The organism is Gemella haemolysans (assembly GCF_012273215.1).
In the GTDB taxonomy this organism is placed as follows: Bacteria; Bacillota; Bacilli; order Staphylococcales; family Gemellaceae; genus Gemella; species Gemella haemolysans_A.
On the sequence record NZ_CP050965.1, the window covers coordinates 399,810 to 457,480 of the forward strand.

Genomic DNA, 57,671 nt, shown 5'->3' on the forward strand with positions numbered 1-57,671 from the left:
TTATGGTCAGCATATCTGGAAACACGGCGAACAATATTATCTTGTCGTGGATGAGGGAGGTATTGCGGAACAACGAGTGGTGTATGAATTGCCACTAGAGTTGTTTCAAAAGGTGAAATTGCAAAAGTTTTTGGAGCAGGTGGTGGAACGCAGATTAAACGAACATCTGTTAGCTGGTACGAAAAAATGGGACTATTAAAGGAGATAAAATAAATGGATAAATTGATGCATGAAAAAAAATAATTCAACAGAAAGTTGAAGAGTTGAATTATACTACGCTAAGAGTCTCCGTATTTAATGGCAGGAATAAAGGGAGAGAAGATTGGCAAACGCGAATAGAATATGATGAGGGGGAAAAAGTATACTTAGTTTATTCTTTAGGAGATAGGGCAAGTATTATAGGAAAGATTAGAACATTTAGAAATTTTGAAGAAGCAGAGCAATGCTTATTTGAGATATTGGATTTAACTGTAAAATATAACAGGTTGCAAGTTATGACTAACGAGGAACCAGAATATCCTTCTCCTTTGTGGGACAAACCATAATGATAAACTTAGAAAAGCAACGCAGTGAAATTTGATTTGAATTTTATCGAGCTCTCCCATCAACAAGTATCAACTTCCTTTATGCGTAGTGAGGATATCAAGATTATCATAAATACTGAGGCTGGACGTAAAGATAAGTTATCTGATATTGATATTTATAATATGATTAAGAATATTAATAATATAATTTGGATTTTGTCACCAGAGATAATAAAAGACAAAGATAAATATGATGAGGTATTGGATAAATTGTTCACTTTAATAATTAAACATGGATCGCATGATTTTAAGATGAATATGAAATATGAAGATACATTAATTGCATCTAATTATTTGAGAAAGATAAGAATTATATTGAAATATTAGATATGAATTGGGATTCTATTTCGGAGGGAATTTAAACTATTTTTTCAGAAATATAAAATAATAATATCATATTTTATATTCTTCAGAGTAACAATAATTGGACGTCTTAGTAAAATCTAATAATAGAATTTCTTTTTTTTAATATTGATAATCTCTATCAGTAAAATATATTTGTTGTTTTATAATTCTTAGTATATAATCTTTAAATGAGAAATATACATATTTAGGAGAACAAGAATGAAGTTAGAAGATTTTACAGAGCAGGAACAAGAACAGATAAAGAAAGGTCTTACTTTTTCAGTAATTAGTGATAAAGAGACTGCAGAAAGAATACTTTCATTAGTTCCTGAAGAATTAATGAAGAAAATTCCATTTTTTGTAAGAAAACATGCTAACACACGTACAGTAAAGAGAATTTCTATTGAGTATCCAGAACTTTATGCTGCAGCTCAAAAAGAAGGCGAGTGGCCAGAAAAAGAAAAAGAAGAACTACGTAAAGTTATTACAGATATTTTCCAAGAGAAAATGAATAAACATCAAATTAAATAATATAAAATATGGATATTATTATGTATCAGGATCAAAAAGAAAAGTAGAATATTTAACTTTTTGATTCTGGTATTTTTGTATTGTAAGTTATTAAAGCATGTTCGTACTTGCTCATTTTTCTGAGATATACTATAATAGGAAAGATAGATAAATAAGTAAATTATAATTTTTAAGTAAGTTGATAAGGAGAAAATTATGTTTAGTACGAGAAAATATTCGATTAGAAAGGTTTCAGTAGGTATTGCTAGTGTATTAATAGGTATTACTGCAGGATCTTTTGGAACAGCTTATGCACACGAAGATGTAAACAATATTGTTGTAAATACTGAAGTTACTCACGATGTTAATTTAGAACATGTAAACAAACCTGTTTTAGATGAACCTGAAAAAATAATTCCTAAACCTGAATTAAGCCCAAAACCTATAGAACCTACTGCAGCTACAGGGTGCGCAGATTGTAAACATGAAGAAAAAATTATAGAACATAATAGAGTAGATGTAACAGATAAACCTGTTTTAGGGAAATCTAAAATAGAAAAAATTTCTCTTGAAACAACTTCAAAATCTACAGAAACAGTGTTATCAAAACCAGTTTCAGATGAAGCAGTTCACAAAGAAGAAAAATTAATTAAATCTATTTTAGAAGATAAGATAGATTGGAATACTATTGATGAAAAAGAATTTGTAAATTATCTATTTGCTGGTATTAAAGTAGACAAAAATAAAGAACAGGAAATAAAAACTGTCTGGTTAGTTAAAGTTAAAGAATTGTTAGAAGCTAATCCTAATAATGAAAACCTTAAAAAAGTGAAATCTATTTTAGAAAATACTTTAAAGAATGAATCTTCAGTGGAAAAAGATAAGCAAAAAGAAGGAAAAGTTACTGAGGAAAAAAAGGAAAACAAAGAAGTAACAAAAGAGACTGATAAGAAGGAAACTCCAAAAGAAAACAAAGTTTCTGAGAATAAAAAAGAAAAGAATGAATCAGTAAAAGAAGATAAAAAGGACACACCTAAAGAGCAAACTCTTCCTAAAGATAAGAAAGCAACTCCTGGAAGAGAAACTTCAAAAGTTACTCCAAGTAAACAAGAAGCAACTAATGATAAAAAACAAGAAACTTCAACAAATACTGCTAAGGTAGAAAACCATGTTTTATCAGCGAAACTTTCGGGACGTGATGTAGCTGTATTATTTGATAAAGATAAAATAAAAGCTGATAATGTTTTTGTAGGATCAATTAATGATGAAAATCTAAATAAAACTATTATCGAAAAATTAGGCAGTGAATATAAAGTTGTGGAAGTATTTGAAATTCATTTTGAAAAAGATGGGAAAAAGCTAGATAGTGATGCAGAACGTACAGTTAAAATGTCTGTTGTGAAAAATGATAATGCAGAACTAGAAGTGTATCATATTGCTGAAAATAATGAATTAGAAAAAGTCGAAAGTAGTTTTAGTGAAGGGGCTGTAAAATTTAAAATCAATCATTTTAGTAAATTTACTATTCTAGAAAGAATTAGAGTAGGTGCTAAAGATCTAGAAAGTCGTGTTCAAATAGTAACTCCAGTAAAAGCTGAGCATAAGCCTGAGGTTAAAAAAGAAGAGTCTGACAATAGCGATAATACTAATAGTGACAAAAAAGAAGGAACTAATAATAAAGAAACAGAAAAACTACCACAAACTGGTTTGGAAACAACTAAATCACTAGGGATTGTGTTGTTAGCACTTGGAGCTGCAATAACGATTCGAAAAAAACAAAATCAATAAAATCTAAGAAATTATTACACTTAGACATAGAAAATAAACTCGAATTAGGAGGTTATCCTAGTTTCGAGTTTATTTTTGGTTTATAAATTTATGTCCAATATATTGAAAGATTCTTACCATTTTATTTTCTAAAGGAGTTTGAACTTTAAAAAAGAAATAGTGATCTCGTTTGTCTTTTGATTTATTAGCGGTTAATCTGAAAAAATTGCTATTGTTACTTGCCATTAAACTTAGAATATCATCTGTTAAAAATGTTAGAGGAACATTTAATGCAGAATATTTATAGAAATCTTTTTCAAATTGATCATAGTTACTGCTAAAATAATCGAATTGAACTTCGTGTTGATTAAGTTTATTCATAGTCTAATTCCTCTGCTAATGAAACTTTTAGAATATCATTAATTGAAATTTGTAATATGTTTTGTTTAGTAGAAAAATAAATAGTATCTTTGCTGCAATCAACAACTTTTCCTAGATATGGTTCGCGATGATTGTGAGTATATAAATATGCTAATCCTTTAAAGAAATATAGCTGATTTAGTAATAATCTTTTTTCATCTTCATCCATATTGTTGGAGAAGTCTATTGTGTCACCTTGTGTGTTAATTGCTGTAGTATGTTCTGAGATGAAAAATCCCATCCATTTTGCCATACCACGATCAGCATATTCTCTTGCGGATTTATAAGGGAGATAGTTTCTGTTTATCATATAATGCCATCCATGCCGCCGGCATGGCCTCCTACTAGTTTACTTCTTTCTTTAACACGTGAACCTTCCATCAACATGCTTCCATTTTGTACAGCTAGGAATCCATATTTATCACGAATACAATCTAGGGTTTTATCTATTTTTCTTTGCTTTTCTATAGCTTCAATATCATCGAATAGAGTGTATATTGTAAGATTATCATCTACTAAGTTATCATATCTAACTGCGATAGAACGTACAGCGCCACCATTATATTTACTTCTAAAAAGTGATAAGACATAATCGGTTAGTTGCTTTGTGCTTTGAGTGGGGTTAATCTTTTTAGATGCGTTAATAGATTTTTTATTTTCAATTCTACTGTAACTAATATGGATATGTACTGATTTTGCTTTTTTCTTGACTCTTCTTAGTCTTATAGCAACTTGTTCAGCCATTTCAGATAAGACTAGTTCTATTTGTGATTTGATATTATAATCTTTAGGAAGAATCTGGGAGTTACCTAAACCTTTTGATTTTGGTTTATAAGGTTTTGAAGGTTTACTTTCATCTATACCATTTGCGTGAAACCATAGTTGAACTCCGATAATTCCAAATTCTTTTTTTAATATATCTGGATTAGCATTTGCTAAATCTTTAACAGAATATATTTTTAATTTATTTAGTCTTTTTTCTGTTCTTTTTCCTATACCCCAAAAATCGGTAAGAGTTGGTATACTCCATACTTTTGTTTCAACATCTTCGTATGACCAATTCACTCGCATAGTAGGAGTTTTCTTAGCTTCATTATCTAAAGCAAGTTTTGCTAGAAGTGGATTAGAATTGCTCATGCCCACAGTTGAGTATACTCCTGTTTTTTTCCATATATCATGTTGGATTTTTGCACAAATTATATCTAATTTTTCTTTTCTCGTTTTACTAGAGTCTTTGACGAAGTAATTAAGTGACTGAGTCAAATCGATAAAACCTTCATCAATCGAGTAGGGATGGATATCTTCGTCTGGAACATAATTTTTTAGTACGTTGAGTATCTGTATATTTTTCTCAATATATAGTGTCATTCGTGGGGGGACTATTAGTGTTTTCTTAGCCCAAGATTCAATGTGTTTAATATATTCAGGAGTTGTTTTAAGCCCTTGTCTTTTTGCATTATAAAAAGAAAAACATCGTGTATTGATATCAAAAGGCAGATCGTAACTTCTTCCAACATTACTTTTTCCGAAAACTTCTTTAAATATAGGAGAGCTAGCTAAGATTAGACCATTAGAATTATCACTTCTACTCATTACACAAAGTGAGGTAGTTAGGGGATTAAGGCCACGTTCTACACATTCGACACTAGCGTAAAAAGATTTCATGTCTATAAATGCTATATCAGAATGAGGTTCTAATGTGTAATCAATTATTCCCATATATTTACACCTCTGTTATTGGTTTAAACGAATTTGTGACTATTCCGACAATATGTACTTCTTCTATAGGAGCTATTATGTCCTTATAGTTATCATTGATAGAAACTAAACGAGCAGTATTTTCCTCCAAATAAACTTTTTTTATATATGTTTCTTCATTATAAACTACTGCATAAACTAATCCATCAAAATCATATCCAGTTTTCTTGATTAGGGCGACATGCCCGTTATGATATTTAGGTTCCATAGAATCTCCATCAATCCATGATGCTATATCATATGGGATATCTTTATCGAAATAAACTGTGTCAAATTCGTAGTCTTCATAATAGAAATTTCCTAGTCCAGCAGATAATTTTGCGTGAACTTGATATTTATGTAATTGAGAGATATATAGTTCGTTTGCTATAGTTAAAAGTTTCTTTTTATTTATATCATTTAACTGTAGATATTTATTAACTATCTCATATTCTGATTCAAAATAAGTAGTTTCTACATTGAAATAAAGAGCTAGTTCTTCTAAATTTTTTTTATTTGGAATATATTTTCCTTTTTCCCAACTATTGTAGGCAGCACGAGTAACGCCAAGGTATTCAGCTACAGCAGTTTGAGAAACTTTTCTTTTAGCACGCAAGGATTTTAATCTATTATTACAAAACATAACTACCTCCATTTATAATATTTGTAAAGTTATAACTTTACAAATATTATAAATTAAAAAATAGAATTTGTCAAAGTATAAATAAAAAGAATTGGTTAGAAAATATATTTTCTAACCAATTCTCTAAAAAGTTTAGGTATTAAACATTTTTAAATTACATATTCATATTAACGCGGTGCCATTCGTTTATAACGTATGCAAGTTGTCCTACTTGATTTAAGCCAACAAGATTAATTTCTTGGTTAGCAGGTGTAATTCCACCTAAACCAGCAGTATATAGCGCAATAATATAAGGTGTTTTTTCATAAACTATTGCATCAATATTTAATGCATCATTAACATAACCTGGTTTTTGCTCAATTTTTAGATTTGGTAAATAGCGTTTGTAGTATTCACCAGGGAAAGATTCTCCGATATACTGACGGATATCTTTATATTTTTCTTTATTGTCCCATAAATGTTGAAGAACTTGAATGTAGTAATTAGTTGTAGTTTTGTTATCAGTACTAAAAGTTTTAAGTTCTCCCTTAGATTCACCGTATCTATTATACATATCGTATACTTTGCTTACTCCACCGATACGATCCCCAAGGGCGTATGCTGGAGTATTTTCTGAATAAACTAATGAGTAATATTGCATTTGAGGAATAGTCATGGCTCCGTTAAAAACTCTAACATATGTATCGTGTTCTCCGATATATTCATACTCTGTTTTAGTAATATCATAGCGTTCGGTCATAGATAGATTATATTTTTCAAAATCATCGATAACTATCATATTAAGTGGAAGTTTATATGTTGAGCCTGCAGTCATTGGCTGAGTCTCATTCATTTCTATTAATTCCCCAGTGTTTAAATTTTTATATGAGAAAGCTATTTGAGAATTTTTAATTCCATTTGCTTTTGAGTAAGCTTGAATAACTTCAGGTAAGGTCATATTTGCATAATCAAAATATAATCCTAATGACTTCATAGTTGCGGCATCTTCAGCCATTGTAGCTTGTTTTTCTTCAATAGATTTAACTTTTTTTTCGGGTTCTTTTGCTTCTTCTTTATTATCATTTTGTTCAGCATTAGTCTGCTCGTTTGTATTCTTCGTATTATTAGCAAGCCAATAAGATGTTATGTTATTTAAATTTACAATTTGCTTTTTATTTAAATAATAAAGGGCAGCTATGGATACTAAAAATAGAGAAGATAATAATATTATAATTTTTTTAATTTTCGACATAGGTTCCTTCGACATAAATTCTCCTGTTTATTTCGTTAATTTAATAATTATAAATGATAACATACTAAATTTCAAGTAATATCTAAGGGGAATTAGGGCGGATTTTTAAAAATCAAATGTGGATAAATTTGATGAGATTACAGAAAAAAAGTAATAAATTATAGCATAATATTAATGTTAAAATAGTTAACAGAAACATATTAATTTTAAAATTTTGAGGAGAAAAATATTGGTGGATTATGGTCACGTGGAAATTCGAAATGAATTTTATAGAGTTTAAGAGAAAGAGAGAATTTTATTTTGCTATCTATATGTATTAAATTATGGTATTATTATAGGAATTATAAAGTAAATAATTTCATAGGAGATCAAATGACAAAAAGACAACAGATGAATTTAGTTATATTATTTATTGGAATATTTATTTTAATGGCTAATGGGTATGACAGTTTCTTAAAACCTTTAGATAATACAATTATCAATTTCATTCAAGGATTAGAGAATCCAATGCTTACTAGTATATATTTAAATACGACCAATATAGCAGATATGAAGCAAAGTACAATAATAACAGCTATAATAGTTATAATTTTATTCGCAAGTAAGTTTAAAAGAGAGGCTTTGTTTTTAACTCTTACAATGGGTACATGTGGAATAGTGATGTCTTTTATTAAAACAATATTTAACCGTCCACGCCCGAATATACATCGATTAGTGGAGTTAAATAGTTTAAGTTTTCCTAGTGGACATTCAACTTCAGCTACAATATTATATTTATCGTTAGCTTTAATATTCATAAAATTGATGAAGAAAAATACATATACTCCAATTCTTGTAGCTATAGCTGGAATTTTATTTATTGTAAGCTCTAGAATTTATTTAGGAGTTCACTATCCAACTGATACGATAGCAGGGATGTCCTTAGGAAGTGCAATAGTGCTTATTTACAATCTAATTTATTATAGTAGGAAGTAAGGTGAAGTAGTATGAAGAGGATCTTATTGATAACAGGTTCATTCGGGAATGGGCATCTACAAGTTTCAAAAAATATTAGCGAAACATTTGAAAAATATTATAGTAATAGAGTGACAGTAATAGAGTCTGATTTGTTTTTACAAGCACATCCGAATTTAACACCGGTTCTAAAAAAGTTGTATCTATATAGCTTTTCATATTTTAGAGATATCTATGGCTATTTATATTATGCTGGTAGCAATCAAAGTGACATTTCTATCTACAGATATTTTAGTTATGATTATTTAAAAAGATTAGTAAAAGAGATTGAACCAGATATTATTGTATCTACATTTCCTACACCAGCGTTATCATTATTAAAAAATAAAAAAATACCAATAGTAAATATAATAACAGATTATCGTTTTCATAAAAGTTGGTTAACAAAAGGAGCGTTTCGATACTACGTTGCGACTGATGATACTGAAAAAGAGTTGCTGAAATTAGGTGTAGAAAAAAATAAGATTAGAAAATTTGGTATACCGATTGCAGAAAAATTTGATGATAATTTTGATACTGATAGTTGGTTAAAAGATAATGGATTAAGTATTACAAAAAATACAGTTTTATTATCTGCAGGCGCTTTCGGGGTATCTACTGATTTTACAATGCTTATAGAGCAGCTGAAAAAGATGAGAAACGATGTTCAAGTAGTAGTAATTTGTGGTAAGAACATGAATTTGAAAAAAGAGTTAGAGTATAAATATAGTGGAGATAAAGGTGTTAAGATCTTTGGATATACAGAGAATATGTATGAGTGGATGAAATCTTCTAGTGTACTTATAACAAAGGCTGGAGGAGTAACTATTTCTGAAGCTTTAGCGAGTAATATTCCATTAATTCTTTTTAATCCGGTACCAGGTCAGGAGATGGAAAATGCTAGATATTTCAAGAAACATAATATGGCCAAAATTGCTGAAAACCAAGAAAAAGTACTGAAATATGTAGAACAATTGTTATCGAAAGACGATATCGAAATGATGAAAATTAATATGATGAAAAATTATTTACCTAAAGCTAGTTACAATATATGTGAAGATATAATGAGTTATTTAGACTCAATTTAAAACCTTATTTCAGATAATTATAAATATTTAGATGCCGATTTGAGAGTTAGTTAAAATCTAATTTTTAAGTCGGTATTTTCTAAAATAATGTTTTGCTCAGATAAAGTTTATAGAAAATCACTGTGTATGCTATAATATTGTATAGAGGTGTTAATATTATGAAAAAAATTTCGTATGAGGAATTTAGTGGACGATTAAAACACGGGGAAAAGAATTTTAATGATTTGATTTTTGAAGATATGAATTTAAGAGAATTTAATTTATCGAGATTAGATTTTTCTTTTTTCAAATTTTATCAATGTAGATTTTAGTAATGTAGATTTTACATATAGCAATTTAGAAAATTGTCTTTTAGATGATTGTAATATGGAAAATGCTATTTTTATCAATTCAAATCTAAAAAAGGCATCGATGAGAAGGGCGAATTTGCAATACGCTAATATTAAGGGTGCCAAGTTATATGCAGCTGTTTTGGAAGGTGCAAACTTAAAAAATATTATTTTTGATAATAAAACGGAGTATTATAAATTGTACTGTCCTGAACAAGGAGCGTTTATTGCTTATAAAAAAGGACTTAATAATAGAATTATAAAACTTTTGATACCGAGTGATTCAAAGAGAGTCTCTTCAACTCGGAATTGTTGCAGATGTGATAAGGCTAAGGTATTAGAAATAAAAAACTTTGAAGGTACTATTTTTTATGATGAGGCATGGTCAACTGTGGCAGAGGATTTTTGTTATAAACTTGGAGAGTGGATTTATGCAGGAAATTTTAATGAAGACCGATGGTATGATTCAACCGGAGGTATTCATTTTTGGATGACAGAAGAAGAGGCAAAAAATATTAAAAATAAAAGATGTAGGAGATAAAAGTGAGAATAGCTTTACTTTGTAGATATGATGGTAGCAATTACCATGGATTTCAAATACAACCAAATAATAATACAATTCAAGAAGAAATTGAGAAGAGTTTAAAGAAAATTAACAAAAAAGATGTAAGACTTTATATGAGTGGAAGAACCGATAGTGGTGTTCATGCTTATGGACAGGTATTACACTTTGATACTGATTTAAATATTCCAGATGTTGCCTGGGTTAAGGCTTTAAATGCTACTATTCCAAAAGATATTAGAATAGTAGGAGCAACGACAGTTTCAGAGGATTTCCATGTTAGATACAATAGTACACAAAAAACATATTATTATAAATTATACATAGGAAGAGAAATTGATCCATTTTTATTAAATTATGTAGGTAAACATAGCTTTGATTTTAATTTTGAAAAAGCTCAAGAGTCACTGAAGTATTTTATAGGAGAACATGACTTTTCGTCATTTTGTTCGAAAAACTCTAGTGTTGAGGATAAGGTTAGGACGATATATAGTTTAACTATGGGAAAAGATCCGATTAACCCTAACATTGTAAACTTTGAAATTACAGGGAATGGTTTCTTATATAATATGGTTAGGATAATTATTGGAACTATACAAAATGTAGCGGCTGGTAAGTATGAAGCGGACTATATAAAAGAAATATTAGATAAAAAAGAACGTCAATTTGCTGGTCCTAAGGCAGATGCTGCAGGATTATACCTAAAAGAGGTAGTATATGATGACGATAAAGTAAATGAGTTTATTAAAAATAGTTTACAGAGTTATTGTAATAAATAATAGATGGGAGTGACTCAAAAATCGTGATTTCATAGAAATCGATTTTGTCGAGTCACCCCCGCAAAGTTTATTAGATATCTAAAAAGCTTTTATAAAGCGAATTTAGATATCAATAAACCACTGCGTCTATGAATTCTTATATGAACTTTGTTAAAATTTAGGACTTTTGGATCAGCCCCATTTAGATTGAGAAAAATCGGGATATTTGGTATAATAAAAAGATATTCTGTAGAAAATTAGGTAATAAAATGATAAAATTTGAAGATGTTTTTTTTCAGTATTCTAGTTCTAAAAAGACTGCATTATCAAATATAAATTTAGAAATAAAAGAAGGGCATTGGCTAAGTGTCTTAGGAAAAAATGGAAGTGGAAAATCAACGTTAATGAAGTTGATTTACGGTCAGAATCTAGCAACTTCTGGGAAGCTCCTATTTAATAATGAAGAATACAGTAAAGAAATTTATGATGATATAAAAAATAAAATAGCTATAGTATTTCAAAATCCTGACAACCAATTTGTAGGTTCTACTGTAGAAGAAGACATTGCTTTTGGGCTTGAAAATAGGAATATACCACAAGAAGATATGGATAAAATAATAGATGAGGTTTTAGAGATTGTAGATATGAGTGACTACAGAAAATATGAGCCATCATCACTATCAGGTGGGCAAAAACAACGGGTTGCAATAGCATCTTCACTAGCTTTAAAGCCTGAGATACTAATATTGGATGAGGCTACGAGTATGCTTGATCCAAAGGCAAGAAAGTCCATTTTAGGGTATATAAAAAAAATTAATAGAGAAAAAGGAATAACTATAATATCAATTACTCATGATGCAGAAGAGAGTATTTATTCGGATGATATTGTTATATTAGAAGGTGGAGAAATAGTTTATCATGGAGACTATACTACATTATATTCTGATACGACAATACTGGAAAAATATAGTTTAGAAGTTCCTTTTGTAGAAAGAGTAAAAAAAGATCTAAATAATTACCTAAATCAAGATATATTTGAAATAGAAGAAGACGAGGAGAGTGTAGTGAAAAAAATATGCAAATTAGTTTGAAAAATGTAAGCTATACTTATAATTATAAAACCCCTTATGCAAGAGAAGTATTGAAAGATATTAACTTGAACGTAGAAGAAGGAAGTTATACAGTTATAATAGGTAAGACTGGGAGTGGTAAATCTACTCTTATAGAGCATATTAATGGTTTATTATTACCTACACAAGGAGAAGTATTGGTAAATAATGTACTAATTACTAATCCGAAAAGTAAAAAAGAAAAGCGTGAACTGGCTAAAAAATTAAAAGTATTAAGACAAGATGTTGCCGTATTATTCCAATTTTCTGAGCAACAATTATTTGAAACAAGTGTATTAAAAGATATTATCTTTGCACCATTAAACTACGGTATATCAGAAGAAAGAGCCATTTCTAAAGCTAAAGAATTAATAAAGTTAGTCGGATTAGATGAGAGTTACTTGGATAAATCACCATTTGAACTTTCTGGTGGAGAGATGAGAAAAGTTGCTCTATGTGGAGTACTTGCTCTCAAACCGAAAGTATTGATATTAGATGAGCCAACAGTAGCTTTAGATTATAAGAGTCGTGAAGAAATCATGACCATGGTCAAAAAACTTAAAGACGAACTTAATATGACAATAGTTCTTATATCTCATAATATGAACTACGTATTAGAATATGCAGATAAAGTTTTTGTTTTGAAAAATGGAAAAATTAATTTTGAAGGAACAGTAGAGGAACTTTTTGAAGATAAACAGCTTCTTAAAGAAAATTCACTGGAACAACCAGAATTACTAAAATTTTATAATAAGCTGCAAGAAAATAATATTAAGCTAGATGTATTTCCTAGGAAATACGAAGATTTAATAGGCGCTTTAAAAAATAAGATAGGAAGTAGTGTAAATGAATAATTCATTAATAAGTAAATATATTCCATTGAATACAATTATTCATAATCTAGATCCTAGAGCGAAAATATTTTTTGTAATTTTGTACTTAGTAGATGTCTTTATTGCTTATAATGTTCTAGAGTTTTCTATCTTGTTTTTAATGTTGATAATGATAGTGATATTATCGAAAACAAGTCCAGCGTTTTTAATAAATAGTGTGAAAGCAATTAGTATATTGATTATATTCACTTCTTTTATTCATCTTGTTTTTAATAAAAAAGGTGAAGTATTGTTAGAAGTGTTGGGTTGGAAGATTTATAGTGGAGCACTTTTTGGAATATTATTGATAACTGTTAGGTTTATTTTAGTTGTTATGATAATGGTAGTTTTTATGGCTACTACTTCACCAACTGAGATAACGAATGCTATAGAAAAGAGTCTTGGATTCTTACAGAAAGTAGGAATTCCAATTTCAACTTTTGCATTAGTATTATCAATTTCACTAAGATTCATTCCGACTATATTAGAAGAAACTAATAGGATAATAAATGCACAGGTTTCTCGTGGTTCAGATTTTAATGAGGGAAATCTAGCGCAGAAAGTAAGAAAGTTTATTCCAATATTAATCCCCTTATTTATAGCTACTCTAAAAAGAGCTGATGAACTTGCTACTGCAATGGAAGTAAGAGGGTATTCTACAACTGGTATAAGAAGTAAGTATAAAGTATTGAAATATAATAATCTAGATTATTTAAGTTATATATTAATAATAGTTATTACAATATTAATAATATTGTAGTGTGAAATTAAAGAAAGGAGATAGGATGGAAACAGAAATAATTAATATTTCTAAAAGTGAAAATAAAGAAGAAATATATAGTAAGTTAACTACGTATTATAAAGAAGGGAAATTAATAGCTATTCCAACAGAAACGGTATATGGACTTAGTGCTAATGCTATGAACGATGAAGCGGTAAGTAAAATATATGAAGCTAAAGGGCGTCCTAGTGACAATCCATTAATTGTTCATTTTTATGAAATGAGTCAATTGGATAGCATAGTAAATTATAACGATGAAAATATAAAAAAACTAATAAATAATTTTTGGCCTGGGCCTATGACGCTAATTTTAAATGCTAAAGATAACAATGGCGTTTCTAAAAAGGTTACTGCAGGATTAAATACATTAGCTGTTAGAATGCCTTCTAATATTACCGCTCGAGAAATATTAAAGGAAACTGAAGTTTTATTAGCAGCACCGAGTGCTAATACAAGTGGTAAACCATCTCCAACAAAATTTGAACATGTTTACCATGATTTGAATGGGAAAATTGATGTAATAATTGAAGATGAGCAATCAGATATAGGTTTGGAAAGTACAGTTATTGATTGTACAAGATATCCACTTGTTATTGCACGTCCTGGAGAAATTACAAAAGAAGATATAGAAGGTGTACTAGGAGAAGGTAGTGTAAAATATAATGAAGAAATATTAACAAAAAATACAACTCCTATAGCACCTGGAATGAAATATAGACATTATTCTCCAGAAGCGGACTTAGTGTTGTTTAATGATTCATTTGAGAAATTAATAAGTATTTTAAAAGAAAGAGATAAAAAAACGGGCTTCATTACATATAAAGAAATGGAATCAGAAGTTGACTTTTTAAATGTTTCTGTAAAATATTTAGCGGATAATGAGAAAAGTGTTGAACAATCTAATAAAAATTTATATAATATTCTAAGGGAGTTTGATGAAGAAGAGGTAGAAGAAATTTTTATACTACCGATTGAAGAGACGAAAGAGAATAAAGCTTTATTAAATAGACTTAATAAAGCGATAAGTAAAAAATAAAATAGGAGATTTGTAATGAAAAAGTTATATGTAGTTATACCTTGTTACAATGAAGAAGAGGTATTAAACGAGACTGCAAAAAGATTAGAAGTTAAAATGAATTCTATGATAGAAGAAGATTTAATTTCAAAAGATAGCCGTGTTGTTTTAGTGAACGATGGTTCAAAAGATAAAACATGGAAGATGATAGAAGAACTTCATAAAAAAAATCCATTATTCAGTGGTATTAACTTAAGTAGAAATAGAGGTCACCAAAATGCTTTATTAGCAGGACTTATGACTGTTAAGGATCACTGTGATGTAAGTATTTCTATGGATGCCGATTTACAAGATGATATTAACGCTATGGACGAAATGATGAAAAAATATCTTGAAGGTGCTGATGTAGTTTACGGTGTTCGTTCAGCAAGAACTACAGATACATTCTTTAAACGTTTCACAGCAGAAGCATTCTATAAAGTAATGGAAAAACTAGGTGCTAATACAGTATTCAACCATGCAGACTATCGTTTAATGAGTAAACGTGCATTAGAAGGATTAGCTCAATTTAAAGAAGTTAACTTATTCCTACGTGGTATTGTTCCTATGATAGGATATCCAAGTGATATTGTAACATACGAACGTGCGGAAAGATTTGCTGGAGAAAGTAAATATCCATTATCTAAGATGTTAGCATTTGCTTTTGAAGGAATTACTTCTTTATCTGTAAAATTAATTAGATTTATTACTATAGGTGGAGCATTAATGATATTTATTGCTGCGATAGTATTTTTCTACACTTTATATAGTTACTTAGCAGGATTTGCAAGACCAGGGTGGTCGAGCTTAATGATATCAATGTGGTTCATTGGTGGAATGATTATGATTTCATTAGGTATTGTAGGTGAATATGTAGGTAAAATCTACTTAGAAACAAAAGGACGCCCAAGATTCATTGTTGAACAATTCTTAAACGAAGAAAAAAACGAAGAGGAATAATTGGCAATGAATAAGGAAATATTAAATAAATTTTCTAACTTTTTAGTAAAAGTTATAGCTGTGATTTTTATGGTGCTTATGGGGATAAATTCACTATTAGTGTTAACAAAAACAGCGATATTTCCGAAAGATTATCAAGAAACTTTATATTATGAAAATGATAGTGCTATACTAAATATTATATTTCTTATAATATTTAGTATAGTTATCTTAATATTAGCAAGATATTTAAAAAAAATAATAAGTGTTCAAAGACTAGTCTTAGTTGTAATGATTTACACATTTATTATTAGTATATTATTTGCGATATTGAGACGTGATTATGTGCAATTTGATCCATTTAATGTAATAGATCAAGCTAATAATTTCGTAAGAGAAAACTACAGTGGTCTTGATAAAGGAAATAACTATTTATATATATATTCACACCAGATTACAACAGTATTTCTTTTCCAAATAATACTGTCAGTATTTGGTAGAGCAACATTTATTTTATATATAATGCAAAGTTTTTCAATCAGTTATATAATCTTTATGTTATATAAAATATCTAATATAATGTTTGAAGATGAAGATACAAACTATTTAGTTGTAATTCTTAGTGGACTATGTTTTCCATTAATATTTTATGTTGCATTTGTCTACGGATTGCTACCGGGTATGTTTTTAACACTAGTTGCTTATTATTATTTTATAAAGTATATTAAATATAAAAAGTGGTATATGGTAGTAATAAGTGCTATAAGCATTAATATTGCAATTCTATTTATAGGTAATAACTTAATACATATGCTAGCAATATTCTCAGCAGCTATAATTTATCTTATTAGAGTTAGAGATAAAAAAGTTATTGTGTTCATAGTAAGTAGCCTATTTTTAATGAGTGCTTCTAAAAGTATGATTTATAATTATTATGAAGTAAAAAGCCAAAAGACAATAGCTGATGGTGTTCCGAAAATTACATGGATAGCGATGGGAATGCAAGAGGGTGATCGTGAAGCTGGTTGGTGGAATAGATTTAACTATGATATTATGCCAGAAGAGGATTATGATGCGAAACGTATAACTGATATTTCTAAAGATTCTATAAAACAAAGAGTAGAGGTATTTAAGAAAAATCCTAGTTATGCCCTAGATTTTTATCAAAGAAAGTATGAAAATCAATTTATAGAGCCAACATTCCAAAGTTTGTTGGTAACAGCACCTCAAAGAAACTTTGATAATGAGACTAAGTTGGAAAAAGTGAAAGACTTTTTTATAAAACAAATTTACTTTGATGGAACTCATGACGTAATTTCATTTATTATGAAGGTATTTCAAGTATTTGTGTACGTATTTTCTACAATTTTTGCGATAAATATATATAAACAGAAGAAAGAAATATTAACGATAATCCCAGTTGCATTTATTGGTGGAACATTATTTCATATGATTTGGGAAGCGAAAAGTAGATATGTATTCCCGTATTTCGTATTTTTAATTCCACTTGCTGCATATGGATTAACAATTGTGCGAAATAAAATAACTGAGTATAGAAAAAATAAAGAGGAAAAAGATGAAAAAGGTAATATATAAAGCTTTTGTCGTAACATTATTGGGACTAGCTGTATCTACTCCAACGATAAAAGCTAATGATGTTTATGTACCCTTTGGAGAAAAGAAATTTACAGAAATTGAAAATAGTCAAAAAATAGATTTCGATGATCTTAATCTTAAAGAAGCGTTACTAGAATATTATAAGTTTCATATTAATAAAGACTATAAAGGTGAAGAAGTAACGATAGGAATGATGGAACAATTTACAAGTTTATCATTACCTTGGAAAAATATTTTTTCTCTAAAAGGTTTAGAATATGCTGTTAATTTGAAAAATTTAAATCTATCAAATAACTTTATTGAAGATATTACACCTTTAGAAAAACTAGTAGAATTGGAAGATTTAAATCTAACAAATAATAAAATAAAAGATCCAAAGAGTTTAGCGAAATTAACAAAATTAAGACAGTTAGTGCTTAGAAAAAATCTAATGAATAATTTAGATTTTCTAAATGATTTAAAAGTAGAATCATTAGATGTTTCGATGAACAGTGTTTTGAAAGACTATATTCCGAATAATTTGAAACTTGAAAATTTAAGGAGTTTAAATATTTCTGGTATAGGTTTAGATAATATTTCATTTATAAAAAATGCTATAAAACTTGAGAGTCTTGTTGCTGAAGAAAATGCTATTAAAGATATAACACCATTAACTGAATTAAAGTCGTTAAGGGTAGTGTATTTAGATAGAAATAGTATAAGTGATATCTCAGCACTTAAAGATTTATCAAGTTTAGAAGAATTACTATTATATAAAAACAATATTGAAAATATAGATGCGTTGAAAGATAAAAAGTATTTATATCGATTGATGCTGAACGAAAATATAGGTCTGAGAAATATAGATGCGTTAAAAGATGTACCGAATATTTCTAGTGTAGATATATCTGATACAGCGGTCTCTGATATTTCAGCATTAAAGGATGCAAAATATCTTTATTATATAGCTTTAAAAAATACTAAAGTAAGTGAAACTGACATAACTACATTCGAAAAAAATAACTTAGAAGTTAAAAAATCTAATAATATAGATAAAAAACTAGAGGTAGTAAAAACAGAAGCTGCGAAATATTTCAGTGTAAAAAATTATATTTTCATGTTGATAATATTAATTTTTACTTTTAGTGGTATAAGAAGTTATTGGAAAAAAAATAAATAAAATGAAAAAGATAGATGAGTTTCCCCTTGAAATTCATCTATCTTTGTGCTAGAATTACATTAATGAAATAAATCAACGTATACTTAGGACAAGATATATATTTAACTTATTTAAGAGAGGGTATGGTGCTGAAAATACCTATAAGCAATATATGTTACTACCTAGCTAATAGTATTAACATAGTTAGTGAGCTATATTCACAAAGAGGAAGTAAAATTACTTTGAATTTGGGTGGTACCACGAAAAGATTCGTCCCTTCTTTAGTTTCGGCTAGAGATGGGGCTTTTTTAATTTCTAAGTAAGTTAGACTAAGTATATAAAAAAGAAGGAGACCTTAATATGGCTAAATTAGTTTTTCCAGATGGAAATGTAAGAGAATATGATAATAAAACACCTTTAGAAATTGCAGAAAGTATCAGTGTTAGTCTTAAGAAAAAAGTTATTTCTGCAAAATTAGATGAGGATTACATCGAAGTTAACAAACCAATAACAAAAGATGGTCACTTAAAACTTATCGTTGCAGATGATGAAGATAAAGATAGTTTATATGTATTACGTCACACTTGTGCACACGTATTAGCGCAAGCATTAAGAAGACTATACGGTAAAGATGTGCACTTCGGAGTTGGTCCAGCTATCGATGGTGGATTCTACTATGACTTTGATGCAGAATACAAAGTTTCAGAAGAAGACTTCAAAGCAATCGAAAAAGAAGTTAAGAAAATTATTAGCGAAAATCACGCAATTGAAGGTCGTGAAGTAAGTAAAGAAGAAGCTTTAGAAATCTTCAAAGAAGATCCTTATAAAGTAGAATTAATTAATGATCTTCCAGCTGATGAAGTAATTACAGTTTACACACAAGGTGACTTTACTGACCTTTGTCGTGGAGGACATGTAAGTGCAACTTCAAAAATTAAAGAATTCAAATTATTATCTGTAGCTGGTGCATACTGGAGAGGTAATAGTGATAATAAAATGTTACAACGTATTTACGGAACAGCTTACTTCACTAAAGATCATATGGAGCAACACTTAGTGAGATTACAAGAAGCACGTGAACGTGACCACAGAAAACTAGGTAAAGAACTAGGAATCTTCACAACAAGTCAAAAAGTTGGTGCTGGATTACCATTATGGTTACCAAATGGTGCTACTATCCGTCGTACAATCGAAAGATATATCGTTGACAAAGAAGTTGAATTAGGATATGACCACGTTTATACTCCAATTATGGGATCTAAAGATTTATATATTACAAGTGGACACTGGGACCACTATCAAGAAGATATGTTCCCACCAATGGAGATGGATCACGAAACAATGGTACTTCGTCCAATGAACTGTCCTCACCACATGATGGTTTATAAAAATGAACGTCACTCATACCGTGAACTTCCAATTCGTATCGCCGAACTTGGAATGATGCACCGTTATGAAGCAAGTGGAGCTGTAAGTGGACTACAACGTGTTCGTGGTATGACTCTAAATGATGCTCATATCTTCGTACGCCCAGACCAACTTAAAGATGAATTCAAACTTACTGTAGGTCTTATTGAAGAAGCGTACAAAGATTTAGGTATTAAAAACTTCAGCTACCGTCTATCTTACAGAGATCCAGAAAACACTGAAAAATACTTCGACGATGATGCAATGTGGAATAATGCTCAACAAATGTTAAAAGAAACTGCCGATGAATTAGGTTTAGACTATGTTGAAGCTGAAGGAGAAGCAGCATTCTACGGACCAAAACTTGACGTTCAAGTAGAAACAGCAATTGGAAAACAAGAAACATTATCTACAATTCAATTAGACTTCCTATTACCAGAAAGATTCGAACTAGAATACATTGGTGAAGATGGAAAAGCTCACCGTCCAGTAGTTATCCACCGTGGTATTGTATCAACAATGGAAAGAATGGTTGCCTTCTTATTAGAAGAGTACAAAGGAGACTTACCAACATGGTTATCACCAAACCAAGTACGTATCATTCCAGTAAACAATGATTACCACTATGACTATTCAAAAGAAATCATGCAAGAACTTAAAAAAGCTGGTGTTAAAGTAGCTATCGATGATAGAGACGAAAAACTAGGATATAAAATCCGTGAAGCAGCAAGCAAAAAAATTCCATATACTTTAGTAATTGGAGATAAAGAAGTAGAAAACAGAAATGTTAACGTAAGAACATTTGGTTCACACGATCAAAAAGAAGAAAGCTTTGCTGAATTTAAAGAAAATATCTTAAAAGAAATCAACGAAAGATTAATCGAGAAAAACTCATAGTAAAATAAATAGGGAGTGACTCAAAAATCGTGATTTCGTAGAAATCGATTTTGTCGAGTCACCCCCGCACAGTTTATTAGATATCTAAAAAACTTTTATAAAGCGAATTTAGATATCAATAAACCACTGCGTCTATGGTTTTTCATATGAACTTTGTAAAATTTTAGAATTTTTGGATAAGCTCATAATCATAATAAGGAGAGATAAAATGTTAACTCAATTAACAAAAAATGTAAAAAAAAGTCAAGTTAGAGTAAAAATTAAAACTACTCATGGAGATATGACTTTCAAATTATTTGAAAAAGATATTCCAAAAGCAGTAGAAAACTTTTTAACTCATGCAAAAAATGGATACTATAAAGGTATTATTTTCCACCGTGTAATTAAAGACTTTATGATTCAAGGTGGAGACCCAACTGGAACAGGTATGGGAGGAGAATCAATCTGGGGACGTAGTTTCGAAGATGAATTCTCAATGGATTACTTCCACTTCTATGGTGCGTTAAGTATGGCGAATGCTGGACCAAACACAAATGGAAGTCAATTCTTTATAGTTCAAAATTCTCATGTAGATGCTAGAACTTTACAAGCACTTGAACAAGGTGGATGGCCAAAAGAAGCTGTTGAAGGTTATGCTAAACTAGGAGGAACTCCTCACTTAGATCACCGTCACACAGTGTTTGGACAACTTATTGCTGGTGCAAAAACTTTAGAAAAAATTGCAGCTGTAAAAACTGGAGCTCAAGATAAACCAGTTGAAGAAGTTGTAATTCATGATGTAGAAGTTAAATAATTATAAAACGCAAGGTTAATAGATTTAATCTTGCGTTTTATAATTTTTTGAAGAAATAATCATTATATAATTTTAGAATTTAGATAATAAAAATTAATATAGACTAAAGAACAGAGGAAACTTTTTTCCGATAATAAAATATTATTAGTTATTTTAAATTTCTTCTCGAAAAAAATAAAAAATAATACTTTTAAAATGACTATTCATGTGATATAATTATGAAAGTTTGAATATAAAAAAAGGAGAAAAAGAATGGCAGAAAAAACAAGAGTAAAACCAATTCTTGATGTTCATGAAAAGCCTAACTTAGCTCTATGGGTAACGTTAAGCTTACAACACTTATTCGCAATGTTTGGAGCGACTGTGTTAGTACCAATTTTAACAGGATTACCAGCAAGCACAGCTTTAACAACATCAGGTATTGGAACACTTACGTATTTATTAATAACTAGAGGTAAAATTCCTGCATACTTAGGATCTTCATTTGCCTTTATTAATCCGATTATTGTATTATCAACAACACACAATGTTGAAACAGCAATGCTTGGTGCATTTTTAGCCAGCTTAATTTATGGAGTTGTAGCAATGTTAATTTACAAATTTGGTGTAAATTGGTTGCTTAAACTTTTACCGCCGGTAGTAGTTGGACCTATTATTATTGTTATTGGACTTGGAATTGCTCCTACAGCAATTAACATGGCGATGTATAAAACAGTAGATGGAGCTAAAGTTTATGATTTGAAATACTTCTTAGTAGCTCTTATCACATTAGCAGCAACTATCTTCTGTTGTGTAGCTTTAAGAGGATTTGCTAAACAAATTCCTGTATTATTAGGAATTGTTTTTGGGTATATCGTAGCAGTATTCGCAGGATTAGTAGATTTCCAACCAGTTATTGATGCTCCTTGGTTTAGTTTACCGAAGTTCACAATTCCTTTTGTGACATATACACCACATTGGAATGTAGCAGCATTAGCAATGGTACCTATCGCGATAGTAACTATTAACGAACACATCGGTCACCAAATGGTATTATCTGAAGTAGTAGGAAGAAACTTCCTAAAAGATCCAGGATTACACCGTTCAATTTTAGCAGATGGAACAGCGATGATGTTTGCATCACTTTTAGGTGGGCCGCCAAGTACAACATACGGTGAAAACATTGGGGTTCTTGCTATTACACGTATCTTCTCTGTATTCGTGTTAGGAGGAGCAGCGGTATTCGCACTTATCTTAAGTTTTGTAGGTAAGTTCTCAGCTTTAATTTCTACGATTCCATCACCAGTTATGGGTGGTGTATCGATCTTACTATTCGGTATAATCGCTTCAAGTGGACTTAGAATGTTAGTAGATGAAAAAGTAGACTTAAGTATTAACAGAAACTTAGTAATTTCATCAGTAATCATCGTTTTAGGTGTAGGAGGAGCAATGCTTAAATTCGAAAGCATTAATTTCGAACTTCCAGCAATGGCACTTGCGGCTATCAGCGGTGTGCTATTAAATGCATTTTTACCAAAAGAAGATAAAAAATAGTATTTAATAAAATAGCTAGTAACTTTTAAAACAAGTTACTAGCTATTTTTTGTTTTGAAACATAGTCTAATAAATAATAGGACTTCGGTATAGATGGGATTATAGAATATTATCTTTCTCTGTTAAATTAGAAAAACTAGGTAATTTCCTAATATTATTATTGAATAACCAAAATAGAAATATACTTAAAATTAACAACGAAGTAATAATTATAATAATCTTCGTATTGTATTTTATACTTAAAATTCCAACCATTAGAGCACCTAGAGGACTAAAAGCTATTGATAAGCCAATCATAGTGGACATTGCGACATCTAATTTATCTTTACTTATGACACATTGAATCATAGTTTGAGAATATGTATTTAAAATCCCTATTAGTATCCAACCAAATAAAAATAATGAGAAATTGATTATTCTATTTGTGATGGAGTTATTGTTAAGTATGCTAAGTAGCCCCCAAGAAACAGCGATACCAAATGCAAAAGTAATATATAATGTACCTAACCTTATATTTTTTAGTATTTTCTTGTTAGAAAGAAAGGCTCCTATTAAGATACCAAGTCCAGAGGCACTAAGTAAAATTCCATAAAAATAGCTAGTTTCTGAATACTCAGGAAGTATCGTTAGTAAAGAGCTGGTAGAAAAATTAATTATTATTATTCCAATTAATAATGGTTTTAATAATGGTGTATTCCAAATTTTTATACCATTACTTAATTTTGAAAGATAGTTTTCTTGTGTGGTTATAGTTTTTTCATTTTTAGATAAGTCGCTTGACAGAAAAATAAATAATACACTATTGATGAAAAAAGTAAGACTATTTATTATGAAAGCATATATTGTTCCGAAAATCGTAATAATAAATCCACCTATTGAATTAAAGAGTGCGTCACTACCTTGATAAGTTATAGAAAATAATGAATTTACTTTAACTAAATCTTCTTGTCTAACTATTTTTGGAAGCAAAGCAAGTTGAATAGGATAAACAATTTGATTAATGAAACTAATACAAACGATAAAAATTATCAGTGTAGTAATATGTAGTTTATTAATGAAGATTAGATAAGTGATAACTAGTAATATTATCGCTTGAATTAACTGTGAAATAATTAAAAATTTCTTTACATCAAATTTACTGATTATCGGTGAGATAAATATTTGTAATATAGCGGTAAATGAGATTAAAAACAAGGTAATACCACTATAAAAAGTAGATTTAGTTAAAGAGTAGATTAAAGTTAAAGTAGCTATTGAATATATGCTATCACCGAAGTTAGTAATTAATCTACCGAATAGTAAAATTGAAAAGTTCTTATTTTTGAACATATTGCCCACATCCTTTATAAAAATTTTAACGATAAAAAATATTTGACAGTTTATGTATTATTTAACAGCTCTTAACGAGCTGTAGAAATAATATTAATACTAACACCATCGTTATCTTTTGAGGAGAATTTGTTTTCTAGTTTTTTAACTTCATCCCAGAAATCTTTCACATCTTCTTTCTTTACATTAAAGTTAACTGAAGTATTGTTAAATAAGTCGTTAAAAATATTAGGTGAAGGCACAAATGCTTGTGCAGTTGGTAGATAATATTTTTGGATTATTCCATTTATTGAATCTGTATCAACTACTTCGATAAAATTATTTTCCTCTAGGATATTAAGATGATAGTGTATTTTAGTTCTATTAATTTTTAACAGTTTAGCAAGTTCTCTTGAGTTCTTTTTTTCTGTACCGAGTGTAGTAAGAATACTTATTCTTAGAGGATCGGAGATGACTTTGAGCCTTTCTATATCTGTAATGTACTGTATATCTTTTATAGTAATCATCCTTTCTTACTAATATTATATAACTATTACTCACAACTGTCAATATTTTTTTAACGTTATAATATATTTTATTAACAGGAATATATAGAATCAAATTTCAGATGGTGAAATTTACTGAATTTTAGCTAAACAATAGTTTGACTATCACTTTTATATTTGATATAATTTACTAGGTATAATATTAGTAGAAATACTAAAACTACAAAGAAGAAATAAAATTTAAGGAGAATGAAATTGAAAAAACTATCAGCAATTTTATTAGGTTTGCTTGGTGTAGTTACTCTTTCAGGATGTTCACAAAATGACCGTTCTGGAACGTTTTATGAAATCTTCGTAAAACCAATGGACTTGTCACTGAGTAAAATACATGAGTATACAGGAAGTTGGGGCTGGTCAATAGTTATTATTACTTTAGTAATCAGACTATTAGTTTTACCTTTCATGTTAAATAACTACAAAGTTCAAAATAAATCAAGAAAAGGACAAGAATTAGCTCGTCCAGAATTAGAAGTAGTTCAGAAAAAGCAAAAAGCTGCTAAAGAAAAAGAAGCTAGAGCAATTTCTAATGAAGAGAAAATGCAGGCTCGTAGTGAACTTATGGAATTACAAAGAGAGCAAATGGCTATCATGAAAAAATATGATGCAATGCCATTAAGTTTAGGTGGATGTTTACCAATGCTTATTCCACTTCCATTCTTAACTGGATTGTTCTATACGTTATCTAATCCGTTATATTCTGCTGGAATTACGGAATCAACATTCTTAGGGGTATTTAACTTAGGAACACGTTCGTACACATTACCTATAATAGCATTTATTGTTTATGCTATTCAAACTACATTAACTATGAAGTTAATGCCGACACCTACTCAACCAGGTCAAGAACAAATGCAAAGTCAAATGCAAATGATGCAATGGTTATCACCAATTATGATCACGGTCTTCTCATTCCTAGTTGCTGGAGCAGTAGCGGTGTACTATATCGTGGGGGGAATATTCATGATTTTCCAAACGTACTTAGGTCATGCACTATATCCGCCATATAAACCAGAAAAACAAAAGAAACAAACGTTTGATCCGGAAAAAGTTACATTAGTTTCTAATAAGAAAAAACGTAAATAATTAAACTTGGTCAGTGAACTTTAGCAATATAGTTTACTGACCTAGTTTTTTTGAAAAAAAAGTAAGAAAAGTTATCAATATAGTTGACGTTAGGGTATATATGTGTTAGAATTGAATTGTTGTGTAGCTCCTAAAATAGCTACTACAACCGCACGTATAAGGTAAATAAGAGAGAAATCCACCTTATATGGCGAGTCTTAGTAAAAAATATTTAAGGAGGTGCAGATATGTACGCAGTAATTAAAACAGGTGGGAAACAACTACGTGTTGAAGAAGGACAAACAATCTTAGTTGAGAAATTAGCAGCTGAAGTTGATTCTACAGTTACTTTTGACGAAGTAGTATTAGTAGGTGGAGAAACAACAAAAGTTGGTGCTCCTTTAGTAGCTGGTGCGACAGTAACAGCTAAAGTAGTTGCTCAAGGTAAAGGTAAAAAAATCACAGTATTTAAATACAAACCTAAAAAGAACAATCACCGTAAATTAGGTCATCGTCAACCTTTCACTAAATTAGTAGTTGAAAAAATTAACGCTTAATCATGATTAAGGTGGAAATCATAAAAGAAGTTGAAGTTATTAAACAAGTAACAGTTGATGGACATGCTGATTATGCAGAACATGGTTCTGATATAGTTTGTGCAGGTGCTTCTGCTGTAGTATTCGGTTTAATTAATGCGGTAGATGCACTAGATGATGATGTTCAATTTGACATTTCAGCTAATGAGGATGTAACTGGACATTTAACATATAGATCGTTAAAATCTACTGATAAAGAACAACTTCTACTAAATGCAATGTTAGTTGCATTAAAAACAATTGAAGAAAATTATTCAGATTATATAACTATTGAAGTAAGAGAGGTGAAATTGACATGATGTTACAATTAAATTTACAATTCTTCGCATCTAAAAAAGGGGTAGGTTCTACTAAAAACGGACGTGACTCTGAATCAAAACGTTTAGGTGCTAAAAGAGCTGACGGTCAGTACGTAACTGCAGGTTCTATCTTATACAGACAACGTGGGACAAAAATTTGGCCAGGAACTAACGTAGGAAAAGGTGGAGATGATACATTATTCTCACTAGTTGACGGAGTTGTACGTTTCGAAAGATACGGACGTAGCCGTAAAAAAGTTTCTGTTTATCCACAAGCTTAATAAGCACGAAAAAGGTATTTACAAATTTGTAGATACCTTTTTTATTTTTGGAAAATATTAATGTGTTATTAACAAATTTTATGTAATTAATGTAAGAATTTGTAATAATATTTTAATATTTCTAGTTTTAGATTTTTGTTGTACTTTTAAAATTTATATGGTAAAATTTATTTGTGTGTTTAAAGATACACGCAACATATACTAGGAGGACAAAAAAGTGTCAGCACTTTGGCAAGAAATTTTATTTTCTTTTTTAGGAGGTCTGGGATTATTCCTATTCAGTATTAAGTACATGGGGGACGGACTTCAATTAATAGCCGGGGAGAAAATGCGATATGTTTTAGATAAATATACATCTAAACCACTTATGGCTGTCTTAGCCGGGATTATTGTTACGATACTTATTCAATCAAGTACAGGAACTATCGTAATTACTATCAGTTTAGTAGGAGCAGGATTATTAAAAACGAAACAAGCAATTGCTATTGTTATGGGTTCTAATATAGGAACTACATTAACATCATTCATTATCGGGTTTAATATTTCTAAATATGCACTTCCTTTAATTTTCTTAGGAGCAGCGTTTTTATTCTTTACTCGTGCTAAATTAGTAAATAACATAGGTCGTGTAATATTTGGTTTTGGTGGAATTTTTTATGCACTTAAAATGATGGCTACAGCTATGGGACCTATGAAAGATATGTCTTGGTTCCAAAATGTATTAGAGCATATTAATGATAGTGCAGTAGTAGGGGTAGGAGTAGGTACATTCTTAACAGTATTAATTCAATCTTCTGCAGCAACTATAGCTATTTTACAAAACTTATACGCAGATGGAGCTTTAAGTTTAACAGGAGCTTTACCTGTGTTATTCGGGGATAATATCGGAACAGCGATTACAACTGCAGCATTAGCGATGATAGGAAGTAATATTGCAGCAAAACGAGTTGCTGCATCTCACGTATTGTTTAACGTTATCGGTACTATAATCTGTTTAATTGCTTTAGTTCCTTACGGAGCATTTATTCAGTATTTAGAAACTACGTTAGGTCTAGAACCTAAGATGACAATTGCATCAGCACACGGTACATTTAATATACTAAATACAATATTACAATTCCCATTTATTAGTGTATTAGTTGTGATTGTAACGAAACTTATTCCTGGAGAAGATGAACAAATCAAATACAGTACACAATACCTTGACAAATCACTTATTGCAAGTGCACCAGCGGTAGCTTTAGGTCAAGTTCAAAAAGAATTTGTTGAAATGTTAATATTATCTAAGAAAAGTTTACGCAATTCTGTAGAGTACTTTATGAATCGTGATGAACAATTACGTGAAAAAGGCGAAACTTACGAAGATGCAATTAATAATTTTGATGAACAAATGACTGATTACCTAACTTTATTATTTAGGGAAAAATTAAGTCCTAAAGAAGGTTTAATTGCCTCAACATTATTAGATGGAACTCGTGACGTTGAAAGAATTGGTGACCACGCTAGAGATATTGTTTTATCAGTTGATTATCAAATTAGAAAAAAATTGAAATTCTCTGATGGTGCAAAAGAAGAAGTACAAGAGATGTTTGATCTTTGTAATGATATAATTTTAAAAACTATTAAATCATTAGAAGAAAACAACATAGCTTTAGCAGGAGCGGCGTTAGCGGCATGTGAAAACATATATGCACTAGAAAAAGCTGCTCGTAAGAGACATACTCAACGTATGAAAGATGGAGATTGTGAAATTCCAGCTGGAGTAGTTTATATGGACTTAATTCAACATTTTACACGTGTTTGTGAGCATACAAGAAACATTCTTGAAAAAGAAATTCAAGGTCATATGTAATCATGTCTAATAAACAAAAAATACTTATAATTCTATTTATTATTATGTTATTAATAGTATTAGTTTTATATAAATTATATCAAATACAATTAGGATAAAAATTATAAACGAAAATGTAGAGAAATCAATGTTATTTCTACTATGTTTTCGTTTTTTTCTTTGTAAATACTAGTATTCGTGATATAATAAGGTAGTCGATTTATATAAAGTTTAAGAAAAATATTGAAAGGAAATAAACATGTTTCAAGATAAAAAAGTTTATACAACGCAATGGGCTGGAAAAACATTAACAGTTGAATTAGGTGAAATGGCTCGCCAAGCTAATGCAGCAGTAGTAGTAAAATATGGAGATACTGTTGTATTAACAACTGCAGTTGCTTCAAAAGAAGCAAAAGATGTAGATTTCTTCCCGCTAACAGTTAACTATGAAGAAAAAATGTACGCAGTAGGGAAAATACCAGGAGGATTCTTACGTAGAGAAGGTCGTCCAGGAACTGAAGCTACTCTAGCTGCTCGTCTTATCGATAGACCGATTAGACCATTATTCGAAGATGGATTCAGAAATGAAGTACAAGTTATTTCAACTGTTTTATCAGTTGAATATGATTGTGATCCGGTAATGGCAGCAATGCTAGGAAGCTCACTATCATTATCAGTATCAAATATTCCATTCAAAGGACCAATTGCTGGTGTTACTGTAGGATATGTTGATGGAGAATACGTAATTAACCCAACAGTTGAACAAATGGAACGTTCTACAGTTGACTTAAAAGTTGCTGGAACAATTGATGCGATTAACATGGTTGAAGCAGGTGCAAAAGAAGTATCTGAAGAAATTATGTTAAATGCAATTATGTTTGGACATGAAGAAATTAAACGTCTAATTGCATTCCAACAACAAATTGTTGATGAAATTGGTCAAGAAAAAATGGCTGTAGAGTTAAAAGTTATTGATGAAACAATCTATAAAGAAGTTCTTTCAATGGCATTATCTCAAATGAAAGAAGCTATTGCTATTAAAGATAAACAAGAACGAGATGAAGCTATTTCAGCTGTTAAAGAAAAAGTTCTTGAAGTATTTGAAGAAAAAGCAACTGATGAAGATGAACTTGATATTGTAAAAGAAGCAAAATTATCACTAGATAAAATTGTAAAAGATGAAGTTCGTCGTGAAATCACTGAAGATAAAATCAGACCGGATGGACGTGCTTTAACAGAAATTAGACCATTGGCTTCAAGAGTTGATGTATTACCAAGAACGCATGGATCTGCATTATTCACTCGTGGACAAACTCAGTCTTTAGGTGTTGTAACATTAGGTAACTTATCAGATGAGCAAATCATTGATGATTTAACTCAAGAAGAAAACAAGAGATTTATGTTACACTATAATTTCCCAGCATTCTCAGTTGGTGAAGTTGGATTTAGTCGTGCGCCAGGACGTCGTGAAATTGGTCACGGTGCATTAGGTGAGCGTGCATTAGCCCAAGTAATTCCATCTAAAGAAGATTTCCCATATACAATCCGTATTGTATCAGAAATTTTAGAATCTAATGGATCAAGTTCACAAGCTACAATCTGTTCTGGATCAATGGCTCTTATGGCAGCAGGAGTTCCAATTAAAGCTCAAGTAGCTGGTATTGCGATGGGATTAGTTAAAAAAGATGAACACTATACTATTTTAACTGATATTCAAGGTATGGAAGATCACCTTGGGGATATGGACTTCAAAGTTGCAGGTACATCTGAAGGTATTACAGCACTTCAAATGGATATTAAAATCGATGGTTTAAGTGAACAAATCTTAAAAGAATCATTAGAACAAGCACGTGTTGGTAGATTACAAATTTTAGAGCACATGAACAGTATTATCTCTGAACCTCGTCAAGAAGTTTCTACATTTGCACCGAAAATTAAAATCATTAAAATTAAACCTGAAAAAATTAAAGATGTTATTGGTTCAGGTGGTAAAGTTATCAATGAAATCATTGAAAAAACTGGTGTTAAAATTGATATAGAACAAAATGGAGATGTATTTATCTCTTCACCTGAAATCGAAGGAATTAATAAAGCTATCGAAATTATCGAAAACATCACACGTGAAGCAGAAGTTGGTGAAATCTATCTTGCTGAAGTTAAACGTATTGAAAAATTCGGTGCATTCGTTGAATTATTCCCAGGAGTAGATGCGTTAGTACATATTTCTAAATTAGCTGAAGAAAGAGTAAATAAAGTTGAAGATGTTGTAAAAGTTGGAGACACTCTTAAAGTTAAAGTAATTAAAATTGATGAGAAAGGTCGCGTAGACGCAGCAGCTCATTTCTAGGAGAAACTTATGGAGTTATTTGAAAAAGAAAGACGTGGAATCTATGTCTATTTTAAAAGTTTTAAAGATTTAAATAAATTAGAAAAATATGGGAACTTTATTTCTTATTCTAAAAGAGGTAGGTATGCATGCATTTATGTGGATGAAACTAGAATAGAAAGTATTGTTGCAGACCTTAAGAAGAAGAAATTCGTAAAAAAAGTAGAATTATCAGAAATGTCAAATTTACATTTATGTTTTGAGCATTTAGATAGTAATTTACAAACAAAACAATAATATTATAATAAGGGGGAGGCGAAAGCCATATTCTCCCTTATTTTAAAGAAATCATTAATAAGTAATATATTATATATTTATTGTGAGGAAACATGAGAGTAATAGCAGGAAAATATAGATCTATAAAATTAAATGCCGTTGACGGTATAAATACAAGGCCAACAACAGATAAAATAAAAGAAAATTTATTTAATATGATAGATTGCTATGATTGTAAAGTACTAGATCTTTTCGGTGGAACTGGTGGTTTAGGAATTGAAGCTTTAAGTCGTGGTGCTAAACATGCTACTTTCATTGACGGTAGTAATAATGCGATTAAGGTTATTAAAAGTAATATTGAAAAATGTAGAATTAGTAATGATGATTATTCTTTATATAGAAATGATTTCAAACGTGCTTTGAAGATTTTCGGGAAGAAGGAAGAAAAATTTGATTTGATTTTTCTAGATCCACCATATGATAAAGGATTAATAGATGATGCATTGAAAAATATTTTTGATAATCAGTTATGTAATGATGGTGCTTTAATTGTCTGTGAGAAGAGTAATACAGAAAAAATCACCATTATAAATGAAAATATCGAAGTAATAAAAGAAAAACAGTATGGAATTACAGACATAGTAATTTTTGAATATATGGAGAAATAAAATGAAAAGAAAAATAGCGATTGTACCTGGTAGTTTTGATCCTATTACTTACGGGCATATTGATATAATAAACAGAAGTGCTGAATTATTTGATGAAGTAATAGTAGCTATTTTGGTAAATCCTGACAAGAAATATTTATTTTCACTTGATGAGAGAGTGGAGATGATAAATGAAACAATTAAAGAAATTCCAAACGTTAAAGTTGATTCATTTTCAGGATTATTAGTAAATTATGCAAAGCAGGTAGGCTCAAATGTCATTGTTAGAGGATTAAGGGCGGTATCTGATTTTGAGTATGAGATGCAGTTAACATTTATGAATAAGGCGTTAGACGAAAACATTGAAACATTTTATATGATGGCTAATAAACAATATTCATTCATCAGTTCTAGTATTGTAAAAGGTGTTTCAGGTTTTGGTGCAGATTTATCGAAATTTGTACCTAAACATGTTGAAGAACGCTTAGAAAAAAAGACGAAAGAGAGAGGATAAAATTGAAGAAAATCCTGTTTACTGGAGGGGGTTCAGCAGGTCACGTATCTGTTAATGTTGCCTTAATTCCAGAATTCAAAAAAAATGGATATGAAATCTCGTATATTGGTAGTAAAACTGGTATAGAAAACGAGATGATTGGTAAAATTCCAGAGGTTAAGTACTATAAAATAAGTTCAGGAAAGTTACGAAGATATTTTTCATTGGAGAATTTTATTGATCCATTTAAAGTACTAAAAGGAATTGTAGATTCTTTATTAGTATTAAAAAAGGAGAAACCAAATTTTGTATTTTCAAAAGGTGGATTTGTGAGTGTTCCAGTTTGTATCGCAGCTAGATTACTTAAGATTCCAGTTGTCTTACATGAGTCGGATCTTACACCAGGACTTGCAAATAAAATCAACATAAAGTTCTGTAATCATATTTTTACAACATTTGAAGATACACAAAAGTTCTTACCTAAAGGAAAAGCTAGTCTAATAGGTGCTATTGTAAGAGATGATATTTATACAGGTGATGCTAATCGCGCTTATGAACTAACAGGATTCACATCGGAAAAACCTGTGTTGCTTGTTATGGGTGGATCATTAGGATCAAAAATTCTAAATGATTATATTTGGAATAATATTGATGAACTAATCAACAAATATCAGATAGTTCACCTTGTAGGTAAAGGATTATTAAATGATAGTGTTGAAAAAGAAGGTTATAAGCAATATGAATTTTTAGCTAAAGAACTATTTGATGTACTGAAAATAACAGATTTTGCAGTTTCGAGAGCTGGAGCTAATGCCTTGTATGAATTTTTAGCTTTAGATTTACCTCCAATCTTAGTACCACTTGGAACTAATCAGAGTAGAGGTGATCAAATAGAAAACGCCAAGTTCTTTGAAAAAAATGGTTTCGCGAAAGTTGTCGCTGAAGAAGATTTCACCAATTTACCTGTTGATCAAATCTTTGATTTTTATGATAAACTTGATGATTATAAGAATTCAATGAAAGATTATAAAAAAGAAAAACGTGTTATTAATGACGTAAGTGAATTTTATAATAAAATAATTGAAAAAATAGGAGGTGAAAAATAGTATGAACAGATTAAAAATTACTTTTTACTTGAAACTTCTGATTTTGATTATTTTAGCATTTGTAGCAATTAAATTTCCGAATAATGATATCGATAGAATTATCGCTGATTTAATTGAGATTAAATCGTTGGCAACATTAGCTAAAATAATTTCATTAGTTTTTAATGATAAACTATTATTATTAATAATGGTTCTTTTATCAGTATTTCTAGTATGGATTAAAGAATTGAAAAAAGCTGTGTTTATTTTCTTTAGTGCTGGATTAGGTGGATTCTTCTTATCTGCATTAAAATACAGCATCCAAAGGGTTAGACCTCTACCTGAGATTCATGATGGTTTTAGTTTCCCAAGTGGACATTCTACATTTGTAGCATTATTTTTCTTAGCATTATTGTTTGTAATAAATAAAAAAGAAATTTTAAAAGTAATTGCTACTTTTGCAATAATTGCAATACCAATTTCAAGAATGGTTTTAGGTGCACACTTTTTAAGTGACGTTATTGCAGGATTATTACTTGGAAGCTTAGTAGTAGACTTTATGAAAGTCTATTATGTAAAAATTTATGATTTAATAATGAGGGTTTTAGGAAAAACAAATGAATAGATTAAAAAATAATGAGGGTTTTAGGAAAAACAAATGAATAGATTAAAAAATAAAGAGGGTATAGTTGCAATCATTATTGCAATAATTCACTTTGCTCTATGGTATTATTTCGCATATGTCAGATTTGATGTGAATAATGTGAAATCCTATAAGTATATTTTAGGATTACCAGAATGGTTTTTTTACAGTTCGATAGTAGTAAGTATTTTAATAATAATATTAGTTATTATTTGTACAAATCTTTTGCTTAATGATGAAATAAAAGAGGAGGAAAAATAATGACGAATACATTAGATTACAAAATACTAATTCTATTTGCAACAATATTTTTAGCGATAATTTTATTACCGTTAATGATGAACCGTATGAGTAAAGCGGAACACCATGGTGGTTTTTTCGAAAAGTACTATTTAGCAGATAGAAAAGTAAGTGGAATAGTACTTGCGATAACATTAATGTCAACTTATGGATCAGCTTCAACGTTTTTAGGTGGTCCTGGAGTAGCGTATAAACTTGGTTATGGTTGGGTTCTTCTAGCTGTAATCCAAGTTGTAACTGGCTATTTTGTACTATTAGTCTTGGCAAAAAAATTTAAAAATGCTGCACAAAAAATTAATGCGATAACTATAAGTGATTATTTAAGAAATAGATATAATTCAAAATTAGTTGCATTTATTTCTACTTTGGCTATGATAGTATTTCTAATTGCTGCGATGAGTGCCCAATGGGTTGGAGGAGCAAAATTATTGTCAGCATTTATGGGTATTGAATATAAGACTGGTATAGTTCTTATTTCAGTAATTATTATATTTTGTGTAGTATTCGGTGGATTGAAGAATATTTTAATTACCGATATGATTCAAGGTTTAATAATGATATTTTCTACAATAATTTTACTGTTTGCAGTAATTAATTATGGTGGAGGAATTGATCAGATTACAGCGAACCTGGTTAATATTAATGAAAAGATATTAACTCCTTTTGGAGCTAATGGAAGTTTAACACCTAGTTATGTTAGTTCGTTTTGGGTATTAGTTGGAGTTGGGGTTATAGGTATCCCGCAGATTGCTATCAACTCAATGTTATATAAGAATAAAAGAAGTTTAAAACAATCTATTATCGTCGGATCAATAGTAATATTTATCGTAATGTTCGGAGTACATTTAATTGGAGTTATGGCTAGAGGAGTTTTCCCAGACATAAAAGACTACGATTCAGTAATTCCTATAATTACATTAAAAGTACTTCCATGGTATTTAGCCGCGTTGGTACTTGCAGCTCCTATGGCAGCTATTATAACAACTGTGAATGCTCAATTCTTATTAATATCATCGGCTTTGATAAAGGACTTATTATTTAATAACAAGTTTATAAAAGAAAAAATTACAAGTAAAAAAGTTCCTATATTTGTTTATGGGGTAAATATTTTAGTAATTTTACTTATAATGTTATTAAGTATGAGACCACCTAGTTTAATAGTTAATGTAAATCTATTTGCTTTTGGTGGATTAGAAGCAACATTCTTATGGCCTATATTATTAGGTTTATATTGGAAAAAAGCTGAGAAATATGGAGCATTAAGTTCGATAGTAGTAGGTTTACTTAGTTATATACTAATAAAAACAGTTTATGTAATTAAATTTATTGAACCTGTTGTGATATCATTATTAATCTCACTTGTGGTATTTATGATGGTTTCATTAATAGCTAGTAAAAAACAATTGAAAAAATAGTTATATTGTAATAAAATAAAAATAATAGAGTAAGGAGGTAGGACAATGTCAAAAAAAGTTATTGTAAAACATACAGATGCTGAGAAATTTACTGTAAGTAATATGCTTACTGTAGGAAAAGAATATGAAGTAGTAAATGAAACAGAAGAATATGTATTTGTGGTAGATAATAGCGGTAAAGTTGGTGGTTATTACCACGATTATTTCGAAGAAGTAAAATAATATAAGGGGTAATATTATGAAAAATAATACTATAAAGAATACAGTTCTAGTTGTTTTATTTATAATATTAGCACCACTTATTCTTGTAGGGGTAACAACCGTAGGAAATTCACTTGGAGGAAAATCTAAAGATAAGGTAGTTCAAACTACAGAACAACAAACAGCTAAAGTTCCAGAAGAAACTAAAGCTGAAAGTAATAATAATATACCTAAGGCTAGTAATTCTAAAGTAACAGAAGGAACTACTTCTAAAAAAGAGTCAACAAATAATAATAACAATAATGATACTAATACTGAAAAGAGTGAATCTTCAGGTGTAGTAAGTACAACTCCTGTAGCAGGTCAAGATTATGTGATTAAATCAGGTGATTCATTATTTGTTATCGCCTCTAAAGCATATGGAGAAGCGAATGCTCAAAATGGTGTAGAAAAAATAAAAGAAGCTAATAATATTAGTAATAATAATATTGCAGCTGGACAAAAAATTCAAATACCGAAAATATAAAAAAGGCTCTTTGTCAAATTCGGGGCATGGAGAAAAATAGGAAATGAAATCTAGGCAGCATTTTGCTGCTTAGATTTTTTCTTGTTTTCTTTAAGTTTGACATTATTTTTATACTCAGAAACAAATAATCTAGACATAATTAAAATGCGTAATCTGAAATTACTAAAGCTAGAATATCCATAAGATACTCTCTTTAGTAGTTTTATTTTATTATTAAATCCTTCTAATGGACCATTAGAATACTTATATTTAACAGCATTAAGCATATACTCTTTGTGCTTTTTCATAGTATTTATAGCTTTAGATACACCTTTAGATAATCCTCTAGTATCCATATCTATATACTTCTCTAATTCTACAGAATCTTTAGCCTTAATAGCTTCTCTTATCTCATGCACTCTCTCATAGCTAGGTGTAAATTCATCATCTATAGCTAATATATAATCTAATACTTCTTTTCTAGTTACATAGCGTTTAAAGCTTCTAGAATAGAATGTTTTTGTTGAATTTACTTTATCTCTATCTTCTAATATTACTTTCCAGAAGTTCTTTAAAATAGTGTAAGTAGAACTTTTTTTATTCTTATATTGGTTCATTAGTTTTATTCTAGCTTTATTTAATTCTCTATTAATATTTTGTACCATATGGAATCTATCTATAATTATTTTAGCGTTAGGAAACATCTCTCTAATCATATTCATATAAGGAGGGTAAATATCTATACAGATTGTTTTTACTTTCTTTCTTACTTTCCTTGGATATCTCATAAAGTACTGTTTTAATATATGTTGAGTTCTTCCATCTACAATATCTATAAAATCATGTGTTTTAGCATCTAAGAATACGAAGCTCATTCCATTTTTACTGTCTTTAGTTGACTTTATCTCATCAAAACATAGGTGTTCTGGTAGGTTTGAATGAGTCTTAATTTCTACGGCTTCTCTACATGATTTCATTACTCTTACTACTGTAGATACTGATACATTACTTAATTCAGCTATATCTTTAAATGATATTGTCTTAGAAAGATTCTTCATAATGTGAAATATAAGATTTTTAGATATACTGCAGTGTTTTTGTACAAATAATGTTTCAGCACAAAACTTAGAATTACATTCTTTACATTTAAAGCGTTGTTTCTTTAATCGTAGATATGTAGGGCATTCTGATATCTTTAATAAAGCTACTTTTAATGGATCTGTGAATCCATTTTTAACTATATTATTTCCTTCTTTTATACAACCACAGTTTGTACAACACTTTGGATTGTATGATAAAGTCCCATGAAATACGAATGTATCTTGACCGTCTACATTAATTAAATCAAGTTTATCATCCATAGTTATATTTTGGTCTTTTATTAATAGTAAATTTGTGATAAAATTAGACATGACAAATATCCTTTCTTAGTTAATTATTTTTCTACACTTTAATTATATTGGGTATTTGTCTTTTTGTATATAAAAATTGAAATCCGGGGCTGGAATTTTTCCATGCCCCGGATTTAGTATACAACCATAAAAAAGAAATCATCTCAAAACTTAATGAGATGATTTCTTTTTGTTAAATTGCTTTGCGTTTTGAAAAAATAGAATATATCACACTAATCACTAATCCAACAAGAACTAGAGATATTGCTACATAAAATGCATCTGTAAAGTCACCGTTGTGCTTTTCTGCAATACCAGCAGCGTACTTAGGAGCAAAAAATGCAGCAGTAGAGAATCCTATAAATACAATTCCATAGTTTACTCCTTGGTTAATAGGACCGAATGTTTTCATTACTAATGGTGCGAAGACTCCCATAGTTCCTCCAAAACATAAACCAAGGAGAACAAGTCCAACTGTAAGACCAAGAGTAGTTCTTATATTAACTAGAATTAATAAAGATATAGCAATTACTGAGTAGATAGCAATAAGAGTTTTTTCATGACCGATTTTATCCGAAACTATTCCCCAGACGATACGTCCTAAACAGTTTGATAAAGCATAAATACTAACAAATGTAGCTGCAACGGAAGCAGTTAGTCCAAACATAGTTTGGCTAATAACTGATGCATTTGATGCTACCATAAGACCAGAGAATGCACCGATAGCAAACATTGAGATTATGAAGTAAAATGATAAACTCATTAGCATCTGTTTCCAGTTTTTGTTAGCAGCTTCTTGCTTAATTTCAGCCACAGGTTGAACCCAACCTTCAGGTTGATAATTTGCAGGAGCAACTTTTATGAAGAATAGAGCTATAATAATGATTACTAAGTAAACACTACCTAGGTAGATGAATGCATTGTGTACTCCATAATTAGCTATAAGACTATGTGCGATTGGAGCGGCAATTACACTAGCACCACCCATAGCACCAGTTATTAGACCAGCAGCTAATCCTCTTTTATCAGGAAAGAATCTAAGTGCATTACTTATAATTCCAGAGTATGCAAATGCTTGTCCGACACCTGATAATACACCATAGCTAAAATATAACATTCCTTTTGTAGTAGCAAATCCAGTAAGAATAAATCCGACAGCAAATAGTATTCCTCCTAAAATTATAGAAATATTCGCTTTTCCTTTATCTGTAATAAATCCTCCAAGAATAGTAGGAATAGGGGCGATAGCAGCATTTATAGTAAATGCTAGAATAACATCTGGCATACTCCATCCTTTTGAAACACTTAGAGGTTTTGCAAAAACACTAAAAGAATATAGTGATCCAGCACACAACAAAATTGCCATTGAGGCGAATAAAACAGTCCATCTTGTATTTTTTTTCATTTAATCATCCTTTCAAAAAAATATTTATGTAAACTAATATGTTAACATTAAAAATTCGGCTAATCAATAGATTAGTCGAATTTTTAATGAGATTTAATAAAGATATCAATATTTCTAATTATTCTTGAAATCATTATTTAGTATTTCTAATTTTTTTATTAATATGTTAATTTGTTCATCTGAAAGACTCAGACTTAATCTAATATAGTTTTCACCACCTTGACCAAAAACATGGCCAGGCATAGTAACAATTCTATATTTTTTTAGTAATAATTCAAAGAAACTTTGGCTGTCATATCCGTTTTTAACTTTTAACCAGATAAAAATTCCACCTTCTGGTTTAAAATATGAATATCCCAATTCATCAAGTTTAGAAGTTATTTTATCTATTCTTTTTGAATAAGTTTCTTTTATATGACTAGTTAAGTTTTTATAATTTTTTAATGCAGTTATTACTGTATCCTGAATTGCTCCATAGATATTAGCGTGGAAAATTGTATTATATTCTTTTAGTCCACGAATAATTTCTTTGTTCCCAACAGCAAAACCAATTCTTAGACCTGAAATTGAGAAGTTTTTGGAAAACGAGAAAAATTCAATTCCTACTTCTTTAGCTCCTTCAGTTTGCATAAATGCTGGAGAGTATCCTTCTTTATAATAGAAATCAGAATATGCATGATCTTGAAGAACTACGATATTATTTTCTTTTGCCCACTTGACTGTTTGTTCATAAAACTCTTTCGTAGCTACTGCACCAATAGGATTAGAAGGATAGTTTAAAAATATAAGTTTAGCATCTCTAAGCACTTCTTCAGGAATATCAGAATAGTCTAGTAAATAATTATTTTCTTGTTTCAATTCTATCTCTTCATATTTAGCTTGGGCTAATGCAATTCCTTGAATGTAGTCAGGATAACTTGGTACTGGTAATAACACCGTATCATTTGGATTTAGTAGTACTGAAGGAATACTTGATAATCCAGATTTAGTACCAAATACTAAAGCAATTTCACTTTTAGGATTTGCGTCAATATTATAGTTTTCTTTCAACCACTGAGATATTTCATTTAATAATGTTACTTTTCCATCAAATGCTCCATATCTCATATTTTCAGGTTTTCTTATAGCTGTTTCCAATTCTTTAAGTAAAAGTTCAGGGGTATCAGAGTCTGGAACTCCGATACCCGCATTTAATAATGGATTACCATTTGAACTTTCCTCAGAGATTAATTTGAAAATAGGGTAGAATACATTTTCAGGAATATTTTTAATTGTATTTGATAATTCAATTTTCATAATTAATCACGTCCTTGTTAATTATTTTCCAGGTTTGTCAAATCCTTTGAAATCTTTATTGATGATTTCATCAAATTCTTTAGATTGAACGATTTCTACTAAATCTTTAGCGAATTGTTTGTCTTTGTTTGCAGTAGTTACAACAACGTTGTTACGGTTGTTTTCGTTCATTTTTTCTAAGATTAATGCTTTTGTTAAATCAAATTTAGCAGCAAGTGCGAAGTTTCCTGGTACTGCAGCAAGTGTAGTACTACTTAATGATCTAGCAAGTTGACCGGCTTCTAATTCTGTAAATTTAAGTTTTTTAGGATTTTCTACTACATCGTTTTTAGTGATTTTTAGTACGTCAGTATTAGGTTTGATTTTGATTAAATCAGCAGCAGCTAATAATGCATAAGCACGAGCAGCGTTTGAAGGGTCATTTGGAAGAGTTACTTCAGCACCTTCTGGTAAATCTTTAAGATCTTTAACTTTATCAGAATATAATCCCATTGGTGCAGTTGGAACAGGAGCAAGTGCTGTTAAGTCCATTCCATTTTGTTCAGCAAATTTTTTCATGTAAATTTTGTGTTGGAATAAGTTTGCGTCTAATTCACCACTGTTTAAAGCTTTGTTAGGTTGGATGTAATCTGAGAATTCTGTTACTTTAACTGTATATCCTTTTTTCTCAAGAAGAGGTTTAAGTGCTTTGTTTACCATATCAGCATAAGGACCAGATGTTGCACCTATTTTTATTTCTTTTTTCTCTCCACCACCATTATTGCTTGAGCTTGTAGCTCCACAAGCAGCTAGAGTAATAGCTAAAAACGCTGTAAAAACAACTGTTAATAATTTTTTTAGTTTGTTCATAAATATAAATCTCCTTTAAATTAATTTTTTTTTAATTTTTTTGAAATTGAATTTCCTATATATTGTGTAATTTGGACTAAGATAATTAATAGAATTACTGTAATCCACATTGTGAAATTATCAAAACGATAATAACCATATCTAATCGCAAGGTCTCCAATTCCACCACCACCAACAACACCAGCCATTGCTGAAAAAGCAATTAGGTTGATTAAAGTTAGAGTAATAGATTGGATAATTCCAAACATAGCTTCAGGTATTAAAACTTCTTTAACTATTAATTTTAGAGAAGCTCCAGAAGCAACTGCTGACTCAATAACACCATAGTCTATTTCATTTAGTGAAGTATCAACTAATCTCGTAAATAGAGGTATAGCTGCAACTGTTAGTGGAACTATTGCTCCAGTAGGTCCAGTTGATTTTCCTAATAAAAATAGAGTAAATGGTATCAAGAATACCAAAAGAATAATAAATGGAATAGAACGAATTGTGTTAACTAGAAAATCGACCGTTTTATAAATAATAACATTTTTGAACAGAAGTCTATTACTAGTTAAGAATAAAACTACTCCTAAAAATAATCCGACAATTACTGTAATTATTATTGAAACACTTATCATGTATAATGAATCGGCAAATGATTTAATTAATTCTGGTTGAAGATTTTTCCATTGTTCTATTAAACTTAGATTATTTTCCATATACATTCACCTCCACATCATTAACTTGATCAATTAAGTGATTTACAAATTTCTCTGTGTTATCAGGTTCACCGACTACTGAAAAAGTTAAGCTTCCTAACTGTTTATTTTGAATGTATTCGATTCGACCAGCAAGTATGTTAGTAGTAACATTATATTTATTAGCTAAAGTTTGAATTAGAGGCTCTTTAGTTGCTTCACCTTTAAAAATAACCCTTATTACAGTTTCATTTTTATAATGTTCAGCAAGATGCTCTTCAAAATCTTCATCATTGTGTAGATTAGCTATAAATTCTTGCATTAATTTCGTTTTTGGATTTGAGAAAATCTCATAAACAGAATTTAACTCGATAATTTCACCATTTTCCATTACTGCTACATTATCACAAATTTGTTTTATTACTTCCATTTCATGAGTAACAAGAATAATTGTGATTCCTAATTTACGATTGATTTCTTTTAATAAAGACAAAATTTGTTTAGTTGTAACAGGGTCTAATGCACTTGTTGCTTCATCACAAAGTAATAATTTTGGATTATTTGCCAAAGCTTTAGCAATACCGACACGTTGCTTTTGACCACCAGAAAGTTGGCTTGGATAAACATTCTTTTTATCAGAAAGTCCTACAAGTTCTAACAATTCATCTATTCTTTTTGGAATATCTTTCGGATCAACATCTCCGGCTTTTAAATTAAATGCAATATTTTCACCTACAGTTTTAGAACTAAGAAGATTAAACTGTTGAAAAATCATTCCAATTTTTTGCCTGTATGATCGTAAATCCTTTCTATTTAGTTTGTTAACAACTTGGTTATCTACAATTACTTCTCCTTCAGAAGGCGTTTCTAATAGGTTAAGACATCGTAGAAGAGTACTTTTTCCAGCACCTGAGTAACCGATAATTCCAAAAATTTCACCAGCTTTTACATGAAGGTTAGTAGGTTTTAACGCTTGGATTTCTTTACCTTTTTGATAAAAGGTTTTGCTAACATTATTAAGATTAATCATATATTTCTCCTTTCTTATAATAAAAAGACGTACTCTAGCTTTTGCTAAAGGACGTCTTAACGTGTTACCACCTTTATTTATACAATAATCACTTATTGTACCTCAGTAAGTTACAAACATAACTTTTGCTATAACGGGCAATACCGTAGTAAAAACTATATGCTCAAAGTCCATTTCTCTTACATCTAACTATTCTCTTTCAGCAACCGAGAACTCTCTAAAAGTAGATTGTAAGATTCTACTTATCAATGCATTAAATTGTTAATGAATATATTCTAGCATAAATTTTCTGACAATGCAACAAAAAAATTCAAAAGTTTACATGAAGAATGTTAATTCTCGGGATAATGACTATCTCTAACTAAAAAAATATAATACTGATTTTAACTGTTTTAAAAGATTAATGTCATATATTAACTAATAAATCGATGCAATATTTTAAAATACATATCCTATTAAAAGTTTGTTGCATTAGGTCTTTTATGATATAATGAAGGATGTTACATAGGAGGAATTATGTTTAAATTTTTTAGAAAAACTGAACAAGTACAAAAAACTGAAAAACAAGAATTAAAAAAAATTCCGACACACGTTGCTATAATAATGGATGGTAATGGACGTTGGGCTAAAAAAAGAAATATGCCTAGAATTAAAGGACACTATGAAGGAATGCAAACTGTAAAAAAAATCACAAAGTATGCATCAAAATTAGGTGTTAAATATTTGACTTTATATGCATTTTCTACGGAAAACTGGGCTAGACCGAAGGAAGAAGTTAGTTATTTAATGGATCTTCCAGAGAAGATGTTTAGTAGTTTTATGCCAGAACTTATGGAAAATAACGTAAAAGTTGAAGTCATAGGTGTGGTAGAAAAACTTCCAGAAAATACTAGAAAAGCAGTTAATGATGCAATTGAACAAACAAAAAATAATACAGGATTAAAATTAATTTTTGCCTTAAATTATGGTTCTAAAGACGAAATGTTAAGGGCAATTAAACAAATTGCAAAAGATGTTCAAGATAATAAATATAGTGCTGAAGAAATTTCTGAAGAGCATGTTAGTGCAAATCTATTTACATCTAATACACCAGATCCTGATTTATTAATAAGAACTTCAGGAGAACAAAGAATTTCAAACTTCTTACTGTGGCAAATTGCTTATAGTGAGTTTTTATTCACAAAAGTAGCTTGGCCTGATTTTAATGAAGATGAATTCTATCAAGCTTTATTAGAATATCAAAGTAGAGATAGAAGATTTGGAGGTTTAAATGAAGACTAGGATAATAACGGCTATAGTAGCATTAATTGTTTTCTTACCTTTATTATTTTTAGGTGGAGATTATTTCAAATTTACAACTTTTGCACTTGGTGTGATGGCTATGTATGAAATAGTTAGAATGACTTTTAAGGAAACTAACATCGTAGTTTTAAGTTTATCGTCATTAGCAGGAGCATTATTTTTTTTACATAGTGAAGTTTCATCATTATTACAGTATTCTATAGTATATTTAATATTAATTGGTATGTTAGGTACTGTTGTTGTGACTGGGCATAAAATTAAATTAGTTGAAATTGGTTCGATAATATTCGTAACTGTTTATATATTTGTTGGTTTCTATTGTTTATTTATGTTGAGAAACTTAAGTTTAAGCCATGTAGCGTATTTATTACTTACTATTTGGTTTACAGATAGTTTTGCATATTTTGGTGGAATGAAATTTGGAAAAAATAAACTTTCACCTAATATAAGTCCAAATAAATCAATAGAAGGTTCAGTAATTGGAAGTGTATCATCGATAGCGATAGCATTATTGTTCTTCTTTACAACTAATATTTTTTCAAATTTATTAGTTGCAATTGTTGTAACATTGATAGTAAGTGTAATCGGACAATTTGGTGATTTAATTGAATCAGCATATAAAAGAGAATATCAAGTTAAAGATAGTAGTAATTTATTACCAGGTCATGGAGGTATCTTTGATAGATTCGATTCTGTAATATTATCAGCTCCATGTTTAATATTATTACTTAGTTTATTTTAGAATATAGAAAGGGGTATTAGATGCAAGGTATTATAGCATTTATATTAATATTTTTTGTAGTAGTAACTATTCATGAATTTGGGCATTTTATAGTTGCTAAAAGATCAGGAATATTGTGCCAAGAGTTCGCAATAGGAATGGGACCCAAAATCTTCCATAAAAAAATAGGAGAAACTAATTTTACTATTAGACTTCTACCTGTCGGTGGATATGTAAAAATGCCTGACAATGTTTTTGATTTCAACAATGATATGTCAGTATATGATCTTAAAAAAGGTATGAAAGTTAGTTTAAAACTAGATGAAAATGATAATGTTGAAAAAATAGTTCTAGATAAAAGTAATGATATGGATTTACTTCCATTAGAATTAAACGAATTTGATTTAACAGAAAAACTTTTTGTTGAAGGATTCGTTGGAGATAAGATAGAACGTTATGAAGTAAGAAAAGATGCATGTGTTGCATTTGGTGGTATGGAAGAACAAATTGCTCCAGTTGAAAGAATGTTTTCTTCACATTCATGGGGGAAAAAATTCTGGACATTATTCGCGGGACCATTGATGAACTTTATATTAGCACTAGCAATTTTCTTAGGTATTTCAATCTATAGTGGTGTTCCATCAAATACTACTCGCTTAGGAGAAATAGCGGCCAATTACCCAGCTTACTCATCTGGACTAAAAGAAGGCGATGTAGTTGAGCAGGTAAATGGTAAGAGTGTTACAACATGGAATGAAATGACAAAAGAAATCGTGGGTTCTAATGGTTCTGAGCTTACATTAAAAATTTCACGTGATGGTTCACAACAAGAGATTAAAGTAACTCCAAAAGAAGAGATTTCAGTGAAAAAAGGAAAAGAGGTTAAAACTTATAAACTTGGTATTAATCAAGCTTATGAAAAAGATCTAGTTGGTTCTATTAAGAATGGTTTCGAACAAACTCTTTTCTACGGAACAATGATTTTCATGGGAATTGTTAATTTATTTGCTTCTTTATTCAGTGGTGGATTTAGTTTAAATCAACTAGGTGGACCTGTAGCAATTTATGAAATGTCTTCAGCTGCTGCACAAAGTGGATTACTAACAACCCTAAGATGGACAGGGATTTTAAGTGTAAACTTAGGACTAATGAACTTAATTCCTATTCCAGTTCTTGATGGTGGAAGAATAATTTTTGTAATTTACGAAGCAATCTTCAAAAAGCCAATTAATAAAAAAGCCCAATATTACTTAACTGTGGCATTCGGATTATTAATGGTTGCGTTAATGTTAGCAGTAACATGGAATGATATCCAAAGATTATTTGGGAAATAGAAAATTATGAAGAGGAGATAAAAATATCTTCTCTTTATTTTTTATTATATTGCTAAAAGAGATTTAGTATTAGGAAATCGCTTTTAATTTTAATAGATTTAATATATAATATCGATAGGTATTAAATACCTATTAAACTATTTTTTACAATTTTAAAATACTAAAGAGTCATGCAATAATGCAAGGCTCTTTTTTTCATATTAGTTATAGAAGCGTATCTAACAATATTTTATCGTTCTCTGTTATTTTATTTCGTTTTAAGCTATAATATAATAGAGATAATTTATAGAAAAAAGGTGATTATATGGTTAAATTTTTACATACTGCAGATTGGCATATTGGAAGGAAATTACAAGGGAAAGATTTATTAGAAGATCAACAATATGTAATGAATAATTTGATCAGAAAAATTGACGAGACTAAACCTGACTTTTTAATAATTGCAGGTGATCTATATGATAGAAGTGTTCCTAGTAAAGAGGCTACAACACTTTTACAGGAACTCCTAGTAAAAATTAACATAGAATACAATATACCAATTTTTGCTATCAGTGGCAATCATGATAGCAGGGAGAGATTAGCTATAGGAGAAGCTTGGTTTAGTAAGCATAAATTTTATCTTCACACAAGACTAAATCAAGCATTTGATAAGATTACCATTGAAGATACGGATATATATTTATTACCATATTTTGAACCTTTTGAAGCAAGAGAATATTTTGAGGATGCTACACTTACAACTCATAATTCTGCGACAAAAAGAGTAATTGATGAAATTTATAAAAATATAGATATGAGTAGAATTAATATTTTAGTAGCTCATACTTTTGTATCTGGTGGGCTAGAAACTGATTCTGAAAGAGAAATTTCTGTAGGAACTATTGAAAATGTAGCAGTTGAAATTTTTGAAAAATTTGATTATGTAGCTTTAGGGCATCTTCATAATCCGAATTCTATAAAAGAAGAACGTATAAAATACAGTGGTAGTCCAATGGCTTATTCATTCTCTGAAGCAACACAGACAAAAGGTATGAGGTTAGTAGAATTGACAAAAGAAATTTATACTGAAGAGTTTATTTCCTTGGAACAAAAACGTAAATTGCATAATATTAGTGCAAGATATGAAGAGGTATTTACAAAAGAATTTCAACAAAATTTTGATTGTAAAAAAGATTATTTCAGTATGGAATTAAGTGGCTTGGAAGGTGTAACAGATCCGTTACCAAGAATTAAAGAATATTATCCTAATACTTTGATACTTAAACAAAAAAGAAATAATAATAGTGATATTGAAATGAAACTCGATAAAGAGATGTTGACTAAAAGTCCACTAGAATTGATAGAAGGATTTTATAGTGAGCAAACAGGTAGCGAGTTAACAGTAGGGCAAAAACAAGTGCTGGTAAATATTATAGATAAGGTGAATCAAGATGAAACCAATTAGATTAGAATTAAGAGAATTTGGCCCATATAAAGATGAAATAATTGAATGGGATAGAATAATAAATGAACCTATATTTTTAATAACAGGAAAAACCGGTTCTGGAAAATCTACGCTTTTTGATGCTATTACTTATGCGTTATATAATAAAACGACTGGTGGTAAAGATGTAGCTTCTTTAAGAACGAAAACAGCTAGTGATAAAGATAAAACACAGGTAAATTTTGACTTTGAATTGAATGGTAAAAGATATAGAATTGAGAGAACTTTGGCTTATTTGAAGACTGGTAATAAAAATTTAACATCTGGAAAAGTTGCTTTAATGCAATACAATAATGAAGAATTAGAAGTTATTGCAACAAAAGAGCAAGAGGTTAAAGAAAAAGTAGAAGAATTAATAGGCTTAGATGACAAACAGTTTTGTCAAATTATTATTTTACCTCAAGGTAAGTTTAAAGAATTTCTATTATCAAAATCAAGTGAGAAGAAAGAAACTTTAAGGTCGTTATTTAACACTTATTTTTATCAAAAATTTGTAGATCAATTACAAGAACAAGCAAAAAAATTAGACAGTACTAACAAACAAAAAGAAAAAGAATTAATTACAAGATTTGAACAGTTTGATATAGATGGAGAATTAACCAAGTTCGAGTTTTTAAAAGATGAGAATTTTAAAGAAATTAATGAAATAATTTTATCTCAAGAAAACGAGATAGAAACAGAAAAAAAAGAATTAGCTAAATTAGAAAAAAATCTTATAAAATCAAAAGAAAACTTTATAGAATTAAGTAAACTGAATGATAAATTTTTAAATCTTGAAGATAATAAGGTAAAAATTGATGAATTAAATAAAAAAGACAGCTACTTCAATAATCTAAAAATGGAAGTAGAAAAGTTAACGGAGTTACAAAAAAGTAGTGATAAAATAACAGAATATGCAAGTTTATTAGATAAACAACTTCAATTAACAAAACAGGAAAAATCTCTGCTAGATGAAAAAGAGCGATATAAGAAAGATTTAGCTATGAATAATGAGCTAGAAACTAAACTTAATTCAATGAAAGACAAAATTGAATCACTTAGAAAAGAAACAACAGATTTAAAATTCTTTTATAACAATATTGATGAACTGATAGTGGCTAAAAGTGATATAAACATATTTACTAATAAACTTGAAGAACTAAATCAAAAAAAAGAATCTGTAAAAGAAATAGAAACTAGTTTGAAAAGTGAAAAAGAAAACTATTTTGAATCGAATGAAGAAAAGAATATTCTAGATGGTAGTATAGGAAAGTTAAAATTAGAGATTTTGAAGAAAGAACAAGAAGTAGAAAAACTAAAAGAGTTTGAAAATAAATCATCAGAATTAAATGATAAAAAGCTTAATTATGAAGCTTCAAAAAAATATTTAGAAGAGTTGCAGGTAACAAAAGAAGATATTGAAAAAGATGTATTATTACTGAAAAGTAATAAAGAACAAGAAGTATTAAATAGTTTTTTAGTGAAGTTGCATGAGGGTGACGATTGCCCACTTTGTAAACAAAAAATTGAGCATCTACCAGAGGTTCCAACATTACTAGAAGTAGATGATAATATAGAAAAATCACTGCAAGATGTTACTGAAAAAGTAATAAAATTAGAAACCCTTTTACAAAAAGATGAACAAGATATTCAAAATTTAACTACAGAAATAAAAGATTTAGAAGATTCTATTAATCTTAAAGCCGTAGAACAATTATCTGAATTAGAAGATGAATTAAAACATGAAACTATTAATTTAACAGAAGTTGTTGAAGGATTAAAAAAATCTGAAGTTAAAATAGAAAACTTAGAAAAAGAGATAGAAAATCTGTCAGTTTTACTAAAAGATGAAGATCAGTTAAAACAAAAACAATTGCAAGCTAAAAACAAAATTGAGCAATTTGAAAATAATGTAAATATAGAGTTAGAAGAGTTTAAGGGCTATTATGAAAATAAAATAGTTCAAATTAATGAATTTGATAATAACTATAATAAATTCCAGGAAAATAATAATGAGTTACAAATCAGGAAAACAAAAATAGAAACTGAGCAGAAAAATAATGAAGAGAATTTATTAGAAGTTACAAAAGGGATTGAATTTATAATATCGAATTTTATGAATTCTAAACTTAGTAAATACTATAATTCTTTAGAACAAGCTAAAGAAAGCATTGAGGAATTAGAAAAATTAGAACAATATCAAACTCAAATTTATGAATTTGAAGATACTAAGAAGATAGTTCTAAATTCTCTGAAACAACTTGAAGAAGAATTAACAAATACAGTAAGACCTGATTTAGAAGAAGAACGTGAGAAATTGCAACATATAGAAAATGTGGTTTCTAATTTTATAGAAAAAATGGCAATTCTTACAACGAGATTATCGAATAATAAAAAATTATACGAAAAAATTCATAGTGAGTATCTTGAATTATTAGAAACATCTAAAGATGCACGAGAAATAATAGCCTTAAGTGATGTTGTTAGTGGAAAAACAGAAAATAGAAAATCTCTAGAAACATATGTACAAGGATATTATTTAGACTTGATACTTGTTGCAGGAACGAAAAGATTACTACAGATGACAAATGATCGTTATAGATTCATTAGACGTGAAGAAAAATCTAAAGGTGGAGGGCTGCAAGGTCTAGAAATAGAGATACATGATATTTATCTAAATAGTACGCGTATTATAAGTTCTTTATCTGGAGGAGAATTATTCTTAGCTTCGTTAGCGTTGGCACTAGGTTTAGCAGAAGTAATACAAAATGAGAGTGGAGGAATTTCTCTAGAGACTATTTTTATAGATGAAGGATTCGGTTCATTGGATGCTGAAACTTTAGATATTGCATTAACAACATTAATAGATCTTCAGTCTTATGGAAGAAATATAGGTATAATATCTCATGTTAGTGAACTTAAAGAACGAATTAGACCGAAAATTGAGGTATATGCTAAAGATAATTATGCAAAAGTAAAAATGACTGGAATATAAATTAAATTAATAAAAGAAAGGAGAAACAATGAATTTAGAATTATTAGTAGGTCCAAGTGGTGTTGGTAAGACTAACTATATACTAGATGATATAGAGTTAAATAGAAAAGATAATAAGATAATAGTGTTGACTCCGGAACAAAACAGTTTTAATTTCGAAAAAATCTTATGTGATAAGTTCGGTGGAACGTTTAATATTGATGTTATGAATTTCTCAAGTTTAACTAGAAGGTTAGCTAAACAACTCGGAATCGACAATCTTAAGAGATTAGGTGACAATATTAAACCATTTTATTTCTATAAGGCTGCGAAAAATCTAGAAAATAGTGAGAATTTTTTAGTAAAACGAATTTTACAAGATGCGAGTTTTATAGAAGTTGTAGAAGAAATTATAAATGAGTTAAAGGAATATACTGTAAGTATAAATACTTTAGAAGAGTATTTAGAAAAAAATAGTAATTTGGAAAAAAGTCATCGTGAAAAACTAGAAGCAATTTTAGAAATATACGTAGAGTACACAAGATTATTAAAAGAACAGAGTACATTTGATAAAGTAGATTATATAACTGAATTGTTATTATATTTAAAATATATCGATTTAAGTGACTATGTATTTTATGTCGATGCTTATTATAACTTTACAGCTCAAGAGTATAATTTTATAGAGAAATTAGCTAAAAAATCTAAAAAATTAATAATAAGTGTAATTAGTGATGCGAATAGATATTTTAACTTCGACCTTTCGCAGTTGATTCAAGGTTATGAATTAGAAAAGATGAAATATAATAGTTTTTATCTTTCAGATTTATTTAGTAAAGAGAAATACAAACTAGATATATTCAGAAAATCTCATGAAATTATTGCTAGTATGAATGAAATCGTGAAAAATAACCAAGATGTTAATTTTTCATTAGTAGCTTTTATCAAAAATGAAGAAGTGAGAGTATTAAAATTCGATATAAAGGATAGTGTAGTAGAGAATTACAGTATACTAGAAAACCAAAATGGACGATTCATAGGAATTTCAAATAGTATTCTTGCTGAGAAATATTATAAAAATTTTACTGCACAATATGAGACTGATGATAGCATTGAGATAATTTGTGCTAAGAATAAAGAATTAGAAGTTAAACAAGTAGCACGTGAAATAGTAAAATTAAAAGAGGAAAAAAATATTGATCATAAAGATATAGCTATTCTTTATCGTGATAATATATATGAGAACTATGTGAATATATTTAAAGATTATAATATAGAAGTTCATTTAGATAAAAATATAGAGACAAGTAATCATCGTTTAGTTAAATTTATTCAGGAAGTACTAAATTTTAATGATGGAAACTTTAAAACTAGATTATTAAACTTATTAAAAACTAGGTTAACAAACTTTGAGAATATTTATCGTCAAAAAGTTATTTCTCACATACTCTTAGACGATACAAGTGTTAATGAAAAACAATTAGAAAAGTTAATAGCAGAATTAGACGTGGATACGATTAAAGAAAGAATTTCTAAGAGTAACCTAATTGTATCATCAACTACTAAGTTTAGTTATAATGATTTGTTAGAAAAAGTTAGAGTAATTTCTATAGATGATGTTGAAAATATATTAAATGAGAAATTAGTAAATTCTTCTAATGATATATTAAAAGATTATTTTGTTGAAAAAACAATTAAATATTCTACAGAACAACTACAAATTTGTAAAGAGGTACTATTAGAATTCTCTGCTAAGGTTTCTGAAGTATCTATGAAAGATAACCTACAAGTTAAACGTTATGTGAAAAAACTAGTTGATGTATTTGATTATTGTAAAATCAGAATGTATCTCGATAAAGAAGATGGAGATTATGATGATATAGAAGAGTTGAAAGTGGATAGTATTGATAGACAAGTTTATAAAAAAGTCTTGGAATATATGAATGATATAAATGAGAATTTTGGTATTGATAAGTTTGAATATCAAAAATTTGTAACACTTTTTAATGCTGGATTAACTACTATCAAGTATCGTTCAATACCAGAGATAAACAATTCTATAATTATGTCTACAATGGATTTAGCTAAGGTAGAAAATAAAAAAGTAGTTTTTGTTATTGGATTTAACAAAGATGTATTACCAGTATCAAAGAGTGCAGGATTAATAGACGATAAAGATAAGGAAGAACTAATTTTAAGGGATATCTTCTTATCTCCAACTAAAGAAGCGGCTCTTATTGATGAAGAATTTGTAGCATATGTGGCTTTAACTCGCGCAAAAGATAAGACATATATATGTTATAGTTTATTAGATAAGAGTTTCAAAGAAAACTTTGCTTCTCCATATTTGAGTACAGTAAAATCATTGTTTCCACAATTAGAAGAAAAACAAACTTCAAAAATATTAGAATTTTCTATTTCAGACTATAGTTATTATTTAGAAAATTTTTCAGAAATTGTTTCTGATAAAGAATTCAACTACTTGTTTTCAAAAGTCTATCGAAGATTTATGGAAGTAAAAGATAGTAAGACGAAAGAAGTTGAAATATTAGTAGAACTTATGATTAAGTTTTTAGAAAACTATCAGAATTTAATATCTTCGGAGAGTATTGAAAGTTATGAAGTACTAGATGAATTAAATGATAGAATATTCTTTTCTAAAGACAATAGTATTAAAAATTATTTATCTAAAATAATTAGAGATTACAAGTTTGAACTTAACGAGAATACAATCGAAGAATTTTTAGAAGTGAAAAAAGATACTTTCTCTAAGTTTAGTATATCTAAAATTTCTGATTTTGAGAGAAATCCATATCAGTTCTTTGTTAAACGAGTTCTTGGAATAGCAGAAGAAAGAGATATAGATATTGATAATCTTGTTTCAGGAAGATTCTTCCATGCGGTGATGGCAGATGAAAGAATCGTTAATTTTATTGCTGAATGTGGAAGTAAGATAGATATTGAAGTTCAAGAAGATGAAGATATCGCTAGGAAATTTAAAATAAAAGATATTGTAAGAGATGTTGTTTATAATAGTGATAATAAAGACATATTAGAAACTCTAAAATTAATAGAATTGTTAAATACCCATAAATATATTTTAATTAATATGCTTCAAAGGTTAGAGATAGCGATAGCAATTGAAATAAAATATTTTGCTTTAACAAAATTTATGCCGACTTTCTTAGAAAAGCCATTTTCTTTAGAGATAGAAGATAATATTATTACGTGTGAAAATATTGAAACTGGTGAGATTAATAAGAAAGAGTTACTTCAACAATATAATATTCCACCTATTAGATTTGTCGGTGTAATAGATAGGGTTGATGTTTTAGATAAAAATATTTCTATTATCGATTATAAGAGTAGTCAAACAGATTTCACGCTAGATAGTATCGAATTAGGATTTATTTCTCAAATTTTAACATACGCGCTAGCATGCGAATTGATGTTTGATAAGAAATCTGAGGATATTCTTGGAATTTTTTATAGAGAAATTGCCAAGTTAGGAAAAGATTTAAAAACATATAGATTAAGAGGTTTAGCCAATAGTGATTTAATATTAAAAGAAGACTTTTTAGAAATTGCACCAGAAGTTATGTATGTTAGAACTACGAAGAAAGGTGCTATTCATGGTGCTGATGCACATAAAGCCTATAGTAGTACAGAATTAGAAAAATTGGTTAATAAAAATCTTCACAATGTGATGTGTTTATTAGAAAAAATATTCTCATTTGATTACTCACTATACAATTATGAAGTAGCTAATCAGTATCTTGCTGAAAAACAAACTTTATTTAATTTTGCATCTAATAATGATACGAGATTAGATTATAAATATAAAGTGGCTTTTAAACCGAAAGAATTAAAAGAAAAGTTGTTGAAAGAATAGATTTTTAATTGATTATAATCTTTTAAAGAAAAATATAATATTAGAGATAATTTGATAAAATGGCTACTAAAACACACGCATTAATTTGATTATCTCTAATTTTTTTTATTTTTTTATTAAATTTTAATCACATTTGATAAGATTTATATTATAATAGTATAAGTGAAAGAGTAACTTCTTTTCATATGTGTTTTCGTAGAAGTAATAGATTGTATTAGATAGTAAATAATAACGATAAAGGCAAGGATAAGATAAATATGAAATTAACTTTTTTTGAAAAACTAGAACAGTATAGAAATAGTTCTAAAGAAGTATATATTAATAATATATATCAGAATGAAAATTTAACATATAAAAATTTAATAGAGTATTCGGATAAACTTGCGTTTTATCTAGAAGAAAAACTAAGGGAAGATAAAAACCCTATAGTAGTCTATGGACATAAACATCCGTTTATGTTAGTGTACTTTTTAGCGTGTGTAAAATCGGGAAGAGCATTCTGTCCAGTAGATATAAACACACCTAAAGACAGAGTGGAAGAAATAGTAGAAACAGTAGAATCAAAACTAGTACTTGTCACAGAAAAAATAGAACTGACTAGAGAAATGCTAGATGTAGAATCTGCTAAAGAAATACTATCAACTGCTCAAGGTTCAATATCAAAAGAACACTATGTAAAAGATAAAGACCTATTTTACATAATATTCACATCAGGAAGTACAGGAAAGCCAAAAGGTGTGTGTATTACATATAACAACTTGAATAATTTCTTACATTGGTATACAGGATATTATGATGAAAAAGAAGAACTAGTATTTTTAGGACATCCACCATTCTCATTTGATCTATCGGTAATGTCATTATGGCCAAGTATATACTTAGGGGCATCTTTAGTACAAATAGATAAAAAACATCAAGAAAACTTCAAATTAATGTTTGAGGAATTAAATAAATCAAATGCTACAATATGGATTTCAACACCGTCATTTATAGAAATGTGCTTTATAGATAAAAACTTCAACCAAAGTTTAATGCCAAAAGTAAAACAATTTGTATTTTGTGGAGAAAAACTTTTTAGTACTACTGTAGCTAAAATCCATGAAAATTTTGGAGATGCTCAAGTAATAAATACATATGGACCAACAGAATCGACAGTAATGGTCACATGGGTAGAAATAACAAAAGAAATAAACGATAAATACTATGAGAACCTGCCAGTAGGAGAAGTTAAATGGGGTACTAAAGTACACCTAGAAAATCCTGATGAAGATGGTAAAGGTGAAATAGTAATTACAGGAAATACTGTTGCAAAAGGTTATTTCAAAAATGATGCTATAACAAATGAAAAATTTGGCTTAGGAGAAATAGACGGAAAAGAAGAAAGAAGCTATCTTACTGGAGACTTAGGATATTTCAAAGATGGCATGTTGTTTTGTGAAGGGCGCATAGACTTCCAAGTGAAACTTCACGGGCATAGAATCGAACTTGAAGATATAGACAACAATCTACTAAAAAATAAAAAAATACGACAAGCGGCGACAGTTCCAAGTTATGAAGAAGGAAAAGTAAAATCACTAGTATCATTTGTAATATACAATCAAGAGATTGAAAAACGCTTTGAAGTAACAAAACAGATAAAACAAGAGCTTAAGAAATTAGTACCGGAATATATGATACCTAAGAAAATTGTCTTTTTAGATGAGATGCCATTAAATAATAATGGTAAAATAGATAAGAAGAAGTTAAAGGAGTTAGTATAAAATGAGCTACTTTGAAGGAATAGAATTCTTCTTTTTCTTAGCTATAGCGCTAATTATAGGATTTATAATAAACTATTTAGGTAAAAAAATTGAGTACTACATCTTAGTGTTGTCGATAATTTTTGCCGTAGTTATATATGGAAAAAGTACGGTAATGCTAGTTTATCTAATAGGTTTTATCCTATATGAATACATATTGGTATTAATAGCACAAAAAACAGAAAATAAAAAATCCTTAAAAATATTAGTGATGTTATCAATATTACCATTAGTAATAAATAAAATATTTGCGATAATGCATTTTCATTTATTAGCCTTTATAGGAATATCGTATATGTCATTTAAAACGATACAAATTATGATAGAAATATCAGATGGATTAATAAAAGAAAAAATTAGTGCTGTAGAATATGTACAATTTTTACTATTTTTCCTAACAGTAAGCTCAGGTCCGATAGATAGAAGTAGAAGATTCATGAGTGATATAAAAGAAAAGATGCCGAGAGCAGAGTACTTAGAACTAGCAGGAGAAGGAATATACAGATTAATATTGGGATTATTATATAAAGTAGTATTCTCAACACTGAGTTATCATTATCTAGTTGGTTTAACAAATCACGGAGTCTTTATGTAT

General features: G+C 29.2%; 55 protein-coding genes and 2 other annotated features (2 of these 57 cut by a window edge). Of the genes, 42 read left to right on the forward strand and 13 right to left on the reverse strand.

The annotated features are described in order from the left end of the window. From FOC48_RS01995 to FOC48_RS02015, 5 genes are all read left to right on the forward strand, one after another. Positions 1 to 199, forward strand: partial view of a hypothetical protein gene (locus tag FOC48_RS01995; protein ID WP_003146555.1) — the 3' portion only. The gene continues 56 nt to the left of window position 1, outside the view; the window shows 199 of its 255 coding nt (coding positions 57-255); the start codon falls outside the window, past its left edge; the stop codon is at positions 197 to 199. A 43-nt stretch (positions 200 to 242) separates the two neighbouring features. Then, entirely contained in the window at positions 243 to 545 is a 303-nt protein-coding gene (locus FOC48_RS02000; protein WP_269208036.1) for an Imm59 family immunity protein, read from the forward strand. Positions 546 to 626: 81 nt separating this feature from the next. After that, positions 627 to 911 (forward strand): hypothetical protein, encoded by a 285-nt coding sequence (locus FOC48_RS02005; RefSeq protein WP_003146553.1) that lies wholly within the window; start codon positions 627 to 629, stop codon positions 909 to 911. Positions 912 to 1,148: 237 nt separating this feature from the next. After that, positions 1,149 to 1,460 carry a hypothetical protein gene (locus tag FOC48_RS02010; protein ID WP_003146552.1) on the forward strand — a complete coding sequence of 104 codons (312 nt, stop codon included), beginning with the start codon at positions 1,149 to 1,151 and terminating at the stop codon, positions 1,458 to 1,460. A 195-nt stretch (positions 1,461 to 1,655) separates the two neighbouring features. Next, positions 1,656 to 3,227: a YSIRK-type signal peptide-containing protein gene (locus FOC48_RS02015; RefSeq protein WP_003146550.1), complete on the forward strand. Its 1,572-nt coding sequence runs from the start codon at positions 1,656 to 1,658 to the stop codon at positions 3,225 to 3,227. A gap of 69 nt (positions 3,228 to 3,296) precedes the next feature. On the opposite strand, the gene FOC48_RS02020 is transcribed toward FOC48_RS02015, so the two are convergent. From FOC48_RS02020 to FOC48_RS02040, 5 genes are all read right to left on the reverse strand, one after another. Then, the gene (locus FOC48_RS02020; RefSeq protein WP_003146549.1) at positions 3,297 to 3,587 is read right to left on the reverse strand and encodes a DUF5960 family protein; all 291 of its coding nucleotides are present in this window, start codon (positions 3,585 to 3,587) and stop codon (positions 3,297 to 3,299) included. Further along, positions 3,580 to 3,936 (reverse strand): hypothetical protein, encoded by a 357-nt coding sequence (locus tag FOC48_RS02025; protein WP_003146548.1) that lies wholly within the window; start codon positions 3,934 to 3,936, stop codon positions 3,580 to 3,582. The genes FOC48_RS02020 and FOC48_RS02025 overlap by 8 nt, the downstream gene beginning before the upstream one ends. Beyond that, the gene (locus FOC48_RS02030; protein ID WP_003146547.1) at positions 3,933 to 5,345 is read right to left on the reverse strand and encodes a Y-family DNA polymerase; all 1,413 of its coding nucleotides are present in this window, start codon (positions 5,343 to 5,345) and stop codon (positions 3,933 to 3,935) included. The genes FOC48_RS02025 and FOC48_RS02030 overlap by 4 nt, the downstream gene beginning before the upstream one ends. A 4-nt stretch (positions 5,346 to 5,349) precedes the next feature. After that, complete coding sequence (locus FOC48_RS02035) at positions 5,350 to 6,006, reverse strand: LexA family transcriptional regulator (RefSeq protein ID WP_003146546.1); 657 nt, start codon at positions 6,004 to 6,006, stop codon at positions 5,350 to 5,352. 154 nt (positions 6,007 to 6,160) lie between these two features. Continuing rightward, entirely contained in the window at positions 6,161 to 7,252 is a 1,092-nt protein-coding gene (locus FOC48_RS02040) for a serine hydrolase (protein ID WP_003146545.1), read from the reverse strand. Positions 7,253 to 7,609: 357 nt separating this feature from the next. Here FOC48_RS02040 and FOC48_RS02045 point away from each other — a divergent pair, with 357 nt between their 5' ends. From FOC48_RS02045 to FOC48_RS02110, 14 genes are all read left to right on the forward strand, one after another. Then, positions 7,610 to 8,212 (forward strand): phosphatase PAP2 family protein, encoded by a 603-nt coding sequence (locus FOC48_RS02045; RefSeq protein ID WP_003146544.1) that lies wholly within the window; start codon positions 7,610 to 7,612, stop codon positions 8,210 to 8,212. 11 nt (positions 8,213 to 8,223) lie between these two features. Next, complete coding sequence (locus tag FOC48_RS02050) at positions 8,224 to 9,318, forward strand: MGDG synthase family glycosyltransferase (protein ID WP_172497818.1); 1,095 nt, start codon at positions 8,224 to 8,226, stop codon at positions 9,316 to 9,318. Positions 9,319 to 9,684: 366 nt separating this feature from the next. After that, on the forward strand, positions 9,685 to 10,188 hold the full coding sequence (locus FOC48_RS02055; RefSeq protein WP_419470978.1) for a pentapeptide repeat-containing protein: 504 nt from the start codon (positions 9,685 to 9,687) through the stop codon (positions 10,186 to 10,188). 2 nt (positions 10,189 to 10,190) lie between these two features. Further along, positions 10,191 to 10,988 (forward strand): tRNA pseudouridine(38-40) synthase TruA, encoded by a 798-nt coding sequence (truA, locus tag FOC48_RS02060; protein ID WP_003146538.1) that lies wholly within the window; start codon positions 10,191 to 10,193, stop codon positions 10,986 to 10,988. Positions 10,989 to 11,236: 248 nt separating this feature from the next. Further along, positions 11,237 to 12,058, forward strand: a complete 822-nt coding sequence (locus tag FOC48_RS02065; RefSeq protein ID WP_172497820.1) for an energy-coupling factor transporter ATPase — start codon at positions 11,237 to 11,239, stop codon at positions 12,056 to 12,058. Further along, a complete protein-coding gene (locus FOC48_RS02070; RefSeq protein ID WP_003146536.1) occupies positions 12,043 to 12,930 on the forward strand; it encodes an energy-coupling factor transporter ATPase in 888 nt (295 codons plus the stop codon). The genes FOC48_RS02065 and FOC48_RS02070 overlap by 16 nt, the downstream gene beginning before the upstream one ends. Beyond that, on the forward strand, positions 12,923 to 13,708 hold the full coding sequence (locus FOC48_RS02075; RefSeq protein WP_003146535.1) for an energy-coupling factor transporter transmembrane component T family protein: 786 nt from the start codon (positions 12,923 to 12,925) through the stop codon (positions 13,706 to 13,708). Before FOC48_RS02070 ends, FOC48_RS02075 begins: the two co-directional genes overlap by 8 nt. A 25-nt stretch (positions 13,709 to 13,733) precedes the next feature. Next, positions 13,734 to 14,765: an L-threonylcarbamoyladenylate synthase gene (locus tag FOC48_RS02080; protein WP_003146533.1), complete on the forward strand. Its 1,032-nt coding sequence runs from the start codon at positions 13,734 to 13,736 to the stop codon at positions 14,763 to 14,765. A gap of 15 nt (positions 14,766 to 14,780) precedes the next feature. Continuing rightward, positions 14,781 to 15,743, forward strand: coding sequence for a glycosyltransferase family 2 protein (locus FOC48_RS02085; protein ID WP_003146532.1), 963 nt, complete (start codon positions 14,781 to 14,783; stop codon positions 15,741 to 15,743). Between the two features lie 6 nt (positions 15,744 to 15,749). Next, complete coding sequence (locus FOC48_RS02090; RefSeq protein ID WP_003146530.1) at positions 15,750 to 17,318, forward strand: hypothetical protein; 1,569 nt, start codon at positions 15,750 to 15,752, stop codon at positions 17,316 to 17,318. Continuing rightward, positions 17,299 to 18,498, forward strand: a complete 1,200-nt coding sequence (locus tag FOC48_RS02095; RefSeq protein ID WP_003146529.1) for a leucine-rich repeat domain-containing protein — start codon at positions 17,299 to 17,301, stop codon at positions 18,496 to 18,498. Before FOC48_RS02090 ends, FOC48_RS02095 begins: the two co-directional genes overlap by 20 nt. Before the next feature lie 339 nt (positions 18,499 to 18,837). After that, positions 18,838 to 20,781 (forward strand): threonine--tRNA ligase, encoded by a 1,944-nt coding sequence (thrS, locus tag FOC48_RS02100; protein WP_003146527.1) that lies wholly within the window; start codon positions 18,838 to 18,840, stop codon positions 20,779 to 20,781. Between the two features lie 208 nt (positions 20,782 to 20,989). Beyond that, positions 20,990 to 21,574, forward strand: a complete 585-nt coding sequence (locus FOC48_RS02105) for a peptidylprolyl isomerase (RefSeq protein WP_003146526.1) — start codon at positions 20,990 to 20,992, stop codon at positions 21,572 to 21,574. A 252-nt stretch (positions 21,575 to 21,826) separates the two neighbouring features. Next, a complete protein-coding gene (locus FOC48_RS02110; RefSeq protein WP_003146524.1) occupies positions 21,827 to 23,107 on the forward strand; it encodes a solute carrier family 23 protein in 1,281 nt (426 codons plus the stop codon). 99 nt (positions 23,108 to 23,206) lie between these two features. Here FOC48_RS02110 and FOC48_RS02115 read toward each other — a convergent pair whose 3' ends face one another. Continuing rightward, positions 23,207 to 24,436, reverse strand: a complete 1,230-nt coding sequence (locus FOC48_RS02115) for an MFS transporter (RefSeq protein ID WP_003146523.1) — start codon at positions 24,434 to 24,436, stop codon at positions 23,207 to 23,209. A 71-nt stretch (positions 24,437 to 24,507) separates the two neighbouring features. Then, a complete protein-coding gene (locus tag FOC48_RS02120; RefSeq protein ID WP_003146521.1) occupies positions 24,508 to 24,942 on the reverse strand; it encodes an ArsR/SmtB family transcription factor in 435 nt (144 codons plus the stop codon). 228 nt (positions 24,943 to 25,170) lie between these two features. On the opposite strand from FOC48_RS02120, the gene FOC48_RS02125 reads away from it, so the two are divergent. The 15 genes from FOC48_RS02125 to FOC48_RS02195 all read left to right on the forward strand — a co-directional run bounded on the left by FOC48_RS02125 (position 25,171) and on the right by FOC48_RS02195 (position 36,962). Next, on the forward strand, positions 25,171 to 26,064 hold the full coding sequence (locus FOC48_RS02125; RefSeq protein ID WP_035466810.1) for a YidC/Oxa1 family membrane protein insertase: 894 nt from the start codon (positions 25,171 to 25,173) through the stop codon (positions 26,062 to 26,064). Positions 26,065 to 26,200: 136 nt separating this feature from the next. Next, positions 26,201 to 26,272 (forward strand) — a sequence feature (ribosomal protein L21 leader region). Positions 26,273 to 26,291: 19 nt separating this feature from the next. Then, positions 26,292 to 26,600 (forward strand): 50S ribosomal protein L21, encoded by a 309-nt coding sequence (rplU, locus tag FOC48_RS02130; protein ID WP_003144981.1) that lies wholly within the window; start codon positions 26,292 to 26,294, stop codon positions 26,598 to 26,600. Between the two features lie 2 nt (positions 26,601 to 26,602). After that, positions 26,603 to 26,938, forward strand: coding sequence for a ribosomal-processing cysteine protease Prp (locus FOC48_RS02135; RefSeq protein ID WP_003146517.1), 336 nt, complete (start codon positions 26,603 to 26,605; stop codon positions 26,936 to 26,938). Next, complete coding sequence (gene rpmA / locus FOC48_RS02140; protein ID WP_003145565.1) at positions 26,938 to 27,219, forward strand: 50S ribosomal protein L27; 282 nt, start codon at positions 26,938 to 26,940, stop codon at positions 27,217 to 27,219. Before FOC48_RS02135 ends, rpmA begins: the two co-directional genes overlap by 1 nt. A 217-nt stretch (positions 27,220 to 27,436) precedes the next feature. Further along, positions 27,437 to 29,071, forward strand: coding sequence for a Na/Pi cotransporter family protein (locus tag FOC48_RS02145; RefSeq protein ID WP_003146515.1), 1,635 nt, complete (start codon positions 27,437 to 27,439; stop codon positions 29,069 to 29,071). A 238-nt stretch (positions 29,072 to 29,309) separates the two neighbouring features. Beyond that, positions 29,310 to 31,397, forward strand: a complete 2,088-nt coding sequence (gene pnp / locus FOC48_RS02150; RefSeq protein WP_003146513.1) for a polyribonucleotide nucleotidyltransferase — start codon at positions 29,310 to 29,312, stop codon at positions 31,395 to 31,397. Positions 31,398 to 31,406: 9 nt separating this feature from the next. After that, entirely contained in the window at positions 31,407 to 31,673 is a 267-nt protein-coding gene (locus tag FOC48_RS02155) for a DUF2129 domain-containing protein (RefSeq protein WP_003146512.1), read from the forward strand. A 92-nt stretch (positions 31,674 to 31,765) separates the two neighbouring features. Further along, positions 31,766 to 32,320, forward strand: coding sequence for a 16S rRNA (guanine(966)-N(2))-methyltransferase RsmD (gene rsmD, locus FOC48_RS02160; protein WP_003146510.1), 555 nt, complete (start codon positions 31,766 to 31,768; stop codon positions 32,318 to 32,320). A 1-nt stretch (position 32,321) separates the two neighbouring features. Next, positions 32,322 to 32,813: a pantetheine-phosphate adenylyltransferase gene (gene coaD, locus FOC48_RS02165; protein ID WP_003146509.1), complete on the forward strand. Its 492-nt coding sequence runs from the start codon at positions 32,322 to 32,324 to the stop codon at positions 32,811 to 32,813. A gap of 2 nt (positions 32,814 to 32,815) precedes the next feature. Next, positions 32,816 to 33,898: an undecaprenyldiphospho-muramoylpentapeptide beta-N-acetylglucosaminyltransferase gene (locus FOC48_RS02170; protein ID WP_003146508.1), complete on the forward strand. Its 1,083-nt coding sequence runs from the start codon at positions 32,816 to 32,818 to the stop codon at positions 33,896 to 33,898. Between the two features lies 1 nt (position 33,899). Next, the gene (locus tag FOC48_RS02175) at positions 33,900 to 34,502 is read left to right on the forward strand and encodes a phosphatase PAP2 family protein (protein WP_003146506.1); all 603 of its coding nucleotides are present in this window, start codon (positions 33,900 to 33,902) and stop codon (positions 34,500 to 34,502) included. 33 nt (positions 34,503 to 34,535) lie between these two features. Further along, positions 34,536 to 34,781: a DUF997 family protein gene (locus tag FOC48_RS02180; RefSeq protein WP_003146503.1), complete on the forward strand. Its 246-nt coding sequence runs from the start codon at positions 34,536 to 34,538 to the stop codon at positions 34,779 to 34,781. Next, complete coding sequence (gene panF / locus FOC48_RS02185) at positions 34,781 to 36,235, forward strand: sodium/pantothenate symporter (protein WP_003146502.1); 1,455 nt, start codon at positions 34,781 to 34,783, stop codon at positions 36,233 to 36,235. Before FOC48_RS02180 ends, panF begins: the two co-directional genes overlap by 1 nt. A gap of 45 nt (positions 36,236 to 36,280) precedes the next feature. Then, a complete protein-coding gene (locus FOC48_RS02190; RefSeq protein ID WP_003146501.1) occupies positions 36,281 to 36,457 on the forward strand; it encodes a DUF6501 family protein in 177 nt (58 codons plus the stop codon). A gap of 16 nt (positions 36,458 to 36,473) precedes the next feature. Next, entirely contained in the window at positions 36,474 to 36,962 is a 489-nt protein-coding gene (locus FOC48_RS02195) for a LysM peptidoglycan-binding domain-containing protein (protein WP_003146500.1), read from the forward strand. 50 nt (positions 36,963 to 37,012) lie between these two features. Here the strand turns inward: FOC48_RS02195 and FOC48_RS02200 are convergent, their stop codons facing one another. The 6 genes from FOC48_RS02200 to FOC48_RS02225 form a co-directional block, all read right to left on the reverse strand. Continuing rightward, positions 37,013 to 38,353 (reverse strand): ISL3 family transposase, encoded by a 1,341-nt coding sequence (locus FOC48_RS02200; RefSeq protein ID WP_003148113.1) that lies wholly within the window; start codon positions 38,351 to 38,353, stop codon positions 37,013 to 37,015. Between the two features lie 172 nt (positions 38,354 to 38,525). Further along, entirely contained in the window at positions 38,526 to 39,737 is a 1,212-nt protein-coding gene (locus tag FOC48_RS02205) for an L-lactate MFS transporter (protein WP_003146497.1), read from the reverse strand. Between the two features lie 114 nt (positions 39,738 to 39,851). After that, positions 39,852 to 41,033, reverse strand: a complete 1,182-nt coding sequence (locus tag FOC48_RS02210) for an aminotransferase class I/II-fold pyridoxal phosphate-dependent enzyme (RefSeq protein WP_003146496.1) — start codon at positions 41,031 to 41,033, stop codon at positions 39,852 to 39,854. Positions 41,034 to 41,054: 21 nt separating this feature from the next. After that, a complete protein-coding gene (locus FOC48_RS02215; RefSeq protein ID WP_003146495.1) occupies positions 41,055 to 41,882 on the reverse strand; it encodes a MetQ/NlpA family ABC transporter substrate-binding protein in 828 nt (275 codons plus the stop codon). A gap of 20 nt (positions 41,883 to 41,902) precedes the next feature. Continuing rightward, complete coding sequence (locus FOC48_RS02220) at positions 41,903 to 42,583, reverse strand: methionine ABC transporter permease (RefSeq protein WP_003146494.1); 681 nt, start codon at positions 42,581 to 42,583, stop codon at positions 41,903 to 41,905. Beyond that, on the reverse strand, positions 42,573 to 43,592 hold the full coding sequence (locus tag FOC48_RS02225; protein ID WP_003146492.1) for a methionine ABC transporter ATP-binding protein: 1,020 nt from the start codon (positions 43,590 to 43,592) through the stop codon (positions 42,573 to 42,575). The genes FOC48_RS02220 and FOC48_RS02225 overlap by 11 nt, the downstream gene beginning before the upstream one ends. A gap of 44 nt (positions 43,593 to 43,636) precedes the next feature. After that, positions 43,637 to 43,850 (reverse strand) — a binding site (T-box leader). 258 nt (positions 43,851 to 44,108) lie between these two features. On the opposite strand from FOC48_RS02225, the gene FOC48_RS02230 reads away from it, so the two are divergent. The 8 genes from FOC48_RS02230 to dltB form a co-directional block, all read left to right on the forward strand. Next, positions 44,109 to 44,873: an undecaprenyl pyrophosphate synthase gene (locus tag FOC48_RS02230; RefSeq protein ID WP_003146490.1), complete on the forward strand. Its 765-nt coding sequence runs from the start codon at positions 44,109 to 44,111 to the stop codon at positions 44,871 to 44,873. Continuing rightward, complete coding sequence (locus FOC48_RS02235; protein WP_003146488.1) at positions 44,863 to 45,636, forward strand: phosphatidate cytidylyltransferase; 774 nt, start codon at positions 44,863 to 44,865, stop codon at positions 45,634 to 45,636. Before FOC48_RS02230 ends, FOC48_RS02235 begins: the two co-directional genes overlap by 11 nt. A gap of 20 nt (positions 45,637 to 45,656) precedes the next feature. Beyond that, on the forward strand, positions 45,657 to 46,949 hold the full coding sequence (gene rseP / locus FOC48_RS02240; RefSeq protein WP_003146486.1) for an RIP metalloprotease RseP: 1,293 nt from the start codon (positions 45,657 to 45,659) through the stop codon (positions 46,947 to 46,949). A 304-nt stretch (positions 46,950 to 47,253) separates the two neighbouring features. Next, on the forward strand, positions 47,254 to 48,393 hold the full coding sequence (locus tag FOC48_RS02245; protein WP_003146484.1) for an exonuclease SbcCD subunit D: 1,140 nt from the start codon (positions 47,254 to 47,256) through the stop codon (positions 48,391 to 48,393). After that, positions 48,380 to 51,406 carry an SbcC/MukB-like Walker B domain-containing protein gene (locus FOC48_RS02250; protein ID WP_003146483.1) on the forward strand — a complete coding sequence of 1,009 codons (3,027 nt, stop codon included), beginning with the start codon at positions 48,380 to 48,382 and terminating at the stop codon, positions 51,404 to 51,406. Before FOC48_RS02245 ends, FOC48_RS02250 begins: the two co-directional genes overlap by 14 nt. A gap of 28 nt (positions 51,407 to 51,434) precedes the next feature. Next, positions 51,435 to 55,277, forward strand: a complete 3,843-nt coding sequence (locus FOC48_RS02255) for a PD-(D/E)XK nuclease family protein (protein ID WP_003146482.1) — start codon at positions 51,435 to 51,437, stop codon at positions 55,275 to 55,277. A gap of 257 nt (positions 55,278 to 55,534) precedes the next feature. Continuing rightward, a complete protein-coding gene (gene dltA, locus FOC48_RS02260) occupies positions 55,535 to 57,037 on the forward strand; it encodes a D-alanine--poly(phosphoribitol) ligase subunit DltA (RefSeq protein ID WP_003146480.1) in 1,503 nt (500 codons plus the stop codon). 1 nt (position 57,038) lies between these two features. Beyond that, positions 57,039 to 57,671, forward strand: partial view of a D-alanyl-lipoteichoic acid biosynthesis protein DltB gene (gene dltB / locus FOC48_RS02265; RefSeq protein WP_003146478.1) — the 5' portion only. 525 nt of this gene lie beyond the right edge of the window; 633 of the gene's 1,158 nt are visible here — the first part of the coding sequence; its start codon is at positions 57,039 to 57,041; the stop codon falls past the right edge of the window.

Bases quoted from the DNA above. Each gene is read 5' to 3' on its own strand.
- FOC48_RS02195 (WP_003146500.1), top strand. From the start codon at position 36,474: ATGAAAAATAATACTATAAAGAATACAGTTCTAGTTGTTTTATTTATA.
- FOC48_RS02075 (WP_003146535.1), top strand. From the start codon at position 12,923: ATGAATAATTCATTAATAAGTAAATATATTCCATTGAATACAATTATT.
- FOC48_RS02120 (WP_003146521.1), bottom strand. From the start codon at position 24,942: ATGATTACTATAAAAGATATACAGTACATTACAGATATAGAAAGGCTC.
- FOC48_RS02230 (WP_003146490.1), top strand. From the start codon at position 44,109: ATGTTTAAATTTTTTAGAAAAACTGAACAAGTACAAAAAACTGAAAAA.
- FOC48_RS02255 (WP_003146482.1), top strand. From the start codon at position 51,435: ATGAATTTAGAATTATTAGTAGGTCCAAGTGGTGTTGGTAAGACTAAC.
- FOC48_RS02210 (WP_003146496.1), bottom strand. From the start codon at position 41,033: ATGAAAATTGAATTATCAAATACAATTAAAAATATTCCTGAAAATGTA.
- FOC48_RS02155 (WP_003146512.1), top strand. From the start codon at position 31,407: ATGGAGTTATTTGAAAAAGAAAGACGTGGAATCTATGTCTATTTTAAA.
- FOC48_RS02070 (WP_003146536.1), top strand. From the start codon at position 12,043: ATGCAAATTAGTTTGAAAAATGTAAGCTATACTTATAATTATAAAACC.
- panF (WP_003146502.1), top strand. From the start codon at position 34,781: ATGACGAATACATTAGATTACAAAATACTAATTCTATTTGCAACAATA.
- FOC48_RS02015 (WP_003146550.1), top strand. From the start codon at position 1,656: ATGTTTAGTACGAGAAAATATTCGATTAGAAAGGTTTCAGTAGGTATT.
- FOC48_RS02110 (WP_003146524.1), top strand. From the start codon at position 21,827: ATGGCAGAAAAAACAAGAGTAAAACCAATTCTTGATGTTCATGAAAAG.
- FOC48_RS02035 (WP_003146546.1), bottom strand. From the start codon at position 6,006: ATGTTTTGTAATAATAGATTAAAATCCTTGCGTGCTAAAAGAAAAGTT.
- rseP (WP_003146486.1), top strand. From the start codon at position 45,657: ATGCAAGGTATTATAGCATTTATATTAATATTTTTTGTAGTAGTAACT.
- FOC48_RS02095 (WP_003146529.1), top strand. From the start codon at position 17,299: ATGAAAAAGGTAATATATAAAGCTTTTGTCGTAACATTATTGGGACTA.
- FOC48_RS02040 (WP_003146545.1), bottom strand. From the start codon at position 7,252: ATGTCGAAGGAACCTATGTCGAAAATTAAAAAAATTATAATATTATTA.
- dltA (WP_003146480.1), top strand. From the start codon at position 55,535: ATGAAATTAACTTTTTTTGAAAAACTAGAACAGTATAGAAATAGTTCT.
- FOC48_RS02025 (WP_003146548.1), bottom strand. From the start codon at position 3,936: ATGATAAACAGAAACTATCTCCCTTATAAATCCGCAAGAGAATATGCT.
- FOC48_RS02005 (WP_003146553.1), top strand. From the start codon at position 627: ATGCGTAGTGAGGATATCAAGATTATCATAAATACTGAGGCTGGACGT.
- FOC48_RS02190 (WP_003146501.1), top strand. From the start codon at position 36,281: ATGTCAAAAAAAGTTATTGTAAAACATACAGATGCTGAGAAATTTACT.
- rsmD (WP_003146510.1), top strand. From the start codon at position 31,766: ATGAGAGTAATAGCAGGAAAATATAGATCTATAAAATTAAATGCCGTT.
- FOC48_RS02050 (WP_172497818.1), top strand. From the start codon at position 8,224: ATGAAGAGGATCTTATTGATAACAGGTTCATTCGGGAATGGGCATCTA.
- FOC48_RS02055 (WP_419470978.1), top strand. From the start codon at position 9,685: ATGGAAAATGCTATTTTTATCAATTCAAATCTAAAAAAGGCATCGATG.
- FOC48_RS02020 (WP_003146549.1), bottom strand. From the start codon at position 3,587: ATGAATAAACTTAATCAACACGAAGTTCAATTCGATTATTTTAGCAGT.
- FOC48_RS02085 (WP_003146532.1), top strand. From the start codon at position 14,781: ATGAAAAAGTTATATGTAGTTATACCTTGTTACAATGAAGAAGAGGTA.
- FOC48_RS02175 (WP_003146506.1), top strand. From the start codon at position 33,900: ATGAACAGATTAAAAATTACTTTTTACTTGAAACTTCTGATTTTGATT.
- FOC48_RS02105 (WP_003146526.1), top strand. From the start codon at position 20,990: ATGTTAACTCAATTAACAAAAAATGTAAAAAAAAGTCAAGTTAGAGTA.
- FOC48_RS02215 (WP_003146495.1), bottom strand. From the start codon at position 41,882: ATGAACAAACTAAAAAAATTATTAACAGTTGTTTTTACAGCGTTTTTA.
- FOC48_RS02245 (WP_003146484.1), top strand. From the start codon at position 47,254: ATGGTTAAATTTTTACATACTGCAGATTGGCATATTGGAAGGAAATTA.
- pnp (WP_003146513.1), top strand. From the start codon at position 29,310: ATGTTTCAAGATAAAAAAGTTTATACAACGCAATGGGCTGGAAAAACA.
- FOC48_RS02205 (WP_003146497.1), bottom strand. From the start codon at position 39,737: ATGAAAAAAAATACAAGATGGACTGTTTTATTCGCCTCAATGGCAATT.
- coaD (WP_003146509.1), top strand. From the start codon at position 32,322: ATGAAAAGAAAAATAGCGATTGTACCTGGTAGTTTTGATCCTATTACT.
- FOC48_RS02125 (WP_035466810.1), top strand. From the start codon at position 25,171: ATGAAATTGAAAAAACTATCAGCAATTTTATTAGGTTTGCTTGGTGTA.
- FOC48_RS02180 (WP_003146503.1), top strand. From the start codon at position 34,536: ATGAATAGATTAAAAAATAAAGAGGGTATAGTTGCAATCATTATTGCA.
- FOC48_RS02030 (WP_003146547.1), bottom strand. From the start codon at position 5,345: ATGGGAATAATTGATTACACATTAGAACCTCATTCTGATATAGCATTT.
- FOC48_RS02115 (WP_003146523.1), bottom strand. From the start codon at position 24,436: ATGTTCAAAAATAAGAACTTTTCAATTTTACTATTCGGTAGATTAATT.
- rpmA (WP_003145565.1), top strand. From the start codon at position 26,938: ATGTTACAATTAAATTTACAATTCTTCGCATCTAAAAAAGGGGTAGGT.
- FOC48_RS02065 (WP_172497820.1), top strand. From the start codon at position 11,237: ATGATAAAATTTGAAGATGTTTTTTTTCAGTATTCTAGTTCTAAAAAG.
- thrS (WP_003146527.1), top strand. From the start codon at position 18,838: ATGGCTAAATTAGTTTTTCCAGATGGAAATGTAAGAGAATATGATAAT.
- FOC48_RS02200 (WP_003148113.1), bottom strand. From the start codon at position 38,353: ATGTCTAATTTTATCACAAATTTACTATTAATAAAAGACCAAAATATA.
- FOC48_RS02010 (WP_003146552.1), top strand. From the start codon at position 1,149: ATGAAGTTAGAAGATTTTACAGAGCAGGAACAAGAACAGATAAAGAAA.
- rplU (WP_003144981.1), top strand. From the start codon at position 26,292: ATGTACGCAGTAATTAAAACAGGTGGGAAACAACTACGTGTTGAAGAA.
- FOC48_RS02090 (WP_003146530.1), top strand. From the start codon at position 15,750: ATGAATAAGGAAATATTAAATAAATTTTCTAACTTTTTAGTAAAAGTT.
- FOC48_RS02080 (WP_003146533.1), top strand. From the start codon at position 13,734: ATGGAAACAGAAATAATTAATATTTCTAAAAGTGAAAATAAAGAAGAA.
- FOC48_RS02225 (WP_003146492.1), bottom strand. From the start codon at position 43,592: ATGATTAATCTTAATAATGTTAGCAAAACCTTTTATCAAAAAGGTAAA.
- FOC48_RS02250 (WP_003146483.1), top strand. From the start codon at position 48,380: ATGAAACCAATTAGATTAGAATTAAGAGAATTTGGCCCATATAAAGAT.
- FOC48_RS02135 (WP_003146517.1), top strand. From the start codon at position 26,603: ATGATTAAGGTGGAAATCATAAAAGAAGTTGAAGTTATTAAACAAGTA.
- FOC48_RS02045 (WP_003146544.1), top strand. From the start codon at position 7,610: ATGACAAAAAGACAACAGATGAATTTAGTTATATTATTTATTGGAATA.
- FOC48_RS02235 (WP_003146488.1), top strand. From the start codon at position 44,863: ATGAAGACTAGGATAATAACGGCTATAGTAGCATTAATTGTTTTCTTA.
- FOC48_RS02220 (WP_003146494.1), bottom strand. From the start codon at position 42,583: ATGGAAAATAATCTAAGTTTAATAGAACAATGGAAAAATCTTCAACCA.